Annotated in this window: 58 protein-coding genes (2 of these 58 only partly in view); 29 read left to right on the top strand and 29 right to left on the bottom strand. The window is 65.8% G+C overall.

Translation table 11 applies throughout. The annotated features are described in order from the left end of the window. The 10 genes from dapE to HQ354_RS09770 all read left to right on the top strand — a co-directional run. A protein-coding gene (gene dapE, locus HQ354_RS09815; RefSeq protein ID WP_222634870.1) for a succinyl-diaminopimelate desuccinylase crosses the window boundary here: on the top strand, positions 1 to 50 show its final stretch. Its footprint begins 1,048 nt before the window's first position; the window shows 50 of its 1,098 coding nt (coding positions 1,049-1,098); the start codon falls outside the window, past its left edge; its stop codon occupies positions 48 to 50. 10 nt (positions 51 to 60) lie between these two features. Further along, positions 61 to 816 (top strand): TIGR00730 family Rossman fold protein, encoded by a 756-nt coding sequence (locus HQ354_RS09810; RefSeq protein ID WP_068428015.1) that lies wholly within the window; start codon positions 61 to 63, stop codon positions 814 to 816. Continuing rightward, on the top strand, positions 813 to 1,382 hold the full coding sequence (locus HQ354_RS09805) for a TIGR00730 family Rossman fold protein (RefSeq protein ID WP_114328440.1): 570 nt from the start codon (positions 813 to 815) through the stop codon (positions 1,380 to 1,382). The genes HQ354_RS09810 and HQ354_RS09805 overlap by 4 nt, the downstream gene beginning before the upstream one ends. Positions 1,383 to 1,418: 36 nt before the next feature. Further along, positions 1,419 to 3,185, top strand: a complete 1,767-nt coding sequence (locus HQ354_RS09800; RefSeq protein WP_222634869.1) for a long-chain-acyl-CoA synthetase — start codon at positions 1,419 to 1,421, stop codon at positions 3,183 to 3,185. Between the two features lie 18 nt (positions 3,186 to 3,203). Next, positions 3,204 to 4,064, top strand: coding sequence for a dihydropteroate synthase (folP, locus tag HQ354_RS09795; protein WP_068428020.1), 861 nt, complete (start codon positions 3,204 to 3,206; stop codon positions 4,062 to 4,064). Continuing rightward, a complete protein-coding gene (locus HQ354_RS09790) occupies positions 4,061 to 4,987 on the top strand; it encodes a glucosyl-3-phosphoglycerate synthase (protein ID WP_068428022.1) in 927 nt (308 codons plus the stop codon). Before folP ends, HQ354_RS09790 begins: the two co-directional genes overlap by 4 nt. Before the next feature lie 12 nt (positions 4,988 to 4,999). After that, on the top strand, positions 5,000 to 5,296 hold the full coding sequence (locus HQ354_RS09785; RefSeq protein ID WP_167674783.1) for a DivIVA domain-containing protein: 297 nt from the start codon (positions 5,000 to 5,002) through the stop codon (positions 5,294 to 5,296). Beyond that, positions 5,293 to 5,901: a DNA-3-methyladenine glycosylase I gene (locus tag HQ354_RS09780; RefSeq protein ID WP_167674781.1), complete on the top strand. Its 609-nt coding sequence runs from the start codon at positions 5,293 to 5,295 to the stop codon at positions 5,899 to 5,901. Before HQ354_RS09785 ends, HQ354_RS09780 begins: the two co-directional genes overlap by 4 nt. A 98-nt stretch (positions 5,902 to 5,999) precedes the next feature. Continuing rightward, on the top strand, positions 6,000 to 6,167 hold the full coding sequence (locus tag HQ354_RS09775) for a DUF3117 domain-containing protein (protein WP_068369835.1): 168 nt from the start codon (positions 6,000 to 6,002) through the stop codon (positions 6,165 to 6,167). Between the two features lie 74 nt (positions 6,168 to 6,241). After that, positions 6,242 to 7,081, top strand: a complete 840-nt coding sequence (locus HQ354_RS09770; RefSeq protein ID WP_167674779.1) for a methyltransferase domain-containing protein — start codon at positions 6,242 to 6,244, stop codon at positions 7,079 to 7,081. Between the two features lie 13 nt (positions 7,082 to 7,094). Here HQ354_RS09770 and glgA read toward each other — a convergent pair whose 3' ends face one another. Further along, the gene (gene glgA, locus HQ354_RS09765; RefSeq protein ID WP_114328448.1) at positions 7,095 to 8,270 is read right to left on the bottom strand and encodes a glycogen synthase; all 1,176 of its coding nucleotides are present in this window, start codon (positions 8,268 to 8,270) and stop codon (positions 7,095 to 7,097) included. A gap of 76 nt (positions 8,271 to 8,346) precedes the next feature. Between glgA and glgC the strand changes: the two genes are divergently transcribed. Then, a complete protein-coding gene (glgC, locus tag HQ354_RS09760) occupies positions 8,347 to 9,561 on the top strand; it encodes a glucose-1-phosphate adenylyltransferase (protein ID WP_068428040.1) in 1,215 nt (404 codons plus the stop codon). 66 nt (positions 9,562 to 9,627) lie between these two features. On the opposite strand, the gene HQ354_RS09755 is transcribed toward glgC, so the two are convergent. Then, entirely contained in the window at positions 9,628 to 10,260 is a 633-nt protein-coding gene (locus HQ354_RS09755) for an O-methyltransferase (RefSeq protein ID WP_167674777.1), read from the bottom strand. Between the two features lie 262 nt (positions 10,261 to 10,522). Here HQ354_RS09755 and sigE point away from each other — a divergent pair, with 262 nt between their 5' ends. Genes sigE through tatB form a run of 4 tightly spaced genes read left to right on the top strand, consistent with a single transcriptional unit; the run spans position 10,523 to position 13,380 of the window. Next, positions 10,523 to 11,134 carry an RNA polymerase sigma factor SigE gene (gene sigE, locus HQ354_RS09750; protein ID WP_114328449.1) on the top strand — a complete coding sequence of 204 codons (612 nt, stop codon included), beginning with the start codon at positions 10,523 to 10,525 and terminating at the stop codon, positions 11,132 to 11,134. 16 nt (positions 11,135 to 11,150) lie between these two features. Then, entirely contained in the window at positions 11,151 to 11,486 is a 336-nt protein-coding gene (locus HQ354_RS09745) for a hypothetical protein (protein WP_068429034.1), read from the top strand. A gap of 11 nt (positions 11,487 to 11,497) precedes the next feature. Next, on the top strand, positions 11,498 to 12,964 hold the full coding sequence (locus tag HQ354_RS09740; protein WP_243636602.1) for a S1C family serine protease: 1,467 nt from the start codon (positions 11,498 to 11,500) through the stop codon (positions 12,962 to 12,964). 17 nt (positions 12,965 to 12,981) lie between these two features. After that, complete coding sequence (tatB, locus tag HQ354_RS09735; protein WP_068428049.1) at positions 12,982 to 13,380, top strand: Sec-independent protein translocase protein TatB; 399 nt, start codon at positions 12,982 to 12,984, stop codon at positions 13,378 to 13,380. 75 nt (positions 13,381 to 13,455) lie between these two features. Here tatB and HQ354_RS09730 read toward each other — a convergent pair whose 3' ends face one another. The 7 genes from HQ354_RS09730 to HQ354_RS09700 form a co-directional block, all read right to left on the bottom strand. Then, positions 13,456 to 14,205 carry an amino acid ABC transporter ATP-binding protein gene (locus HQ354_RS09730; RefSeq protein ID WP_222634868.1) on the bottom strand — a complete coding sequence of 250 codons (750 nt, stop codon included), beginning with the start codon at positions 14,203 to 14,205 and terminating at the stop codon, positions 13,456 to 13,458. Beyond that, positions 14,202 to 15,599: an amino acid ABC transporter substrate-binding protein/permease gene (locus tag HQ354_RS09725; protein ID WP_240930828.1), complete on the bottom strand. Its 1,398-nt coding sequence runs from the start codon at positions 15,597 to 15,599 to the stop codon at positions 14,202 to 14,204. Before HQ354_RS09725 ends, HQ354_RS09730 begins: the two co-directional genes overlap by 4 nt. Positions 15,600 to 15,732: 133 nt before the next feature. Continuing rightward, positions 15,733 to 16,869 (bottom strand): Mrp/NBP35 family ATP-binding protein, encoded by a 1,137-nt coding sequence (locus tag HQ354_RS09720; RefSeq protein ID WP_068428057.1) that lies wholly within the window; start codon positions 16,867 to 16,869, stop codon positions 15,733 to 15,735. A gap of 27 nt (positions 16,870 to 16,896) precedes the next feature. After that, positions 16,897 to 17,766 carry a lytic transglycosylase domain-containing protein gene (locus HQ354_RS09715; protein WP_222634867.1) on the bottom strand — a complete coding sequence of 290 codons (870 nt, stop codon included), beginning with the start codon at positions 17,764 to 17,766 and terminating at the stop codon, positions 16,897 to 16,899. Between the two features lie 98 nt (positions 17,767 to 17,864). Next, positions 17,865 to 18,731, bottom strand: coding sequence for a lytic transglycosylase domain-containing protein (locus tag HQ354_RS09710; protein WP_308115206.1), 867 nt, complete (start codon positions 18,729 to 18,731; stop codon positions 17,865 to 17,867). Between the two features lie 54 nt (positions 18,732 to 18,785). Beyond that, positions 18,786 to 19,340 (bottom strand): DUF1003 domain-containing protein, encoded by a 555-nt coding sequence (locus HQ354_RS09705; RefSeq protein WP_068428066.1) that lies wholly within the window; start codon positions 19,338 to 19,340, stop codon positions 18,786 to 18,788. Then, entirely contained in the window at positions 19,337 to 20,611 is a 1,275-nt protein-coding gene (locus HQ354_RS09700; RefSeq protein ID WP_068428069.1) for a magnesium transporter MgtE N-terminal domain-containing protein, read from the bottom strand. Before HQ354_RS09700 ends, HQ354_RS09705 begins: the two co-directional genes overlap by 4 nt. A gap of 57 nt (positions 20,612 to 20,668) precedes the next feature. On the opposite strand from HQ354_RS09700, the gene HQ354_RS09695 reads away from it, so the two are divergent. The 6 genes from HQ354_RS09695 (at position 20,669) to HQ354_RS09670 (ending at position 26,582) form a co-directional block, all read left to right on the top strand. Further along, positions 20,669 to 21,640: a CoA ester lyase gene (locus HQ354_RS09695; RefSeq protein ID WP_068428072.1), complete on the top strand. Its 972-nt coding sequence runs from the start codon at positions 20,669 to 20,671 to the stop codon at positions 21,638 to 21,640. A gap of 5 nt (positions 21,641 to 21,645) precedes the next feature. Continuing rightward, entirely contained in the window at positions 21,646 to 22,137 is a 492-nt protein-coding gene (locus tag HQ354_RS09690; protein WP_068428075.1) for a general stress protein, read from the top strand. Between the two features lie 173 nt (positions 22,138 to 22,310). Next, positions 22,311 to 23,633, top strand: a complete 1,323-nt coding sequence (locus HQ354_RS09685) for an ABC transporter substrate-binding protein (protein WP_222634865.1) — start codon at positions 22,311 to 22,313, stop codon at positions 23,631 to 23,633. Then, positions 23,630 to 24,574 carry a carbohydrate ABC transporter permease gene (locus tag HQ354_RS09680; protein WP_068428081.1) on the top strand — a complete coding sequence of 315 codons (945 nt, stop codon included), beginning with the start codon at positions 23,630 to 23,632 and terminating at the stop codon, positions 24,572 to 24,574. Before HQ354_RS09685 ends, HQ354_RS09680 begins: the two co-directional genes overlap by 4 nt. Then, entirely contained in the window at positions 24,574 to 25,407 is an 834-nt protein-coding gene (locus HQ354_RS09675; RefSeq protein WP_068428084.1) for a carbohydrate ABC transporter permease, read from the top strand. Before HQ354_RS09680 ends, HQ354_RS09675 begins: the two co-directional genes overlap by 1 nt. A gap of 5 nt (positions 25,408 to 25,412) precedes the next feature. Then, positions 25,413 to 26,582, top strand: a complete 1,170-nt coding sequence (locus tag HQ354_RS09670; protein ID WP_068428087.1) for an ABC transporter ATP-binding protein — start codon at positions 25,413 to 25,415, stop codon at positions 26,580 to 26,582. Positions 26,583 to 26,635: 53 nt separating this feature from the next. On the opposite strand, the gene HQ354_RS09665 is transcribed toward HQ354_RS09670, so the two are convergent. The 4 genes from HQ354_RS09665 to HQ354_RS09650 form a co-directional block, all read right to left on the bottom strand. After that, positions 26,636 to 26,926: a hypothetical protein gene (locus HQ354_RS09665; RefSeq protein ID WP_114328460.1), complete on the bottom strand. Its 291-nt coding sequence runs from the start codon at positions 26,924 to 26,926 to the stop codon at positions 26,636 to 26,638. A gap of 62 nt (positions 26,927 to 26,988) precedes the next feature. Next, a complete protein-coding gene (locus tag HQ354_RS09660; RefSeq protein ID WP_222634864.1) occupies positions 26,989 to 28,509 on the bottom strand; it encodes an MFS transporter in 1,521 nt (506 codons plus the stop codon). Positions 28,510 to 28,613: 104 nt separating this feature from the next. Further along, positions 28,614 to 29,471 carry a chromosome partitioning protein ParB gene (locus tag HQ354_RS09655; RefSeq protein ID WP_068428094.1) on the bottom strand — a complete coding sequence of 286 codons (858 nt, stop codon included), beginning with the start codon at positions 29,469 to 29,471 and terminating at the stop codon, positions 28,614 to 28,616. After that, positions 29,461 to 30,174: a metallophosphoesterase gene (locus HQ354_RS09650; RefSeq protein WP_222634863.1), complete on the bottom strand. Its 714-nt coding sequence runs from the start codon at positions 30,172 to 30,174 to the stop codon at positions 29,461 to 29,463. Before HQ354_RS09650 ends, HQ354_RS09655 begins: the two co-directional genes overlap by 11 nt. 42 nt (positions 30,175 to 30,216) lie before the next feature. On the opposite strand from HQ354_RS09650, the gene HQ354_RS09645 reads away from it, so the two are divergent. Beyond that, positions 30,217 to 30,801 (top strand): suppressor of fused domain protein, encoded by a 585-nt coding sequence (locus tag HQ354_RS09645; protein ID WP_374107331.1) that lies wholly within the window; start codon positions 30,217 to 30,219, stop codon positions 30,799 to 30,801. A gap of 8 nt (positions 30,802 to 30,809) precedes the next feature. Here HQ354_RS09645 and HQ354_RS09640 read toward each other — a convergent pair whose 3' ends face one another. Next, positions 30,810 to 31,907 carry a magnesium and cobalt transport protein CorA gene (locus tag HQ354_RS09640; protein WP_222634861.1) on the bottom strand — a complete coding sequence of 366 codons (1,098 nt, stop codon included), beginning with the start codon at positions 31,905 to 31,907 and terminating at the stop codon, positions 30,810 to 30,812. Between the two features lie 103 nt (positions 31,908 to 32,010). Here HQ354_RS09640 and HQ354_RS09635 point away from each other — a divergent pair, with 103 nt between their 5' ends. From HQ354_RS09635 to HQ354_RS09625, 3 genes are all read left to right on the top strand, one after another. Then, complete coding sequence (locus tag HQ354_RS09635) at positions 32,011 to 32,871, top strand: PHP domain-containing protein (protein ID WP_167674765.1); 861 nt, start codon at positions 32,011 to 32,013, stop codon at positions 32,869 to 32,871. 3 nt (positions 32,872 to 32,874) lie between these two features. Beyond that, positions 32,875 to 33,135, top strand: coding sequence for a hypothetical protein (locus tag HQ354_RS09630; protein ID WP_240930820.1), 261 nt, complete (start codon positions 32,875 to 32,877; stop codon positions 33,133 to 33,135). A gap of 190 nt (positions 33,136 to 33,325) precedes the next feature. After that, positions 33,326 to 34,522 (top strand): NADP-dependent malic enzyme, encoded by a 1,197-nt coding sequence (locus HQ354_RS09625; RefSeq protein ID WP_374107330.1) that lies wholly within the window; start codon positions 33,326 to 33,328, stop codon positions 34,520 to 34,522. A 213-nt stretch (positions 34,523 to 34,735) separates the two neighbouring features. Here HQ354_RS09625 and HQ354_RS09620 read toward each other — a convergent pair whose 3' ends face one another. From HQ354_RS09620 to HQ354_RS09605, 4 genes are read right to left on the bottom strand one after another with little or no spacing between them, the layout of a single operon-like run. Beyond that, a complete protein-coding gene (locus HQ354_RS09620) occupies positions 34,736 to 35,446 on the bottom strand; it encodes an ABC transporter permease (protein WP_068428105.1) in 711 nt (236 codons plus the stop codon). Continuing rightward, positions 35,443 to 36,108, bottom strand: a complete 666-nt coding sequence (locus HQ354_RS09615; protein WP_222635156.1) for an ABC transporter permease — start codon at positions 36,106 to 36,108, stop codon at positions 35,443 to 35,445. Before HQ354_RS09615 ends, HQ354_RS09620 begins: the two co-directional genes overlap by 4 nt. Then, a complete protein-coding gene (locus HQ354_RS09610) occupies positions 36,108 to 37,334 on the bottom strand; it encodes an ABC transporter ATP-binding protein (protein WP_068428110.1) in 1,227 nt (408 codons plus the stop codon). Before HQ354_RS09610 ends, HQ354_RS09615 begins: the two co-directional genes overlap by 1 nt. 47 nt (positions 37,335 to 37,381) lie before the next feature. After that, positions 37,382 to 38,329 (bottom strand): ABC transporter substrate-binding protein, encoded by a 948-nt coding sequence (locus tag HQ354_RS09605; RefSeq protein ID WP_068428113.1) that lies wholly within the window; start codon positions 38,327 to 38,329, stop codon positions 37,382 to 37,384. Between the two features lie 179 nt (positions 38,330 to 38,508). Between HQ354_RS09605 and HQ354_RS09600 the strand changes: the two genes are divergently transcribed. Next, positions 38,509 to 39,390 carry an ABC transporter substrate-binding protein gene (locus tag HQ354_RS09600; protein WP_308115210.1) on the top strand — a complete coding sequence of 294 codons (882 nt, stop codon included), beginning with the start codon at positions 38,509 to 38,511 and terminating at the stop codon, positions 39,388 to 39,390. Here HQ354_RS09600 and HQ354_RS09595 read toward each other — a convergent pair. Genes HQ354_RS09595 through HQ354_RS09585 form a run of 3 tightly spaced genes read right to left on the bottom strand, consistent with a single transcriptional unit; the run spans position 39,346 to position 42,681 of the window. Next, positions 39,346 to 40,284: an alpha/beta hydrolase gene (locus tag HQ354_RS09595; RefSeq protein WP_068428116.1), complete on the bottom strand. Its 939-nt coding sequence runs from the start codon at positions 40,282 to 40,284 to the stop codon at positions 39,346 to 39,348. The genes HQ354_RS09600 and HQ354_RS09595 overlap by 45 nt on opposite strands. Positions 40,285 to 40,288: 4 nt before the next feature. Then, complete coding sequence (locus HQ354_RS09590; protein WP_068428119.1) at positions 40,289 to 41,119, bottom strand: SDR family oxidoreductase; 831 nt, start codon at positions 41,117 to 41,119, stop codon at positions 40,289 to 40,291. Beyond that, complete coding sequence (locus HQ354_RS09585) at positions 41,116 to 42,681, bottom strand: NAD(P)/FAD-dependent oxidoreductase (RefSeq protein WP_222635157.1); 1,566 nt, start codon at positions 42,679 to 42,681, stop codon at positions 41,116 to 41,118. The genes HQ354_RS09590 and HQ354_RS09585 overlap by 4 nt, the downstream gene beginning before the upstream one ends. 69 nt (positions 42,682 to 42,750) lie before the next feature. Here HQ354_RS09585 and HQ354_RS09580 point away from each other — a divergent pair, with 69 nt between their 5' ends. Then, complete coding sequence (locus HQ354_RS09580) at positions 42,751 to 43,383, top strand: TetR/AcrR family transcriptional regulator (protein WP_114328486.1); 633 nt, start codon at positions 42,751 to 42,753, stop codon at positions 43,381 to 43,383. 67 nt (positions 43,384 to 43,450) lie between these two features. On the opposite strand, the gene HQ354_RS09575 is transcribed toward HQ354_RS09580, so the two are convergent. The 6 genes from HQ354_RS09575 to HQ354_RS09550 form a co-directional block, all read right to left on the bottom strand. After that, a complete protein-coding gene (locus tag HQ354_RS09575) occupies positions 43,451 to 47,248 on the bottom strand; it encodes a multifunctional oxoglutarate decarboxylase/oxoglutarate dehydrogenase thiamine pyrophosphate-binding subunit/dihydrolipoyllysine-residue succinyltransferase subunit (protein WP_222635158.1) in 3,798 nt (1,265 codons plus the stop codon). Positions 47,249 to 47,359: 111 nt separating this feature from the next. Beyond that, entirely contained in the window at positions 47,360 to 51,184 is a 3,825-nt protein-coding gene (locus HQ354_RS09570; RefSeq protein WP_222635159.1) for an ABC transporter ATP-binding protein, read from the bottom strand. 33 nt (positions 51,185 to 51,217) lie between these two features. Continuing rightward, entirely contained in the window at positions 51,218 to 51,976 is a 759-nt protein-coding gene (locus tag HQ354_RS09565; protein WP_222635160.1) for a hypothetical protein, read from the bottom strand. Beyond that, complete coding sequence (locus HQ354_RS09560; RefSeq protein ID WP_222635161.1) at positions 51,973 to 52,995, bottom strand: ABC transporter ATP-binding protein; 1,023 nt, start codon at positions 52,993 to 52,995, stop codon at positions 51,973 to 51,975. Before HQ354_RS09560 ends, HQ354_RS09565 begins: the two co-directional genes overlap by 4 nt. 38 nt (positions 52,996 to 53,033) lie before the next feature. Continuing rightward, the gene (locus HQ354_RS09555; protein WP_222635162.1) at positions 53,034 to 53,879 is read right to left on the bottom strand and encodes an LLM class F420-dependent oxidoreductase; all 846 of its coding nucleotides are present in this window, start codon (positions 53,877 to 53,879) and stop codon (positions 53,034 to 53,036) included. A 34-nt stretch (positions 53,880 to 53,913) separates the two neighbouring features. Then, positions 53,914 to 54,630: a hypothetical protein gene (locus HQ354_RS09550; protein ID WP_068428138.1), complete on the bottom strand. Its 717-nt coding sequence runs from the start codon at positions 54,628 to 54,630 to the stop codon at positions 53,914 to 53,916. Between the two features lie 84 nt (positions 54,631 to 54,714). Between HQ354_RS09550 and HQ354_RS09545 the strand changes: the two genes are divergently transcribed. Further along, complete coding sequence (locus HQ354_RS09545) at positions 54,715 to 55,533, top strand: AraC family transcriptional regulator (protein ID WP_222635163.1); 819 nt, start codon at positions 54,715 to 54,717, stop codon at positions 55,531 to 55,533. A 20-nt stretch (positions 55,534 to 55,553) separates the two neighbouring features. Beyond that, complete coding sequence (locus tag HQ354_RS09540) at positions 55,554 to 55,946, top strand: VOC family protein (protein ID WP_068429050.1); 393 nt, start codon at positions 55,554 to 55,556, stop codon at positions 55,944 to 55,946. On the opposite strand, the gene HQ354_RS09535 is transcribed toward HQ354_RS09540, so the two are convergent. Together HQ354_RS09535 and HQ354_RS09530 are read right to left on the bottom strand one after the other, a co-directional pair. Beyond that, on the bottom strand, positions 55,928 to 56,935 hold the full coding sequence (locus tag HQ354_RS09535) for a glutathione S-transferase family protein (RefSeq protein ID WP_114328494.1): 1,008 nt from the start codon (positions 56,933 to 56,935) through the stop codon (positions 55,928 to 55,930). The two genes, HQ354_RS09540 and HQ354_RS09535, sit on opposite strands and share 19 nt — an antisense overlap. A gap of 4 nt (positions 56,936 to 56,939) precedes the next feature. Next, a protein-coding gene (locus HQ354_RS09530; protein WP_167678336.1) for a GNAT family N-acetyltransferase crosses the window boundary here: on the bottom strand, positions 56,940 to 57,034 show its 3' portion. The gene runs 607 nt beyond the window's last position; the window shows 95 of its 702 coding nt (coding positions 608-702); its start codon lies off the right edge, out of view — the gene reads right to left on this strand; it ends in the stop codon at positions 56,940 to 56,942.

Raw genomic sequence — 57,034 nt, 5'->3', positions numbered from 1 at the left:
AGATCACGCACGTCGCGACCGTCCTCCGGAGCTATCTGACGTCCCGTTAGCCTGGACGCCATGGAACCGGAACCGACCACGCACAAGGGGCCCGTCGTACTGCGTCGCAGGCGCAACACCGAGACGTCGACGTCGGATCAGCGTCTGCTCGACCAGCGTGGGACGGGAGCCTGGATCCACACCGACACCTGGCGCGTCCTGCGGATTCAGAGCGAGTTCGTCGAGGGATTCGAGGCACTGGCCGAGGTGCCGAAGGCGGTCACGGTGTTCGGGTCCGCCCGGACGCCGCGAGAGCATCCGGAGTACGAGCGTGCGCGGGCTCTCGGATCCGCGCTCGCCGAAGCCGGGTTCGCGATCGTCACCGGTGGCGGTCCAGGCGTCATGGAAGGCGCGAACCGCGGTGCGAGCGCGGCGAAGGGCTACTCGATCGGCCTCGGTATCGAGCTGCCGTTCGAGCAGGGCCTCAACGAGTGGGTCGACCTGGGCATCAACTTCCGCTACTTCTTCGTGCGCAAGACGATGTTCGTCAAGTACTCGCAGGCCTTCGTCTGTCTCCCAGGCGGTTTCGGAACACTCGACGAACTGTTCGAGGCGCTCACGCTCGTCCAGACGGGCAAGGTCACACGCTTCCCGATCATCCTGCTCGGCACGGACTTCTGGTCCGGGCTGCTCGACTGGATCAAGAACACCCTCGTCACCGAGGGCAAGGTGTCACCCGGTGACGTCGACCTGATCCATTGCACCGACAGTGTCGACGAGGCCGTGCGCATCGTCATCGAATCGCAGAAGGACGCAACGACAGGAGAGAGCTGGTGAACGGCGAGGCGCTCCGGGTGTGCGTCTACTGCGCATCGGGGCCGGTCGAGCAGAAATTCATCGACCTCGCGCGCGAGCTCGGCACCGAGATCGGCCGTCGTGGTTGGCAGCTGGTGTCCGGGGGCGGAAACGTGTCCATGATGGGGGCGGTTGCCGAATCCGCCCGTGCAGCAGGCGCTTTCACGCTCGGAGTCATTCCGAAGGCGCTCGTGCATCGCGAGGTGGCCGACGTCGACGCCGACGAACTGGTCGTCACGGACACGATGCGCGAACGCAAGAAGGTCATGGAGGATCGCGCCGACGCGTTCATCACGCTGCCCGGGGGTATCGGGACGCTGGAGGAGTTGTTCGAAACCTGGACCGCCGGGTACCTGGGTATGCACGACAAACCGGTCGTGTTGCTCGATCCGGGCGATCACTACGCCGGGTTGCTGGCGTGGATCGACGGCCTGTCCACCACCGGCTTCGTCCAGCAGAGGGCGTTGGACGCGCTGATCAGGACGACGTCGGTGACGGAAGCGCTCGACGCCTGTGCGTCGGCCCGTCCAGAGGTTACTCTGGAGTAGGGTAAGAAAGATCACAACGTCATAAAAGGGGAGTCAATGGCTGTCGACGCTCGTCAGAAGATCGGTGTCACCGACCTCGCGATCGCATTGCCGAAGATGGTGACGGAGGTCCCGAGTCTGTTGAGGGGGCTCGCCGGTTTCACACGCAAGCCCACCCACAAGGCATCGATCGGCCAGGTCTTCCAGGATGTCGCAGCGAAGCGCGGCAGCCACCCCTTCGTACGTTTCGAGGGCGAGTCGACGTCGTACGCCGACGCCAACGCGCTCGTCAATCGCTACGCGCACGTGTTCGCCGATCGAGGCGTCGGGCGCGGTGACGTCGTCGGCATCCTCAGCAAGAACCGTCCCGAGGCGCTGTTCGCCGCGCTGGCAGCCGTCAAACTGGGCGCGACTGCGGGAATGCTCAACTACAACCAACGCGGCGACGTCCTCGAGCACAGCCTCGGGATTCTCGAATCGAAGGTCCTCGTACTCGACGAGAACGCACAGGAAGCGCTCGACTCGCTCGACTCTCCGCCGGACGTGCTGCCTCTGGAAGAACTCACCGAACTCGCGAAGAACGCCTCGGACCGGAACCCTCCGGTGACGGCCGAGATCCAGGCGAAGGAGAAGGCGTTCTACATCTTCACCTCCGGCACCACGGGCATGCCCAAGGCCAGTCTGATGAGTCACTTCCGCTGGCTCAAGTCGATGTCCGGTCTGGGCAACATGGGTGTCCGGCTACGCGGCGACGACGTCATCTACTGCTGCCTGCCGCTCTATCACAACAATGCGCTGACGGTGACGCTGTCGTCGGTGCTCGCGGGCGGCGCGACGATGGCGATCGGACGGCAGTTCTCCGTCAGCAACTTCTGGGACGACGTCAGAACCAACAAGGCCACGGCGTTCACCTACATCGGCGAGCTGTGCCGGTACCTGCTGACGCAGCCGAAGAAGTCCACGGATCGCGACAACACGGTCAAGCTCGTCGTCGGAAACGGTCTGCGGCCGGAGATCTGGGAAGAGTTCACCGACCGATTCGGCATCGAGCGCGTCGCCGAGTTCTACGGTGCCAGCGAGTGCAACATCGCGTTCGTCAACGCGCTCAACATGAAGAAGACCGCGGGGGTCTGCCCGCTGCCGTATGCCGTCGTCGAGTACGACGACGAGAGCGGTAAGGCCAAGCGCGGCAGCAACGGCAAGCTGAAGCGCGTCGGGACCGGCGAGGTCGGGCTGCTGCTGTCGAAGGTCACCGACCGGGCGCCGTTCGACGGCTACTCCGACGACGAGGCGTCCGAGAAGAAGCTCGTGCGCGACGGCTTCAAGGACGGCGACACGTGGTTCGACACCGGTGACCTCGTGCGTAAGCAGGGGTGGTTGCACGTCGCGTTCGTCGACCGCCTCGGTGACACCTTCCGATGGAAGGGTGAGAACGTCGCGACGACGCAGGTCGAAGGTGCCCTCGGCACGCACAAGGCGGTCGACGGTGCCGTCGTCTACGGCGTCGACATCGACGGAGCCGACGGCAAGGCGGGTATGGCTGCGGTGACGCTGCGCGACGGCGAGACGTTCGACGGCAAGGCCGTCGCCCAGCATCTGTACGACAAGCTCCCGAGCTACGCGGTACCGCTGTTCGTGCGGGTCGTCGACACGTTGGAGCAGACCTCGACGTTCAAGAGCCAGAAGGTCGCGCTGCGCAAGCTCGGTTACGGCGACGACCCGGACAGCGAGCTGTACGTACTGCGAGGCAAGTCCGGCGGTTACGACAAGGCGTACGACGGCTACGTCGACGAGGTCGCAGCAGGCAAGGCGCCGAAAGGTTAGCGTGCCAGACTTGGCATCATGAGCACACTCTGCGGCAAGCCGGTGGCCGACGATCGCGCGTTGGTCATGGCCATCGTCAACCGCACCCCCGACTCGTTCTACGACCAGGGTGCCAACTTCACCGACGACGCCGCGATGGCGTCGGTGCATCGTGCGGTCGCAGAGGGTGCCGACATGATCGACGTCGGCGGCGTCAAGGCGGGACCGGGAACGGTCGTCGACGCGGCCGAGGAGATCAGGCGCGTCGTGCCGTTCGTCGAAGCGATTCGCGACGAGTATCCGGACCTGCTCGTCAGCGTCGACACGTGGCGCAGCGAGGTCGCACGGCTCGCCTGTGCGGCAGGTGCGGACATGATCAACGACACGTGGGCAGGGGCCGATCCCGACCTCGTCGGGGTGGCCGCGTCGGAAGGCGTCGGCATCGTCTGCTCGCACACGGGCGGTGCCGAACCGCGGACCAGGCCGCACCGCGTCCGCTACACCGATGTCGTCGCGGACGTCGTCGCCGAGGTGACCGCGGCGGCCGAGAAAGCCGTCGCAGCCGGCGTCGCGAAGGACGCGATCCTGATCGATCCGACCCACGATTTCGGAAAAAACACGTTCCACGGGCTCGAGTTGTTGCGTCGATTGGACGTTCTTGTAAACACCGGATGGCCAGTGCTCATGGCGCTGAGCAACAAGGATTTCATCGGGGAGACTCTGGGTGTAGAACTCGTCGACCGGTTGGAGGGAACATTGGCAGCGACAGCATGGGCCGCAGCAGGCGGCGCTCGAATGTTCCGGGTGCACGAGGTTGCGTCGACCAGAAGAGTCGTCGACATGGTGGCGGCGATCCAGGGAACGAGAAGTCCCGTACGAACCGTCAGGGGGCTCGCATGACCCTTGCCGAACCGACGTCGGTGACGACGGCGTGGAACGACACGAACAGCTGGGACGAACCCTCCTGGTCGCTCGCCGAACTCGAAGCGGCCAAAGCAGGACGGACCGTCTCGGTCGTACTGCCTGCGCTGAACGAGGAGGAGACGGTCGCGGCCGTCGTCGACACCATCCATCCGCTTCTGGGCGGACTCGTCGACGAGCTGATCGTCCTCGACTCCGGATCCACCGATGCCACCGCCGAACGTGCGACGGCCGCGGGCGCACGCGTCATCAGCCGCGAGGAAGCCATCCCCGGGCTCGACCCGGTGAAGGGAAAAGGCGAGGTTCTGTGGCGTTCCGTCGCAGCGTCGACGGGCGACATCATCGCGTTCGTCGACTCCGACCTCATCAATCCCGATCCGGCGTTCGTGCCGAAACTCCTCGGGCCGTTGCTCACGGGCGACGGGATCCATCTCGTGAAGGGCTACTACCGACGGCCGCTGCGGACGAGCGGCTCCGAGGACGCCAACGGCGGTGGCCGCGTCACCGAACTCGTCGCGCGACCGCTGCTGGCCGCGCTGCGACCGGAACTGACGGGCGTGATCCAGCCGCTCGGCGGCGAATACGCGGGCACCCGCGAACTGTTGTCCGCGGTGCCGTTCGCACCGGGTTACGGCGTCGAGATCGGTTTGCTGCTCGACACGTACGACCGGCTCGGTTTGAATGCGATCGGCCAGGTCAATCTCGGCGTGCGCAAACACCGTAATCGGCCACTCGTCGAACTGGGGGCGATGAGCCGTCAGATCGTCGGCACGATGCTCGGCCGGTGCGGAATGGTCGATTCCGGTGCCGGGTTGATGCAGTTCCGCGCCGAGGGCGACTCGTTCGTTCCCTTCTCGACCGAGGTGTCGTTGACGGACAGGCCTCCCATCAACACGCTGTGAGAACATCGAGCAATGCTGACGCTCCTGCTCTACGTCGTCATCATTGCCGTGATCGCAGCCGTGCTCTTCTTCGTGGCCAGTGCTGTGTTCGGACGTGGTGAGGAACTCGCACCGCTCCCCGAGGGCACGACGGCGACGGTGCTTCCCGCCGAGGACGTCACCGGCGACGACGTCCGGGCGCTGAAGTTCCAGCAGACGCTGCGCGGCTACAAGCCGAGCGAAGTCGACTGGGCGCTCGACCGATTGAGCGCCGAGATCGACCGGCTGCGGTCCGAGCTCGCTGCCGTCGTGGAATCGAGTGACGAATGACGGCCGTCGCCGGGCCCGACGGGAAGCTTCGTTGCCCGTGGGGCGCCGGGTCCGACGCGTTGTACCGCGACTACCACGACGACGAGTGGGGCAAGCCGGTCCACGGCACGAGCGCGCTGTACGAGCGTCTGTGTCTGGAAGCGTTCCAGTCCGGACTGTCGTGGATCACAATTCTGCGGAAGCGCGAGGCTTTTCGATCCGCGTTCGCCGGATTCGATCCCGAGAAGGTCGCGACGTTCGGTGCCGACGACGTCGAACGGCTCATGGGCGACGCCGGAATCGTGCGCAATCGGGCGAAGATCGAGGCGGCCGTCGTCAACGCGCGCGTCGTGCTCGACCTGGAGGGAACGGACCTGGACACGCTGCTGTGGTCGTTCGCGCCGCAGCCCCGGGCGCAGCGACTCGACCACGTGACCGATGTGCCAGCGGTGACCGAGGAGTCGACCGCGATGGCGAAGGAACTCAAACGCCGGGGGCTGAGATTCTTCGGTCCGACCACGGCGTATGCGTTGATGCAGGCCACCGGAATGGTGGACGATCACCTGTCCGGCTGTTGGGTGAAGCCCACTAATACCGACTCCAGTTCCCGGTACGGGCCGCGATAGGGAAGAATAGGCGGCAAGAACCTTTCCCGCCACGAGGCGGGAACATCTTTACAGGCCGACGCGCATGCAGTGTGGCGCAGATGTGGAGGGAGCAGAGGATGGCGGCGATGAAGCCCCGGACCGGGGACGGTCCCCTCGAAGCAACCAAAGAAGGACGGGGGATCGTGATGAGGGTGCCGCTCGAGGGCGGTGGACGTCTCGTCGTCGAACTCACCCCGGACGAGGCTGCGGCATTGGGAGAAGAACTGAAGGGCGTCACCGGTTAACTTCTCGTCTGTTTCTGCGCCAAGCCCCGCTCGCCGATCAGGCGGGCGGGGCTTCGTGATGTGCTGGAGGCTTCGTGCTCGCTGATGTGATCGACCTGTTGATCTGCCCGCTGTGCGGATCCGACCTCGACTTCGGTGACGACGACAAGTTCCTGCTGTGCGACCGCGGGCACACGTTCGACGTCGCACGTCAGGGGTACGTCAGCCTGCAGTCCGGCGGCGCAGGGAAGATCACCGGTGACTCCGCCGACATGATCGCCGCACGCGCGGATTTCCTCGACGCGGGTCATTTCGCGCCGATCGCGGACGCGGTTTCCCAGGCCGTCGGATCCGTCGGATCCGTCGGCACGGTCCTCGAGGTCGGTGCAGGGACGGGGCACTACCTCGCCGCCGTTCTCGACGCAGCCGACGGCGCGCGGGGCATCGGTGTCGACGTGTCCAAGGCAGCGGCGAGACGCGTCGCACGCGCGCACCCGAGACTCGGATCGATCGTCGCCGACGTGTGGCAGGGCCTGCCCGTGCGTGACGGGTCCATCGACGCTGTCACGTGTGTCTTCTCGCCGCGCAACGCGTCCGAGCTACGACGTGTCCTCGCACCCGAGGGGATCCTCGTCGTCGTCACGCCCACGGAACGACATCAACGCGAACTCACGGCCACCGTCGGTCTCATCGGCGTCGACGAGGACAAGGCCCGCAGACTCGGTGATTCGCTCGCGGGCAGATTCGAGGCAGTCGAACGCGACGTCGTCGAATACGCGGTGCAGTTGGATCACGACGCCGTCGAGGCCTTCGTCGCGATGGGCCCGTCCGCCCGCCACACCACCCCGGCGGCGCGACGGGCGTCCATCGAGTCGATGCCCGAGCCCGTCCACGTCACCGTGTCGGTGACGGTCGGAACCTACCGGGCCGTCTGACCCCGAGGGCTCGCTAACCGCGTCGGGCCAGAGCTGCCTGATAGACCTCGACGGTCTGCTGCGCGATGGCAGCCCAGGAGAATTCGGCGACGGCCCGCTCACGGCCCGCCTTGCCCATCGCGGTCGCGGTCGCCGGGTCGAGAGCGACCTCGTTGACCGTCGTCGCCAGGGCCCGCTCGAACGCCTGCGGTTCGTACGAGTTGTAGTGCACCAGTCTGCCGGTGACACCGTCGTTCACGACCTCGGGAATGCCGCCGACATCGGACGCGACGACGGCCGTCTCCGCCGCCATCGCTTCGAGATTCACGATGCCGAGCGGCTCGTACACCGACGGGCACACGAAAACGTCTGCTGCCGAGAGGATTTCACGGATCTTCTCGGTGGGGAGCATGTCGCGGACCCAGAACACGCCGGATCGTTTCGCGGCCAGTTCCGCTACCGCGCGCTCGGTCTCGGCCGCGATCTCGGGAGTGTCGGGCGCGCCCGCGCACAGTACGAGCTGGATCGAGGGGTCGAAGTCGTGGGCTGCGGCGACGAGATGTCCGACGCCCTTCTGGCGGGTGATGCGCCCGACGAACGCGACCATCGGCCGGGTCGGATCCACGCCGATGGCCTCCAGCGCGGAGTCCTGTGGATCGGCGGCAGGGCCTGCGTGCCAGCGCTCGGTGTCGATTCCGTTGCGCACCACGTGAACTCGGCTGGGATCGAGGCGCGGGTACGCGTCGAGCACGTCCTTGGCCATGCCCTCGCTGACGGCGATGACGGCGTCGGCGTACTCGACCGCGTTCTTCTCCGACCACGACGAGATTCTGTAGCCGCCGCCGAGTTGTTCGGCCTTCCACGGGCGTCGCGGCTCGAGCGAGTGGGCCGTCAGAATGTGTGGGACGCCGTAGAGTTCGGCGGCGAGGTGCCCGGCGAGACCGGAATACCAGGTGTGTGAATGCACGACGTCGGCGCCCGCGGCCGCATTCGCCATCCGCAGCTCGGCCGACAGCGTCGTGAGCGCCGGATTGGCGCCGGCGAGTGCCGGGTCGGGGTCGTGCACCTGCGCGGTGTCACGCGGCGCGCCCATGCAGTGGATGTCCACCTCGCACAGGGCTTTCAGCTGTGCCGACAGCTCGGTCACATGAACACCTGCCCCGCCGTAGACCTCAGGCGGATATTCCCTCGTCATCATTGCCACGCGCACACCGCTAAACCTACATTCCCGCCGCGACACGCGTGTACTGCTAGCAAGGTTCACCCGGTGCGGATAGGTTGGCAATGTGAGGACACAACCGCACGTACTAGGGATCGTGCTTGCAGGCGGTGAGGGTAAGCGGCTTTACCCGATGACCGCGGATCGAGCCAAGCCGGCCGTCCCGTTCGGCGGCGCATATCGACTGATCGACTTCGTTCTGAGCAATCTCGTCAACGCCGGTTACCTCCGGCTCTGCGTGCTGACCCAGTACAAGTCTCACTCGCTGGACCGGCACATCTCGCAGACCTGGCGCCTGTCCGGGTTCGCGGGGGAGTACATCACTCCCGTGCCTGCCCAGCAGCGACTCGGTCCGCGCTGGTACACGGGAAGCGCAGACGCGATCTTCCAGTCTCTGAATCTCGTCTACGACGAAGACCCCGAATACATCGTGGTGTTCGGCGCCGACCACGTCTACCGCATGGACCCGGAACAGATGGTGCAGCAGCACATCGAGTCGGGAGCGGGCGTCACCGTCGCCGGAATTCGCGTTCCGCGCAGTGAGGCGTTCGCGTTCGGCTGCATCGACAGCGACAGCAGCGGCAAGATCACCCAGTTCCTGGAGAAGCCGGCGCACCCACCCGGCACGCCCGACGACCCCAACATGACGTTCGCGTCGATGGGCAACTACGTGTTCACGACGAAAGTGCTCGTCGACGCCATCAAAGCCGACTCGGAGAACTCCGATTCCGACCACGACATGGGCGGCGACATCATCCCCGCGCTCGTCGAGGCAGGTGTCGCGTCGGTGTACGACTTCAACGACAACGTCGTCCCCGGCGCCACCGAACGCGACCGCGGCTACTGGCGCGACGTCGGAACCATCGACGCCTTCTACGACGCGCACATGGATCTGGTGTCCGTGCACCCGATCTTCAACCTGTACAACCGCCGCTGGCCCATCCGCGGTGCCGCCGAGAACCTCCCGCCCGCCAAGTTCGTGCAGGGCGGGCTCGCGCAGGAATCCGTCGTCGGCGCGGGATGCATCCTGTCGGCCGCGACCGTGCGCAATTCGGTCCTGTCGTCGAACGTCATGATCGACAGCGGCGCCACCGTCGAAGGCAGCGTGCTGATGCCCGGTGTGAAGATCGGCAAGGGCGCCGTCGTCCGACGCGCGATCCTCGACAAGAACGTCGTCGTCGGCGACGGGGAGATCATCGGCGTCGACATCGAGCGCGACAAGGAGCGCTTCAACGTCTCCGCAGGTGGCGTCGTGTCCGTCGGCAAGGGCGTGTGGATCTAGGCGCCTGCGGCGCAGCCGCCTAGCTGCGCGAAGCCCTGGGAGTGGAGCCTGCGGAACGACCCGATGTCAGCTGCGCGAAGCGCAAATGAGCCCGTCGCCGAGGGGGAGCAGCACAGTCGTGAGTCGCTCGTCCTCGGCGATCGCTCGTGCGGCGGCCCGCACGGCCACGGTCGTCGCGTCGCGCTGAGCGCCGTCGGCGACGCGTCCGTTCAGAAGTGCGTTGTGCAGCACCAGGACTCCTCCCGGGCGCAGTAGCCGGACGCTCTCCTGCACGAAATGGAGTTGGTCGACGGGACTCGCGTCGATGAAGACGAGGTCGTACGCGTTGTCGGCGAGCCGCGGCAGGACGTCGAGTGCCCAGCCGTTGATCAAGCGTGTACGTGACGGTGCGATCCCACCTGCGCGGAACGCTTCGCGCGCGGCGCGCTGGTGTTCGGGTTCGGTGTCGATGGTGGTCAGAACGCCGTCCTCGCGCATGCCGTCGAGCAGCCAGAGGCCGGAGATGCCGGCGCCCGTGCCGATCTCGACGACGGTCTTGGCGCTCAACATCTGGGTGAAGATGCTCAGGATCGCTCCGACGGACGGTGCGACGGGTGCGGCTCCCAATTCCTCGGCCCGTTCTCGGGCTGCGACGAGTACCTCGTCCTCCTGAACGGAATCCTCGGCATAGGCAAGAAGCTTCTCGGCGTTTGTCGGCACATTTCGAGGTTAGCGTGACCAGGGACGGAACCGGTGGAGTGACCCGGCGTACCAGGCCCCAGGTTTCTCAGCGGCGCCTCAGGTTATTCATACGACTCCCACACCCCGGTGGGAGAAGCTACTCGTGATCGCTTGATCGAGAAGACCGACAACGGGAACAAATGCGACGGCGCCGAGAGTTGAACGCGGCAGGAGCAGGACCCCCGACTTAGGTCCTGAGCAGGAGGATCCAACCATCTACACAGTCAACGGAGACCGAGACATGACTCGGTTGCCCGACGCCGTCGCAGACGACGCCGCGGACGCCACCGGCACCGCAGTGTTCGATGCCACGGGCGAGGAATCTTCCATGCCGTCGTGGGACGAGCTCGTGCGCGAGCACGGCGACCGGGTGTACCGCTTGGCGTACCGGCTGTCCGGCAACGCCCAGGACGCCGAGGATCTGACGCAGGACACCTTCATCCGCGTCTTCCGATCGCTGTCCAACTACCAGCCGGGCACGTTCGAGGGCTGGTTGCACCGCATCACCACCAACCTGTTTCTCGACATGGTCCGTCGTCGCAACCGCATCCGTATGGAAGCGCTGCCCGAGGATTACGACAGGGTGCCGTCGGACGTTCCCAATCCCGAGCAGATCTATCACGACGCTCGCCTCGACCCCGATCTGCAGTCTGCGCTCGACTCGTTGGCGCCCGAATTCCGTGCCGCCATCGTCCTGTGTGACATCGAAGGACTGTCCTACGAGGAGATCGGTGCAACACTGGGAGTGAAGCTCGGTACGGTTCGAAGCAGGATCCACCGAGGACGTGCGGCACTACGCGAGTACCTTCGAGTGAACGGAAAGGCCGACTCGGCTCACGCCAGTGCCCAGTAGCTATCAGGAGGGTTGGATGACGCAGGCCCGCAAGCCACGGCAGTTCAGCTCCACCGAGCATCTGGCCAGCGAGGCGATCGCCGCGTTCGTCGACGGCGAATTGCGGATGAGCGCGTACCTGCGCGCCGCGCACCACATCACCGAGTGCGAGGAATGTGCCGCCGAGGTCGATGCTCAGCAGCAGGCCCGAACCGCGCTTCGTGGTTCCGGTGACCTGTCGATGCCGCACTCGTTGCTCGGTCTGCTCAGCCAGATCCCGATGTGCGAGCCGACCGACAAGAAAGACGCCCTGGAACGCAGAAAGCGGGCGATCGTCACGTCGGTGGTCGGAATTCGTCGGCGCCGTCGGTAGCCTGGACGATCGTGACCGACGCGAGCACGCACACCGATCCCGAAGCGCCCCGACTTCCACCGCGGCCCGTGCACCGGCCGGAGGTCGACAGTGCATCCGCTGCCGCTTTCTCTCGTCCTCGTGACGTCACGGGTTCGTTCACGCCGGTCGCCCGTAGGTCCGAGCCGTCACCGTCGATGTCGGTGCGTACACCCGACCCGGTCCTGGCCGAGGCGTTCGGCCGTCCCGCCGATGCGACGTCCTCCCTTCAGCGCGATCCCGACGCCTCGTCGACCGTCGTCGACACCGAGCCCGAACCCGAGGATCCGTGGCGCGATCCGCATTCGGCCGTCCGTCTCGGCGCAGCCGGTGCGCAGACGCCGACACCAGCCGAGGTGCCGGTCGGTCCGAAGCTCGGTGTGCGCGAAGTCTTGTTCGGAGAACGCGTCGCACCGAAGGCGCTGGTCGTACTCGGGGTGATTGCGCTGGGAATCGGCCTGGTCGGCGGCCTGATCGGCCGCGAGACCGCCGAGGTCACCGGCGCTCTGACCAGTCAGAAGGTCAACTTGACGCAGTCGTCCGGTGAGGATCTGCCGCCGGGACAGGTCGCCAGGGTCGCCGACGCGGTCCTGCCGTCCGTCGTGTCCATTCAGGTCACGCTCGGCGAGAACGCGGGCACCGGATCGGGCGTCGTCATCGACGGTGCCGGCTACATCGTCACCAACAACCACGTCATCTCGATGGCCGCGACCAACCCGGACAATGCCACGCTGCAGGTCACGTTCTCCGACGGCACCAAGGTTCCGGCGCAGATCGTCGGACGCGACACCAAGACCGATCTCGCGGTGTTGAAGACCGACGTCGGCAACCTGACCGTCGCCGAACTCGGAAGTTCGGCGGACGTCCGAGTCGGTGAGGACGTCGTCGCCGTCGGTTCCCCGCTCGGTCTGAACAAGACCGTCACGCGTGGCATCGTTTCCGCGCTCGATCGGCCGGTGCGGTTGTCCGGTGAGGGCACCGACACCGATGCGGTCATCGACGCCGTTCAGACCGACGCCGCGATCAACCCGGGTAACTCGGGTGGGCCGCTGATCGACGCCGAGGGACGCGTCATCGGCATCAACTCGGCGATTCGCAGCGAGAGCGGCGGCTCGGTGGGTCTGGGCTTCGCGATCCCGATCGACGACGTCACCGAGGTCGCACAGTCTCTTATCCGCACCGGCGAGATGAAGCATCCGGACATCGGCATCAACGCGCGTTCGGTCGTCAACGACGCCACCTCCGGCGCCGAGGTGGCCAACGTGCGCTCGGGCGGACCGGCGCAGCAGGCGGGAATCGTCGAGGGCGACGTCATCACGAAGGTCGGCGATCGTGCCGTCACCAGCGCCGACGAATTGGTCGTCGCAGTGCAGGCCAGCGAGATCGGTCAGGCGACGCCCGTGCAGTTAGTGCGGTCGGGACGTCTCGTCGACGTCACCGTCACGCCGATTTCGGACTGAACACGTAAGCTGGGCCCGTGTTCGGCAACATCGGCTGGGGAGAGCTCGTCATTCTCCTGGTAGCAGCTCTCGTCATCCTCGGTCCCGACCGGCTTCCCGGTGCCATCACCTGGGTCACCAAGACCATGCGTCAGGTGAAGGAGTACGCCAACGGCGCGAGCCAACAGCTCAAGGACGAGCTCGGCACCGATTTCGAGGATCTGCGCAAGCCGTTGGCCGACCTCAATCAGCTTCGCGGGATGACGCCACGCGCTGTCATCACCAAGCACCTGCTCGACGGTGACGACTCGATCTTCACCGGCAACTTCGACGCGAAGAAGCCGGGAACCAACGGCTCGGGTTCGTCGCCGAAGCCGTCGCTCGAGAAGAAGCTCCCACCCGGCCAGACGCCGCCGATCGACGCCGACGCCACCTGATTTCGCCGGCATCGATGGTCCGTGGCGCCCGTCTATCGGATGCCACGGACCATCGATGCGGGGTGGGCGCCCCCGCTACAGCACCTTGTTCAGGAAGTCCTGAGTACGAGAGTGCTGCGGGTTCCCGAAGATCTGCTCGGGCGTTCCCTCCTCGACGATGACGCCGTCGGCCATGAAGATGACACGGTCGGACACCTCGCGGGCGAAGCCCATCTCGTGGGTCACGACAACCATCGTCATGCCGCCCTTCGCCAAGTCACGCAGCACCTGCAGTACCTCGCCGACCATCTCGGGGTCGAGCGCGGATGTCGCCTCGTCGAACAGCATGATCGACGGGCTCATCGCGAGCGCACGTGCGATCGCGACGCGCTGCTTCTGCCCACCGGACAGGTTCGCCGGCCGGTAGTGCGCGCGGTCGGACAGGCCGACCTGATCGAGCAGCTTCAGCGCCGTTTCCTTGGCCTCGGCCTTCGACTGCCGCTTCGTCTCGACGGGAGCGAGCATCACGTTCTCGAGTGCCGTCATGTGCGGGAACAGATTGAAGTGCTGGAACACCATGCCGATGTGCTGGCGAACCTTGTCGAGGTCGACTTTCTTGTCGGTGAGGTCGTAGCCGTCGACCACGACCGTGCCCGACGTGATGTCCTCGAGTTTGTTGAGGCACCGTAGAAACGTGCTCTTGCCGGAGCCCGAAGGCCCGATGACACAGACGACTTCACCGGACGCGACGTCGGTGTCGATACCCTTCAGAACCTGGTTGTCGCCGAACGCCTTGTGCAGATCCTTGACGGCGATCTTGACGCCGGCCTTCTCGTCGACCGTCATTTGTTGATCCTCTTCTCGATGCGATTGCTCAACTTGGTGAGCGCCATGATGATGATGAAGTACAGGACGCCGATGATCAGCCACATGTTGAACGACTGGAAGTTTCGGGCGATGATGATGCGCCCGGTCTGGGTCAACTCGGCGAGGCCGATGACCGACAGGATCGACGTGTCCTTCAGCGTGATGACGAACTGATTGATGTACGACGGAATCATCGTCCGAATTGCTTGCGGCATCACGACTTTCCGCATCGACTTCAAGTAGCTGATGCCGAGGCTGCGCGACGCTTCCATCTGGCCCTTGTCGACGGACAGGATGCCGCCGCGCACGATCTCGGCCATGTAGGCGCCTGCGTTGAGCGACAACGTGATGATGCCTGCGGTGAACGCCGACATCTGGAAGTCGAGCGCTGCCGGGATACCGAAGTAGATGAAGAACGCCTGCACCAGAAGCGGAGTGCCGCGGAAGATGTCGACGTAGGTGGTGCCGATACCGCGCAGCACGATGTTGGTCGAGACACGGAACAGGCCGAAGATCGCACCGAGTACGAGGGCGATCGCGATCGAGATGACGGTGAGCAGAATCGTCAGCCACAGACCTTCGAGCAGTAACTTCCATGTGCTCTTGATCAGCCCGATGATCGAGTTGTCGTCGGTGCTGGCGTCGGAATTGAGGTACGTGTCGAGAATGTCGTCGTACTGTCCGCTCGCCTTCAGGTTTGCGAGGCCGGTGTTGAACTGCTGAAGAAGCTCCGGGTTCTGACCCTTCGCGACGGCGAATCCGTAGCTGGCGCCCGGCTCCTTCTCGGTGACGGTCTTGAATCCGTTGCCCTGCTTGATGCCGTAGGCGAGAACGGGGTAGTCCTCGAACACCGCAGCCGAATTACCGGTGCGCACCTCGTCGAACATCGACGACGAATCCGCGAAGTAGCGTGTGGTGAAACCGTACTGGTCCTTGATGGACTCGGCGAACGTCGCACCTTCGGTGCCGTTCTTGACCGCGACGGTCTTACCGCGCAGATCCTCGTAGGACGTCACCGAATCGTCGCTGTCGAGAACGCCCATCTGGACGCCGGATTCGAAGTACGGATCGGAGAAGTCGAACGTTGCCTTGCGCGCGTCCGTGATGGACATACCGGCGATCATGCCGTCGAACTGTCCACCGGTGACGCCCTGTAGTGCCGCGTCGAAGCCGACGGCGTCGACGCTGTAGGTGAAGCCCTGGTCCTCGGAGATGGCTTTCAGTAGATCCATGTCGATGCCGACGAGATTGCCGCTCTCGTCCTGGAACTCGAACGGCGCGAACGTCACGTCGGTGGCGATGGTGTAGTTCTGGCCCGGCGGGGGAGCCGGTTGCGCCGACGCGATCGAGGGAGCGAGAACCGATCCCAGCATGAGGGTAAACAGGACGAAGGCCGCGGCGATGACGCCGCGGCCCTTCGTGTGCGGGATTTTCATGCCTGCCACTCTTCATCCAACAGCGGCTCTCAGGCAAGTCTCAGGTTGCGACGCGAGTCACACGCCCGATCTACAGATGCCGAGTCGTGTCGATTCCCAGAGACATTCCGACGAGTCCGCGTTCACGCACCGCAAGCTTCTGTGCGACCGATTCGAGCGCCTGCGCGGCAGGTGTTTCCGGAGCGGCGAGCACGATCGGCGTGCCCGCGTCGCCCCCTTCTCGAACCGCGGTGTCCAGCGGGATCTGGCCCAGCAGAGGGACTTTCGCGCCCACGGCCTTCGTCAGACGATCCGAGACGTCCTGTCCGCCACCGGATCCGAAGATGTCCATGCGCGTACCGTCGGGAAGTTCGAGCCACGACATGTTCTCGACGACGCCCGCGATGCGCTGACGGGTCTGCAACGCAATCGCGCCCGCGCGCTCGGCCACCTCGGCGGCAGCCTGCTGCGGCGTCGTGACGACCAGAATTTCCGCGCCGGGGATCAACTGCGCGACCGAGATCGCGATGTCACCGGTGCCGGGCGGCAGATCGAGGAGCAGGACGTCGAGGTCGCCCCAGAAGACGTCGGCGAGAAACTGCTGAAGCGCACGGTGCAGCATCGGTCCGCGCCAGACGACGGGAGTGTTGCCCTGGGTGAACTGCGCGATCGAGATGAACTTCACGTCGTGCGCCTGCGGAGGCATGATCATCTTCTCGACCTGCGTCGGCTTCGCGTCGTTGCCGAGCATGCGCGGCACCGAGTGGCCGTAGATGTCCGCGTCGAGCACGCCGACCGACAGGCCGCGCTTCGCGAGCGCCGCGGCGAGATTGACCGTCACCGACGACTTTCCGACGCCACCCTTGCCCGACGCGACCGCGTACACCCGCGTCAGCGAGCCCGGTTGCGCGAACGGGATGACAGGTTCGGCGGAGTCGCCTCGCAGAGACTTGCGCAGTTCGGTGCGCTGCTCGTCGCTCATGACGTCGAGTTCGACGGTGATCGTGCCGACCCCTGCGACGTCGGCGACGGCCTTGGTGACGCGGTCGCTGATCTCGGTGCGCATCGGGCACCCGGCGGTGGTCAGGTAGATCCCCACCTCGACGGCGCCGCCGTCACCGATCGTGACGCTCTTGACCATTCCGAGGTCGGTGATCGGTTTGCGAATTTCCGGATCGACGACCTTCGTGAGTGCGCCGCGAACGTCGGATTCCGTCAGAACTGCCATTTCTCCATGCTATGCGGACCGAAAGTGTCAGTGGATGCGGGGGAGTTGGTCCGACGTCGGGACGATGCCCGTCTGGTATCCGGCGGACCACGCGAGCACGTTGGCGACGTAGGCCATGGAGTTGTTGTACCGCAGAATCGCCTTGGTGGTCTGGCCCAGATCGCGCAGGTTCAGGTCGCCGTCGCACAGGTACTTGCCGGTGGCGAGGGCCGCGTCGAACAGGTTCTGCGGATCGGAGATGCCGTCGCCGTTGCCGTCGGCGTGGTAGTGGTTCCACGTCTCGGGCAAGAACTGCATGGGTCCGACCGCGCGGTCGTAGTGGGGATCGCCGTCGAGGGCTCCGCCGTCGGTGTCCGGGATGACGTTGTTGCCGGCGAGGGTGCCGTCGAGACGGGGCCCGAGGATCGGCTCGAGAAGTTCGCCGAGATCGTCGGCCTTGCCGTTGTTGGCGTGCGTGGACTCGACGCGGCCGATGCCCGCGATGATGGTCCAGCTGATTCCGCAGCCCGGCTGCTCGGTCGCGAGGATCCTCTCGGCGTTCTTGTACGCCGAGACGTTGACCGTCGGGATCGCGATCGGGCTGGCTGCGAGGTTCGTGGGCAGCTCGGGTGTCGGTGCGACCTCGGGCTCGGGTGCAGGCGCGGGAGCGACTACTTCCTGCGCGACGGGAGCCTCGGCCGCGGCGACCGGCTGTGCGTCGGTCTGTTCCGCAAGGGGCTCGGGGGTCTCGACGACCGGTTCGGCGCTCTGCTGCGACGCCGACGTCATGAACGGGATGTGCTCGGCCGCACCTGCCGACGTGGCGGCGGTGACGAGCCCGGCGGGGACCAGTCCTGTCAGAGCAATCACCGAGTTCCGGCGGGCTTTGGAATTCGATGCTTTTCTGTGACGTCCCACGCCTCGTAACCTCCAAATTGCCCGGCTTCTTCGGGCCTCCGTGACTGAACCGGAGTCGAGGCTACCTGATTCGAGACGTTTCCGTTACCTCGCTGTTATCAAGGCGCGGGGGCCGTGCACGAAACGAGACATGGCAAGGGTGGCAGAGGGGGAAGTGCAAACGGAAACAGGGCTGGCGGCGGCGGCGTGTCGGGCACCGGCGCGGGGATGGTCGACGGCCGAGTGCCGTACTCCTCCACCGGCGCGCCGGACGCGGGCGCGCTCGGAATGTGGGTCACCGATTCGCCGTCCAGCAAGTACGCCTGTGACCACGCGAGCACGTCCGCGACGTAGACCGGTGAGTTGCCGTAGCGCAGAAGTGCCGCGGTCAGGTCTGCCGGGTCGGACAGGTCGAGCCCGCCCGCACACAGATACCGGCCTGCCGCGAGGGTGGCGTCGTAGATGTTGTTCGGGTCCTTGTCTCCGTCGTCGTTGCCGTCGGAGCTGTACCGCGCCCACGTCGACGGAATGAACTGCATCGGCCCGACGGCCCGCTCGTGTCGTGGGTCGCCGCCCCGAACGGGGCCGACGATGCGCGTGACCGTGGTGCCGTCGGCGTCGATCTGGCCGCCGTACGCGTGACCGGACTCGACCTGCCCGATCCCGGCGAGCAGGTACCACGGCAGGTGGCAGGACGGGTTCTCCGATGCCAGCGCGGCTTCGGCGTTGGAATAGGCCACCGCTACCGATTCCGGAACGCTCGGCGGGTCGACGGGGCCCGGTTCCGGGTCGGGCTCGTCGGGTTCCTCCGGAACGAACACGGTGAGCGTGCGATCGGGTTTCGGACTCGGCGCGGTCAGGCCGGGAACCGTGTCCGCGAGGGGGAGTGGGGCCGGCGAGACCACGGGGACGGGCTGTTCGACGACGCCGACCGACGCCGATACCGCCGCGGCGCCCACTGCGCCCACGACGATCGCGCACAGCACGGGAGAGCTCGCTCGTCTGCGAATTCTCCCCCGGGTCCGCATAAGTGATACACGTTACAGTTCGGGGTGTTCTCCCAAGATGGATTCCGCCGATTGGCTCTGCCGCGCCTTCTTTCGTGACTTCTTCGACGTCGTCGCCTGGCCGTCGAGGCCTTCGAGCATTTCGCGGATCTCGTCGAGTTCGCGACGCAGGTAGTCGCGCGTCGCGACCTCGCCGACGGCGATGCGCAGTGACGCGAGTTCGCGCGCAAGGAATTCGGTGTCCGCCTTGGTCTGTTGAGCGCGAGCCCGGTCCTCCTCGAGCGACACGCGGTCCCTGTCGTCCTGACGGTTCTGCGCCAGCAGAATCAGCGGTGCCGCGTAGGCGGCCTGCGTCGAGAACGCGAGGTTCAACAGGATGAACGGATAGGGGTCCCACTGCAGACTGACCGCGGCGACGTTCAGGAAGATCCAGACCACGACGACGATCGTCTGGATGGCCAGGTAACGACCGGTACCGAGGAATCGGGCGGCGCGTTCACCCGAGCTGCCGAGATCGACGTCGAGATGCCAGTTGAAGAACCGCGACCCCTGCGGGGTGTCCATCCGGGCGCGTGCGGATTCCTTCATTGACCTGCCACCTCCTGATCTCGCCAGTCCTCCGGGAGGAGGTGATCGAGTACGTCGTCGACCGTGACGGCCCCGACCAGATGATCCTCGTCGTCGACGACGGGGCCGCAGACGAGGTTGTACGTCGCGAAATATCGCGTGACGGCCGTCAGGCTGTCCTCCGGCGACAGCCGCGGCAAAGCCTTGTCGATGACGCCGCCGACCAGACTGGCAGGGGGCTCACGGAGCAACTGCTGCAGGTGCACACATCCGAGGTACGCGCCGGTGGGCGTCGCCGTCGGGGGTCGCACCACGAACACGAGCGACGACAGCGCAGGCGTCAGGTCCGGGTTGCGAACCCGGGCGAGGGCCTCGGCAACCGTCGTCGACGCCGACAGCACGACCGGCTCCGGAGTCATCAGACCGCCTGCGGTGTCGGGGGAGTGCTCGAGCAGACGGCGGACCGGAGCGGAATCCTCGGGGTCCATCAAGCGCAGCAACGATTCGGCCTCGGGTTCGGGAAGCTCGCCGAGGAGGTCGGCGGCGTCGTCCGGGTCCATCGCCTCGAGCACATCCGCGCCGCGCTCGCTGCCGAGGTAGTGCATCATCTCGACCTGGTCGTCGTCGGGCAGCTCCTGGACGACGTCGGCGAGACGCTCGTCGTCCAGCGCCAACGCCACCTCCATCCGTCGCTTCACCGGGAGTTCGCGCATCGCGTTGGCGACGTCGGCGGCACGGAGATCCTCGAACTGCATCAGCAACTGTGCGACGCCCTGGCCCGGCAGCGACAGTGCGTTCTGCGTCAGGCCCTGTACGTGCTGCCAGTCGACGACGTGCATCGACCCGCGTCGCGCGAGCCTGCCGCGCAGGCGTCGGACCGCGACACGTGCGACGAGCCAGTCACGGGTACGGGTCAGTTCGATGCCGAGATCGACGACGACGGAATCGGTGTCGTGCAGTTCCTCGAGTTCGGGATCGTCGACGCGCACCTTCGAGTCGAGAATCTGCGCGAACACCAGAATCTCGTTCGCGCGCTGCGAGAATCGCCGCAGACTGACGTTTCCCGTGGTGAGCTGCACCGAGTTCGGCTCGATGCTCGTCACGCGCAGCATGGGCACGAAAATTCTTCGGCGCGTGGCAAGTTCGACGACGAGGCCGAGCACGCGTGGTTGCGCGCGTCCCAGTCTCATCGTGACCACGAGATCGCGGACGCGGCCGATCGATTCACCGTCCGGTCCGAGTACCACCAGACCTGCGAGCCTGGCCGCGAATACCTTGCTCAGTGCTGCCATGATGGCAAGGTTAGAGCGTTGAAGGACCAACCAGAGAATCGAAGGAGTCCAGCGGAGATGAGTTCGCCTGAAAGCGGTCGTTCTCGGCGCTCGGTCCTCGCCGTGCCCGGCAGTTCCGCGAAGATGATCGAGAAGGCGAAAGGCTTGCCCGCCGACGAGATCTTCCTCGATCTGGAGGACGCCGTCGCGCCGATCGCCAAGGCGGAGGCACGCGGACGCATCGTCGACGCGCTCAACTCCGACGGGTGGGGCAACCAGATCAAGGTCGTGCGCGTCAACGACTGGACGACGCCGTGGACGCACCTGGACGTCGTCGACGTCGTGTCCGGTGCAGGCGCCAACCTCGACGCCGTTCTGCTGCCGAAGGTCGAGACGGCGTCGCACGTGCAGGCGCTCGATCTGTTGTTGACTCAGGTGGAGAAGAACGCCGGACTCGAGGTCGGCGCGATCGGCATCGAGCCGCAGATCGAGAGCGCGACGAGTCTGCGCAACATCGACGAGATCGCCACGGCCAGCCCGCGGGTACAGACGTTGGTGTTCGGTCCTGCCGACATGATGGCGAGCGTCAACATGCGCACGCTCGTCGTCGGGGAGCAGCCGGAGGGGTACGACACCGGCGACGCCTACCACCACATCCTGATGACCATTCTTCTCGCGGCCCGCACGCACGGTCTGCAGGCCATCGACGGGCCCTACCTGCAGATCCGCGACGTCGACGCGTTCCGACGCGCGGCCGGCCGCACCGCGGGCCTCGGCTTCGACGGCAAGTGGGTGCTGCATCCGACGCAGATCGACGCCGCCAACGAGATCTTCAGTCCGCGCCAGGCCGACTTCGACAAAGCCGAGGAGATTCTCGAGGCCTACGAGTACTCGACGTCCGACGCCGGCGGCGCCCGCGGCGCCGTCATGCTCGGCGACGAGATGATCGACGAAGCCAGCCGCAAGATGGCTCTCGTCGTCTCGGCCAAGGGGCGCGCCGCCGGAATGACACGCAGTGAGGGTGCGAACCGGACATCGGGGGCACAATAGGGGGCATGACGAACCCACTTTCGCAGCCGGGCCGCGGTGGCCAAGGGCTTCCGACGCCGCCGTCGGGCTGGCCGATCGGTTCCTATCCGACGTACGCAGAAGCACAGAAGGCCGTCGACTACCTGTCCGATCAAGAGTTCTCCGTGCAGGACGTGACCATCGTCGGCGTCGACCTGATGCAGGTCGAGCGGGTTCTCGGACGCCTCACATGGCCCAAAGTCATTGGCGGAGGCATCGTTTCGGGCGCGTGGCTCGGAGTCTTCCTCGGTCTGGTGTTGGGGATCTTCACGAACGGCAACATTCTCGGCGCGCTCGTCATCGGCATCGTCGGCGGCATCATCTTCGGTCTGATTTCCACTGCGATCCCGTACGCGGCGACCAAGGGACAACGGGATTTCGCGTCGAGCATGCAGTTGGTGGCCGGTCGTTACGACGTTCTCTGCGAACCGAAGAGCGCCGAGAAGGCCCGCGACATGCTCGCGAAGCTGTCGCTGTAACCGGGTCTTGTTACGGAATAGTCCCAATTTCGCCTCGAGCACCCTCGGTTCGGTTACGTTTCTTTACGTGCAGGGCAATAGGTAACGGAGTTACTGCACGAGTAGTCGAACAGTGGGAGGCGAGAGTGCCGAGACAGCGTCGTTCGAGGCCCGGAAACGCAACCAGGATAGGCGTGTTGGCAGCGGCCACGTTGATAGTCGGCCCGCTGCTGACCGCGTGTTCCTCGTCAGGCGGCGGCACACCGGTGCTCAGTTTCTACACCGCAGCCGACGGTGCCGAGCAGTACGCGCAAGCCGCGGAAGCCTGCTCGGCCGCGTCGAACGGCCGCTACAAGGTCGAGCAGCGGACGCTCCCGAAGAGCGCAAACGATCAGAGGCTCCAGTTGGCCCGCAGGCTCGCGGGCAACGACAACACGCTCGATCTGATGACGCTCGACGTCGTCTGGACGGCCGAGTTCGCCGAGGCGGGATGGGCGCTGCCCGTTCCCGACGATCTCGCCGCGAAGCTGACGGACGGGTCGACGCTGGCAGGGCCGCTCGCGACGGCCGAGTGGCAGGACCAGCTCTACGCGGTGCCACTCAACTCGAACACGCAGCTGCTCTGGTACCGACCGGACCAGGTGCCCGGCGGCGAGCCGCCGCAGACGTGGGATCAGATGATCGACGAGGCGGAGGCCAATGCGGCCCAGGGCAAACCGGCCTACATCGGCGTTCAGGCCAAGCAGTACGAGGGCCTGATGGTCTGGTTCAACAGCCTTCTCGTCAGCGCGGGCGGACAGGTCGTCGCCGAGGACGGAACGACCGTCACGCTGAACGACACTCCCGAGCATCGGGCGGCGACGGAGAAGACGCTCGAGATCATGAAGCGCGTCGCCACCGCCGACGGGCACGATCCGTCGATCTCGCAGACCGACGAAGCCACAGCACGATTGGGTATGGAGGCGGGCAACTCGGCCTTCCAGGTCAACTACCCGTTCGTGCTTCCCGGTCTCAAGGAGAACGCGGCTGCCGGCGCGGTGCCGTTCCTCGATCTCACCGGCGTGCCCGCGGATCAGCAGGATGCCAAGGTCGCCGAAGTGTTCCGTAGCGCACCGTATCCCGCGGTCGTTCCGGACACGCCCGCCAAGGTCACGATCGGTGGATTCAACATCGGTGTCGCCAAGACCACGCAGCACGAGGACCTCGCGTGGGAGGCCGTCGCCTGCCTGACCGACGAGGACAACCAGCGCAACAACGCCGTCGACGGTGGTGTGCCGCCGGTGCTCGCGCAGCTGTACCAGGATCCCGAGTTCCAGGCCGTGTACCCCGCGTGGGAGGGCGTGCTCGACTCCATCGAGAACGCCGCGGTGCGCCCGGTTTCGCCTGCGTACCAAAGCATTTCGATCCTTCTCGCCGACGCGCTCAATCCGCCTCAGAACATCGACCCGGTGGCGGACGTGGACAAGCTCGCCGACCTCGTCTCCAAGGCAGTCAATTCCGAAGGGCTGATTCCATGAGCGCACCCACCACCGAACGGGAGACGACCTACGACAAGCAGGCCGTCCTGAAGCAGATGTCCGACGGCAAGAAGGCCGAGCGTCGACTCGGGCTGCTGTTGATCGCGCCCGCCGCGATCATGATGATCGCGGTGACGGGTTATCCGATCGTCTACGCGTTCTGGCTCAGCCTGCAGAAGTACAACCTGGCCTTTCCCGACGACCGCGAATTCGTCGGACTCTCCAATTACGTGACGGTTCTGACCGACGGCTACTGGTGGACGGCGTTCGCCGTCACCGCGGGTATCACCATCGTCTCGGTGGTCATCGAGTTCGTTCTCGGTCTCGCCGTCGCGCTCATCATGCACCGCACCATCTTCGGACGCGGACTGGTCCGCACCGTCGTGCTGATCCCGTACGGCATCGTCACGGTCGCCGCCGCGTACAGCTGGTACTACGCGTGGACGCCCGGCACGGGCTACCTGGCCAACCTGCTTCCCGACGGCAGTGCGCCGCTGACCGAGCAGTTGCCGTCCCTCGCCATCGTCGTTCTCGCCGAAGTGTGGAAGACGACGCCGTTCATGGCTCTGCTTCTTCTCGCAGGCCTCGCGCTCGTACCGGACGATCTGCTCAAGGCGGCGCAGGTCGACGGCGCAGGCGCATGGACGAGGTTGATACGCATCACGATTCCGCTGATGAAGCCGGCGATCCTCGTCGCGCTGCTGTTCCGCACGCTCGACGCATTCCGCATCTTCGACAACATCTACGTTCTGACCAAGGGCAGCAACGGAACCGGATCGGTGTCGATTCTCGGTTACGACAACCTGTTCGGAGCATTCAACCTCGGACTCGGTTCGGCGATCAGCGTTCTCATCTTCTTCTGCGTCGCCATCATCGCGTTCGTGTTCATCAAGCTGTTCGGTGCCTCGGCGCCGGGCTCGGACGACGGAGGCCGCAAGTAATGACGACCGTAACGCCTCGCAAGAAAGTCGGCTGGACCGTCGTCAACGTGCTGGTGCTGCTGTACGCGCTGGTTCCGCTGGCGTGGATCATCAGTCTGTCGTTCAAGTCGACGGCCACCATCGCCGACGGCAAGTTCATCCCGAGCTCGATCACGTTCGACAACTACAAGGGCATCTTCTCGACCAACCAGTTCACGTCGGCGTTGATCAACTCGATCGGTATCGGCCTGATCACCACGTTCATCGCCGTCGTGATCGGAACGATGGCGGCCTACGCCGTCGCACGACTCGAATTCCCCGGCAAGAAACTTCTCGTCGGCGCGGCGCTGCTCATCGCGATGTTCCCGCAGATCTCGCTCGTGACACCGCTGTTCGACATCGAACGCGCACTCGGACTGTTCGACACGTGGCCGGGCCTGATCATCCCGTACATCACGTTCGCACTGCCGCTGGCGATCTACACGCTCTCCGCCTTCTTCCGCGAGATCCCGTGGGAGCTGGAGAAAGCCGCGAAGATGGACGGTGCAACCCCCGCCCAGGCGTTCCGCAAGGTCATCGCGCCTCTCGCTGCCCCGGGCATCGTCACCGCCGCGATTCTGGTGTTCATCTTCGCGTGGAACGACCTGCTGCTCGCCATCTCGCTGACGGCGACGGAACGGTCGATCACGGTGCCCGCCGCGATCTCTCAGTTCACCGGTAGCTCCCAGTTCGAGGAGCCGACCGGATCGATCGCGGCGGCGGCCGTCGTCATCACCATTCCGATCATCATCTTCGTGCTCTTCTTCCAACGACGTATCGTGGCGGGCTTGACGTCCGGCGCAGTGAAGGGATAACCGTCATGGCTGAAATCGTTCTCGACAAAGTCACCAAGCTGTACCCGGACGGTGCCGCCGCCGTCAGCGACGTCGACATCACCATCGCCGACGGCGAGTTCATCATTCTCGTCGGGCCGTCGGGCTGCGGAAAGTCCACGACGCTCAACATGATCGCCGGTCTGGAGGACATCTCGTCCGGTGAGCTGCGGATCGCGGGCGAACGCGTCAACGAGCGTGCACCGAAGGATCGCGACATCGCGATGGTGTTCCAGTCGTACGCGCTCTACCCGCACATGACGGTGCGTCAGAACATAGCGTTTCCGTTGACGCTCGCGAAGATGAGCAAGAACGAGATCAATACGAAAGTCGAAGAGGCCGCGAAGATTCTCGACCTGAGTCAGCACCTCGACCGCAAGCCGTCGAACCTCTCGGGCGGCCAGCGTCAGCGAGTTGCCATGGGACGCGCCATCGTTCGCACGCCCAAGGCGTTCCTGATGGACGAGCCGCTGTCGAACCTCGACGCGAAACTGCGTGTGCAGACGCGGGCCGAGATCTCGCGGCTGCAGAAGCGACTCGGCACGACGACCGTCTACGTCACCCACGATCAGACCGAGGCCATGACGCTCGGTGACCGCGTCGTCGTGCTGCGCGGCGGTATCGTGCAGCAGATCGGTTCGCCGCAGGAGCTGTACGACAAGCCGCGAAACCTGTTCGTGGGCGGCTTCATCGGATCGCCGTCGATGAACTTCGTTCCGGGACAGCTGACGGCGCACGGCGTGAAGACCGACCTCGGGGAATTCGAACTACCGTCCGAGCGCATGCAGACGATCAAGTCGAAGAACCCCGGTCAGGAAGTGGTGGTCGGCATCAGGCCCGAACACTTCGAGGACGCCTCGCTGATCGATTCGTATCAGAAGATGAGCGGCACGGTGATCACCGTCGACGTCGACGTCCTCGAATCGATGGGTAGCGACAAGTACGCCTACTTCACGTTGAAGGGCAACAAGGTCGAGTCCGCGGAACTGGCCGAGCTCGCAGCCGACGCCGGTATCTCGGATCTCGGTGGTGCACAGGTCGTCGCGCGTCTGGCTGCCGAATCGAAAGCCGAAGTGGGGCGTCAGGCCGAGCTGTGGTTCGACCCGGCGAAGGTGTCGGTGTTCGATCACGCGTCGGGTGCGAATCTGACGCTGTAGGCGCACGTGCGTGGGAATGTACAGCGGGCTGTACATTCCCACGCACGGGTCGGTCAGCCGGCCGAACCGGTACCGATTCCCTGCCAGAAATTCGGCCCGAACTGCGGGACCGCGGTCGGTGCGGGCAGCGGGGCTGGATCGGGTTGCGGTGCCAGGTCGGGGAGCTGCAGCTGCGGCAACTGGAACTGCGGAAGCTGGAACTGCGGGACGGGCTGGTTCTGGCCACGGTCGTCGTGGTTGTCGCCGATCGGATCCGCGGACGCGGTGCCGGCAACGGCCACGAGTGGGACGGCGACGAGTGCGCTCGTGACTGCGGTGCGGGTCAGTATCTTTCGTGTGTTCATGCGAACCAACGTAGGTCGCGCACTGCGTCCTCCGACAGGGGAAATCCTGTTCTCCCAGAGGGTCAGCAGTCCTTTGCCAGAGTGCTCGGACCAGCGGTTTCGTGCTGTTTCCCCTGGGACGATACCCGCTGATCCACACAGTTTCCTGTGAGTCTGGTGGGCTCGGTGCGGCGCGGCGAGACCACCGTGCTGCGCTCGGCGATCGTCTTCGCGGGTACCCGAATTGCCAAGGCGGACAACGTGACAATCGCGCACGCCACTGCGCCGACGGCGAAGGCCGCGGTGTAGACGGCCTCCCGCGGCACCGATGTGCCCGCAAGGGTGTACGTCGCGAGCATCGTCGTCAGCACCGCACTCGCGATGGACGTTCCGACGGTGCGGACGATCGAGTTGACGCTGTTGGCAATTCCGGTGTCCGCGGGTGCCACCTCGGCCATCAGGAGATTCGGGATCGCGGCGAACGCCAGCGAGACGAACACGTTGATGACCGACGACGCGAGGATCACCTGCCACGTCGCGGCGTGGAAGAACACGAAGAACAGGAAGCCGACGAAACCGACGACGCCGCCGGAGATCAGAACCGGGCGAGGACCGAAGCGTCGAATCAGGGCCCCGCTCGCGGTGGCTGCCGCGACGCCGACCACCGCCCCCGGCAACAGATAGACGACGCTGGCGGCGAGCACATCGGCGGTGAACCCGTAGCCCGCGACTGCGCGCGGCGTCTGCACGAAGTAGCTGCATGCCAGGAAGTTCACGAACATGCCGATCCCGACGAACAGCGTCGCGACGTTGGTGGCGAGCAACGGCCCGTGCGTCAACATCCGAGGTGCGACGAGAGGAGCGGTGATCCGGTTCTCGAACACCCACCACCCGGCGAGGACGACGGCACCGACGATCGCGCATCCCAGCGTCGGCAACGAACCCCAACCCCACGTGCGTCCCTGCGTCAGCGCGAGGAACAGCAGTACGAGAGCGACGGCGAGCAGCGCGGCACCCCACCAGTCGACGGAACCCGAGCCGGTGCGTCGGCGAGCGGGGATGCCGAACCACGCGAGCGTGATCGCGACGGCGACGAAGCCGACCGTCAGCCAGAACACGCGGTGGTAGTCGGCGCCGTCGGCGGTGAGCAGGCCGGTCAGAACGAGGCCGAATCCGCCGCCCACGCCCAACGTGCCCGACAGGATCGCCATCGCGCCGACGAGCTTGCGGGGTGGCATCTCGTCGCGCAGCACCGCCAGCGCGATGGGGAACAGCGCATACGAGACGCCCTGCAGAACACGCCCGAGAATGAGCAGCGGTAGCGAGTGCGTGAGCGCGGCGATCAGCGAGCCGAGCAGGACGAGTCCCATGACGGCGATCAGAACGGGCCGCTTGCCGTACAGGTCGGCGAGCCGACCGATGACGGGCGTTGCGACGACGGCAGCAAGCAGATTGGCCGTCAGAACCCAGCCGGCGGCCGTGGTGCTCACCTGGAGTTGGCTACCGATGGTTCCGACGATGGGGATGACCATGGTCTGTAGGACAGCGAGAGTCATCACGACGAAACAGAGCGAAGGCACGAGCAAACGGCCGGGGCGGGACATGAAAGCTACCTCGTTACGTGAACCGAAAGAAAGAAATGCAATTGCTTGATATATGCATCTAATTACCTATCAGGTTCGACGCCGCGACGAAAGCCGAGAAGTACCTACCGTCCTCGCGTGTGCTGCGCACGCTCGCGCAGTTCGGAGACGATCTCGTCGTTCCAGACGTGCTCGCGCACGAGGCGATACCGCTCGCGGATCATCCACAGGTAGGCCTCGGCGTCCGTCCGGCCCTCGAGGATGTCGGCCGCGCGGACCATGCGCACGACGGGGAGGAATTCCTCGCCGAACCAGCGTCTGGCCACGGTGGCGCGGTCGACGAACTCCGACACCTCCTGCATCAGCCGAAATCCCCACGCTTCGACGGATTCGCTGAGCTCGGCATAGTCGTACGGATCGGTGACGGTGACCGCCTCCCGCGCCTTGCCCGTCAACGGCACGCGCGACAGGAAGATCCGTCGGTGATCCTTGATGAGGAGGTCGCCCCGACGGGTGATTCCCTCGGGTGAGATTCGTGTCACGATCTCGGTGACGGACGCGTCGATCGTCGTCCGGTGCATCGCGAACGCGATCGACACGCGGTGATGGCCGTCGAGCACGAAGTGCATCGAACCGATGCGATACACCTGGATCGGCGGCATCGTTTCGCCCCGACGCTGGGCCGCCGCGAGCCGCTGCCAGCGTTCCCTGGTGCGCGCGGACGTCGGACGGAAGAACCGGTCGAAGTCACGCGTCCGATCGACGCTGCCGACGATCGAGTCGACGCGAATCACCTGTAGGCCGAGGTGCCGCTCGCCGACCTTGCCGAGGGCGGCGACGACCTCGTCGAACGGCAGGATCGTGTTGACGTCGTCGGGCTGACGGCGCAGCCATCCCACCAGCCGTGCGATGTCGGCGCGCCGGCGTTGCCGGGTGAAATCGTTCTCGGCGTCGGCTGCAGGAAATCCGGTGTCACGTGCCATGGCGTCGCCTCACGATCGTGGGTGCGTGTTCTCTGCGTTCCCCGTCGGGCTCGATGTCGAGCAACGTGTATCCGACGGTGTTGACGACGTCGGAGCTGTGCAGGCGAAGGTCCTCGGGCGTCTGTCCGTGCGGATGGATGTGGCCGTGCAGCAGTATCTGCGGCCGAAGGATGCGAGTGACGTCGTCCAGGCAGTCGAAGCCCACGTGCGCCGGGTCGGTGCCGTCGCCCACACCGAACGGGGGACTGTGGGTCAGCAGAACGTCGATGCCGCGCTGATCACCGCGGACCTTCTCGGCCCACGTCTTCGTACGCGTCAGCGATTTTCCTCGACGCCGTTGCTGGCGTTGCGTCCACTGATTCGGCCCGCCGTTGTAGCGGATGGATCCGCCGAGACCGGCGATGCGCAGACCGGCCGCGGAGACGATCTTGCGATCGGCGTTGACAGCCCCAACCGGGCCGGGCCACGTCGTCGGCAATCCGGCGCGCAGCCAGCCTGCACGTCCTGCCGAGTATCCCGTCAGATCCGGGTCGTGGTTGCCCGGGACGAACACGCACGGGGCGTTCAGCGCGTCGGTCAGGTATTCGAGGTAGTCGAACGGAAGATCCCCGGCTCCGAGGATGAGGTCGACGTCCATCGAACGAACCTGGGCACTCCACAGACTCTCGATCGTTTCGTCGGCGACGGCGAGGACAGAGACCACGCGCACGACGCTACCGGTCGCCTGTGGTGTTGGATGTACTTCGTGAGCGATGTGATCCCGTCCGTACGCGCACACCTCATCGCCGAGATCGGGGACGAGAGTCCCTCGTCGGCGTCGGTGACGTTCCTCGGGCTCGAACCCCTCGACGTGTTGCGTTTCGTCGGCACCAGCGACGACCTGGTTCGTTACGCGACGCTCGGCTGCTCCCGGCACCCGATGGCCGATCCGAACGAGCTTGTCGCGGACCCCAACCGCGGCCCACGGGCCGAGCTGATCCTGACGCTCGTCGGGGGCGCGGGAGTCGCGTCGGGAGTGCACAAGACGCTCGCGGTGTTGGCCGCGTCGCCTGCGGTCGAGGGGCTCGTGCTCGTCGAGGATGCACTTCTCGACCTCGGTGAACCCCTGTGGGTGAACGCGCCGTTCACCGCGGTCCTGCTCGGCGCGAGCGACGTCGCCGACCTCCCCCTGCCCGAACCGGCGGATCCGGTGCGCTTCCTGTCGGTCGTACCGCTCACCGGAACCGAAGCGGCGTGGGTGCGTCTACGCGGAGCCGACGCCTTGCGCGAGGCGTGGGCCGAGGCAGGCGTCGACGTCCGGGACCCGAACCGATCGGCCGTGACGCTGTAGTTCGTGCGTCAAAGCCAGTGATTGCGGCGGAAGGTCCTGAACAGACCTCCGCAGAACAGCGCGACCACCCCCAGGACGAGGTAGTAGCCGTACGTCCAGTGCAGTTCGGGAATGTTGTCGAAGTTCATGCCGTAGATGCCCGCGACCATCGTCGGTACCGCAGCGATCGCGACCCACGCGGAGATCTTGCGCATGTCCATGTTCTGCTGCATCGTCACGCGAGCCAGCGCCGCGTCGACGAGGGAACTGAGCACCTCGTCGAATTCCGCGACCCGATCGGCGACGGTCGTGTGGTGGTCCAGCACGTCGCGCAGGTACCGTCGCACGGCTTTCGGGACCGGCGTGTCGGCGCCTTGGACGAGCTGGCTCAGCGGCGTCGACAACGGGCTGACCGAGCGTCGTAGTTCGACGACTTCTCGTTTGAGCATGTAGATGTTCTCGATCGGCACGTGGTGAGTGGGGGAGAAGACCTCCTCCTCCATGACGTCGACGTCGCGTTCGATCGAGGACGTCACCGCGAGATACTGGTCGACGACATGATCGGCGACGGCGTGCAGCACCGCCGACGGCCCGAGAGCCAGACGCTCCGGGTTCTCTTCGAGGTCGCGTCGGACCCCGGACAATCCCGAGTGTTCGCCGTGCCGAACCGTCAGCACGAAATCGCGCCCGAGGAAGACCATGATCTCTCCGGTCTCGACGATCTCGTTGGCCGTCGTCACCGACTCGTGCTCGACGTAGCTGACCGTGCGCAGGACCAGGACGGCGATGTCGTCGTACCGCTCCAACTTGGGGCGCTGATGGGCCTGCACGGCATCTTCGACCATGAGTTCGTGCAAGCCGTAATGCTCGGCGACGCCGGTCATCTGGCCCTCGTCGGGAGCGTGCAGGCCGATCCAGACGAAGCCCTCGCCGCGCCCCCGGACCTCGGCAATCGCGGCCGAATGCGTGAACCTGCCCGGCAGCCGATGACCGTCGACGTAGACGGCGCAGTCGACGATCGCGCGAGCCGTCGGAACAGGCACCTTCGGCCCGCTCGCCTGCCCGCGGGAGGCCGGCCGAAGAGAATGCAGCGACGGTAGCGACGGCCGTGGTGGTAGCGATGGCATGGGCTGCTCTCTTTCGTGTCGAGCGGGCGCGGGTCCGGGGCGCGCGACGCGCAACTGTACGCCTGACAGATGTACGGCTCGGGCGCCTGAGACACTGGCACTCGTGCGTATCGACCTCCATACCCATTCTCGCGTGTCCGATGGCACCGACAGTCCCGCCGCATTGGTGCGGGCCGCCGCCGAGGCGGGTCTCGACGTCGTCGCACTGACCGATCACGACACCACCGCGGGGTGGGACGAGGCCGTCGCCGCTGCTCCAAACGGCCTGACCGTCGTGCGCGGGATGGAGATGTCGTGCGAGGGACGCGGCGAGGACGGCGATCCCGTCGCGGTGCACCTGCTCGCGTATCTTTTCGACGCCGAGGACCCGGTGTTCGCCGCCGAACGACGCAGGCTGCGCGCCGAACGCGTCGCCCGCATCCGCGTCATGGCCGAGCGTCTCGCCGTCGACTATCCGATGATCGAGCCCGACGCGATTCTCGCGGCGACGGGGGAGTCGGCGGGAAGGCCGCACCTCGCACGCGCACTCGTCGACGCGGGTGCCGTCGCGTCCGTGCAGGAGGCGTTCGACGGCCCGCTGAAGACCGACAGCCCGTACTACGTCGCGAAGATCGACACGCCGCTCGACACGGCCGTCGAGATGATTCGCGCGGCAGGAGGCGTCAGCGTCGTCGCGCATGCACGAGCGCGTACTCGCGGACGGCTGCTCGACCTCGCGCACATTCGTGACCTCGTCCCTCTCGGACTCGGCGGACTCGAAGTCGAACACGCCGATCACGACGAGAACGACACGCGTGTCCTGCGTGAGCTGGCCGAGGAACTCGATCTCGTCGTCACCGGGTCCTCGGACTACCACGGCGACAACAAGCCGCTGCGGCTCGGTGAGCACACCACGGCCGTGGATCAGTACGAACGGCTCGTCGCGCAGTCCGACGCGCGAGTCACGACCACCACAGGAGGATGACGGTTGCTTCGGGGTCTGAGTGGAGCAGTCACGGCGGGACTCGTCGTGTTGGCCGTCGTGGTCGTCGGCACGCAGTATCTGGGAAGTCAACGCGGATTTCCTGGACCCGGCACGGTGTCGGTGGCATCGCACATCGGGGCTGCGATCGTTGCGATCGTGCTCCAGCGCATCGCCGACCATCGGGCACGAGCTGTCTCGGTGATCGCATCGCTGCTGGTGTTCGCCCTCGCGGGGGTGCTGTTGTGGACTCAGTGGTGGGGCTGACGTAGGCTGTCCGGGATCATGCGCGCTACAGCGCCACGTTCGTTCGTGACGGCTCACCCGCCTCACGTCATCCTGGTTTTTCGGTAGACGCAGCCACCCAGGGCGCGCACCGAGACATCTTCTTTCGAATCATCTCTCCGACGCGTCGCGCGTAGCCGAGAGAGATGAATTTTCCTGAGGAGCTATTAACGTGACGACTGTGACGCAACCGACCAACAACGCCGCTGATCTGTCTGCCATCACCGAGGAGGAAATCTTCCTCGGACACGTCGGTGGGAAGCTCTCCGTCGAGCTGACTGCACCCCTCGAGACGCAGCGCGACCTGTCCATCGCCTACACGCCCGGTGTCGCTCAGGTGTCCCGCGCCATCGCGCAGGACGATGCGCTGGCCAAGCAGTACACCTGGACCGACCGTCTCGTCGCCGTCGTCACCGACGGGTCCGCCGTCCTCGGCCTCGGCGACATCGGCCCGCGCGCATCCCTTCCCGTCATGGAAGGCAAGGCAGCGCTGTTCAAGAACTTCGCCGGACTCAATTCCATCCCGATCGTCCTCGACACCAACGACGTCGACGAGATCGTCGAGACCATCGTGCGTCTGCGCCACAGCTTCGGCGCGGTCAACCTCGAGGACATCTCCGCCCCGCGCTGCTTCGAGATCGAGCGACGCGTCGTCGAAGCCTTGGACTGCCCGGTCATGCACGACGATCAGCACGGCACCGCCATCGTCGTCCTCGCTGCCCTCAACGGTGCAGCGAAGGTGCAGGGTCGTGACACTGCAGGACTGAAGGTCGTCATCTCGGGCGCAGGTGCAGCAGGAGTCGCCTGCGCGAACATTCTTCTCGCCGCGGGCGTGTCCGACGTCGTCGTGCTCGACTCGAAGGGCGTCGTCTCCTCCGATCGCACCGACCTGAACATCGTCAAGACCGAGCTCGCGGCCCGCACCAACCCCCGCGGCGTCACCGGAACTGCGGCTGATGCGCTCGCCGGAGCGGACGTGTTCCTCGGTGTCTCGGCCGGCCAGATCGACGAAAGCTACATCGCGTCCATGGCACCGGAGTCGATCGTCTTCGCTCTGTCCAACCCGGACCCGGAAATCCACCCGGACCGCGCGGCGCAGTACGCGTCGATCGTCGCGACCGGACGCAGTGACTTCCCGAACCAGATCAACAATGTGCTCGCCTTCCCCGGCGTGTTCAAGGGCGCACTCGACGCCGGAGCACGCCGCATCACCGAAGGCATGAAGCTCGCCGCTGCCGAGGCAATCCTCTCGGTTCTCGGCGACGAGTTGGCGACGGACAAAATTGTCCCGAGCCCACTCGACCCGCGTGTCGCCCCGGCCGTTGCGGACGCAGTTGCGGCAGCAGCGCGAGCAGAAGGCGTCGCGTAGGACAGTAGGGGGAAGCACCCCGAGCCGCCCCCAACAGGGCTACGGCTCGGGGTGCTTTCGTATCCGGGGCCGCTCCTGCTCGGGCCCGCCCCCCGCTCGCTTGGGGCCGCCCCCCGCTCGGGACCGAATGTCACATTCGGTCACTCGGAGTGAGCACGGGGCCCCTTCGGTCCGGGCTGGGTCGGGCGGGCTGGGAGCGAGGGTGACATTCGGTCACTCAGAGTGAGCACGGGGCGCCCTCGGTCCGGGCTGGGTGGGCCGGCGCAAACGGCCCGTCCCCGGGACCGAGGCGTACACGGCGAGGGCGAGCAGGCCGTCGATCACCAGAGCGAGCACCGCGACGAGGATGGCGCCGACGAGGACGCGGTCGTACTGGTAGAGCGCGAGACCGTCGAAGATGTAGCGGCCGAGCCCGCCGAGGTTCACGTATGCGGCGACGGTTGCGGTTGCGATCACCTGCAGCGTCGAGTTGCGCAGGCCTCCGAGGATCAGCGGCAGCGCATTGGGCACCTCGACCCGGAACAGCACCTGCAGCTCGGTCATACCCATTGCTCGGGCGGCGTCGACCACGTTGTCGTCGACATTCGCGATACCGGCGTACGTTCCGGCGAGCAACGGAGGAATGCCGAGCAGGACGAGTGCGAGGATCGGCGGCACGAGCCCCAGACCGATCAGCAACACGAGGAAGACGAGTACACCCAGCGTCGGCAGCGAACGCAGCGCATTGACGAGTCCGACGACGGCAACCTCACCACGACGGACGTGGCCGATGATCAGTCCGATCGGAACGGCGATCGCAGCCGAGACGACGACGGCCAGCAGGCTGTACCAGACGTGTTCGAGAATGCGCGCGCCGATTCCGGTGCTGCCCTGCCAGTTCGCGGCGTCGAGTATGTACGAGAACGCTCCGGAGAAGATGTTCACTTGGCGGCCTTCCGCTTCGCAGGTGCCGTCCCGAGGCGCGTCCACGGCGTGAGTCGACGGCCCACGAAGTACAGCGCCGCGTCGAAGACCAACGCGAGGAACACTATCGAGATGATGCCGGCGAGAATCTGGTCCGGATAGTCACGTTGATAGCCCTGCGTGAACAACTGGCCGAGACCGCCGATACCGATGACCGATCCGACGGACACCATCGAGATGTTGGTGACCGCGACGACGCGCACGTTTGCGACGAGGACGGGAAGAGCCAGGGGCAGTTCGACGCCGAGCGCTCGACGCAGCGGGGTGTAGCCCATTGCCTCGGCGGAGTCGACGACGGCAGCCGGTACGGAATCCAGCGCCTCCGGTACTGCGCGGACGAGCAGGGCCGTCGAGTACACCGCGAGCGCGATGACGACGTTGACGGAATCGAGTACCCGCGTCCCGATGATCGCCGGAATGGTGACGAACAATGCCAACGACGGGATGGTGAACGCAATGCTGGCCGCGGTCAACGTGATTCGACGAACCCACGACACGTTGCGTATCAACGTTCCGACCGGTACCGCGACGACCAGTCCGATCAGCAGTGGAACGAGCGAGAGATACAGGTGGGTCTTGGTCAGATCGAGGACGACGTCGAAGTTGTCGACGAGCCACCGCATCAGCGAAGCCCGTCCCCGACGAGCGGGGCGTCTCCGAAGTAGTGCTTGTTGCGGTCCTGGTCCTCGGCTCTACGTTGCGCTGCAAGGTGTTCCAGCACCTCGGATCCGTCGATGCCACCTGCGACACGACCCTGGTCGTCGACGGCGACACCGATGCCCGACGGTGACGAGATGGCTGCGTCGAGCGCCAGTCGGAGATCTCCGCCGACGGTGAACAGCGACCCGCCGGCAGCGGTGCTCCGCTCGACGGTGTCGCCCGCGCGGATGCCCTCGACGCCGGTGACGTCGATCCACCCGAGGGGCGTGTTCGCGTCGGTGACCACGAGGACCCACTGACCCTGTTCGAGCCGAAGGTTCTTCAGGTTGTCCGCGGTGGATGTCTCGATGTCGTGCAGCGGAACGGTGTCTGCGGTCCGGAACGACAGGCCGCGGTACCCTCGATCGCGTCCGACGAACGACGCCACGAAATCCGTTGCAGGAGAAGCGAGTACGACCTCGGGGCGGTCGTACTGCTGCAAACGGCCGCCGGTGCCGAACACGGCGATCCGATCGCCGAGCCGCACTGCCTCGTCGATGTCGTGTGTCACGAAGACGATGGTCTTCTTCAATTCGGCCTGCAGGCGCAGCATCTCGGTCTGCAGATCTTCGCGCACGACGGGGTCGACGGCGCTGAACGGCTCGTCCATCAGCAGAATCGGCGGATCGGCTGCGAGTGCTCGTGCGACGCCTACGCGTTGCTGCTGTCCGCCCGACAACTGGGCCGGGTATCGCGAGGCCATCGCCGGATCGAGACCGACCCGCTCCAACACCGTCAACGCGGCTTTGCGTGCGGATCGACGGGATTCGCCGCGCAGCACCGGAACCGTCGCCACATTGTCGACGACGGTTCGGTGGGGGAGCAGTCCGGCGCTCTGGATGACGTAGCCGATGCCGCGGCGCAGTGCCACGGCATCGGTGTCGGCGATGTTCTTTCCGTCCACCGTGATCACGCCCGACGTCGGTGTGATCATTCGGTTGATCATGCGCATCGACGTGGTCTTGCCGCAGCCGGACGGCCCGACGAAGACCGTGAACGACTCCGGTTCGATCTGCAGATTCAACGTGTCCACCGCAGTGGTGCCGCCGGGAGTGGAGCCTGCGGAACGACCCCTGACGCCGGGAGTGGAGCCTGCGGAACGACCCCTTACGTCGGGATACTGCTTGGTGACGTTCTCGAACGTGATCACGGGTGGAGCGCTCCGATCGGTCGGAAAGTGTGTCGGCAGAGGTGGTCTCAGCTGACGGGCGTGCTCAGTCCCTGTTCCTCTACCCACTGCTTCGCTGCCGCGGCGGGTTCTGTCTTCGTGTCACCGGACACGGACTGGTTGAGCGCCAGCAATCCCTCGGTGGTCAGCTTGGCCGAGATCGCGTTCAGAACCTCGGTGAGCTTGTCGGAATTCTTGCCGGCGTTGACCACCGGCACCACGTTCTGCGCTGCGAAGTTGAACTTGGGATCCTCGAGCACGACGAAGTCGTTCTCCGCGATGGACGCCGACGTCGAGAAGATGTCCGCAGCCGTGACCTGACCTTCGGCGAGAGCGGCCACGGTTGCCGGGCCACCGCCGTCGGCGATCGGGACGAACTTGCTCGGGTCGATGTCGACGCCGTAGTTGGTCTTCAAGCCGGGCAGCCCGTACGCGCGTTCCTGGAATTCGGGCGGTGCGCCGATGCTGATCTCGGCCGAGTGAGGTGCCAGGTCGGCGATGGTCTTCAGATTCCACCGCTCGGCCGTCTCGCGGGTGACGACGATGGCGTCCTTGTCCTCCGCGGGTGCAGGCTCGGTGATGGCCAGCTCGGAGCCGAGTGCGTCGGGAAGCGCGGCTTCGACGTCCTCGGCGGAGGTTGCAGTCGCTTCGGGGTCGAGGTACTGCAGCAGGTTGCCGGTGTAGTCGGGGATCAGATCGATCGACCCGTCCTTGACCGCCGGGATGTACGCCTCGCGGCTTCCGATGTTGAGGGTGGTGCTCACGTCGAATCCGTTGACGCGCAGCACCTCGGCGTAGATGTTGGCGATGGTCTCCGACTCGGTGAAGTTGGCCGAACCGACGATGATGGAATTCGGGTCGTCATTGCTTGCACCGCCGCCGCTGGACAGTGGATCGGAATTGCCGCCGCACGCGGTCAACGCCAGGGCCGACAATGTGAGCGCAGCCAAGGCGCGCGTGGTACGGGTGATGTTCATGGGTTCCTTCCATCTGTTCCAGCGTGTGAACCGGCCCGGGTGGGTGCCTCGACGCTCACCGATGGTGATCGGGGCTAGCTTAGCCTTGAGGTTGCCCCGGTGATCATCTCGTTCGCCCCTTTTTTCCCTGCGTGCGAGAACCGTAAACCCGACCACCGACACAGTGCAGTAGGAGTGGAGTGTTGTTCGTGAAAGTGCGTGGCCTGCGAGCGCCCGTCGCCGTGTCGCTGTCCGTTCTGTTGTCCTGTCTCGCGGTGGCGTGCGGAGGGACGGAACAACAGTCGCCGATCGTCGTCGGGTCGGGTGACGACGTCCGCGACGAACTCGTGGCCGAGATCTACGCCGGAGCGTTGCGCTCGGTGGGAGCAGACGTCCGTACGGAGACCCGAATCGGCGATCGCTCGGACTATCTCGCCGCGCTCGACAAGGGCGATGTCGACGTCGTACCCGAGCTCACCGGCGAGTTGTTGGTCTCGTTCGACTCCACGTCGACCGCGACCGGCGCCGACGACGTGTTCGTCGACCTGAACAAGGCCTTGCCCGCGGGACTTTCGGTAACGGACTACGCGACGGCCGAGGACAGGCAGGCCGTCGCGGTCACGACGTCCGGCCCCTTCGCCGACGCGACCGCGGCGGTCGACATCGCATCCCGCTGCGGCGCTTCGACGCTCGTCGTCACCGAGGCCGACGCGTCCGCGGTGGACGTTCTGGCCCAGCGCTACGGCTGCACGTTCGGGTCCGTCGACACGGTGACCGACGACGAGAGCGTCGTCGACGCGCTGGTCGACGGTTCGGCCCAGGTCGGGATCATTCGGACGGCGTCGGCAGGCCCCGGCGCAAAAGACCTTACGGCGCTGACGGATACGGACGAGGTGTTCGCGGCTCGAAATGTCGTACCGCTTTTTCGTGACGGAGTGTTGAGCGACAGCGAGATTCGGTCGTTTTCAGTCGTGGCAGGGGAGCTGACGACAGCAGACCTCGCCGACATGATCGGCGAGGTCCGCGGTGGTGCGTCGTCAGGCGATGTCGCTGCTCGTTGGCTCGGGGAGCACAACCTCTGACGACCGCAGGCGCGCCCCGAGGAACGCGCCGAGGTGGCGGGTTGCTTCGGCGGCTTCGCGCAGAATCGAGGTCTGCAGATGCGCGACGTGCCACAGCTTCTCGTATTCGACGTACTCGACCTCGTTGCCCGACGTCAGGAGCCGGTCGTGGAAATCCACGATCTGCGAGTAGAGCACCTCGGCTTTGCCGACGTGCATGACGATGGGCGGGAGGCCGGACAGGTCTCCGTGCAGCGGCGCGAATCCCTGATCGAGGGGATCCCCGTCGCCCAGGTAGGCCTCCGCGGCCGCGAAGGACCACGCGGTGTTGACGACGATGTCCCGGGGAAACGGCGCGTCGCGTGCACCGGGGTCGACCCACGGTGAGATGAGGCCGAGCGCAGCGGGTTTCACGCCGTCGTCGACGAGATGCCGCGCCGTTGCGACGGTCAGCCCGCCACCCGCGGAATCACCGGCGATGGCGATCCTGTCCGGTGTGTACCCGTGTGCCTTGACGAGTTCGCGGAACGCTGCGACCGCGTCGTTCAGGCCGGCGGGGTACGGGTTCTCGGGCGCCAGACGGTAGTCGAGAACGTAGACGGCACTGGCTGATTCACGCGCGAGGTGTGCCGCGAGCGAGCGGTGCGTCGCGATCGATCCGATCGTGTACGCACCACCGTGCAAGTACAGCACGGCCGTGTTTCGCTCGGTTGCTCCGACGGTGATCCGCTCGGCGGGACGGCCCGCGAGCGTCGTCTTCAGGCTGACGGCGCCGTCGGGCATGGTCTGCAGCGGCGCGGCCAGATCGAGGATCCGGCGCTGCACCGAGACCGGCAACCGGGCGTCGAGCGCCAACCGGTAGAACGGTTTCAGCGCCGCGGCGACCACCGGGAGGGGCAGGTAGAAGGACTTCATCGTCCTACTTCTTTCTGGGCATGACGCGGTTGGAGATGACGGCGACCACCCGCTGATACTTCGACCCGGTGATCCGTTGGAACAGGTCCAACGCGATGGCGTCCGAACCGATGAGAACGCGGCCCTTGCCCTTCTCGACGCCCTTCAGAATGGTCTTGGCCGCTTGGTCGGGTGTGGTCTTCGCCAGCTTGGCGTCGAAGAACTTCGCGACGGACGCCTGGTCGTAGTTCTCCGCGACGGTGGCGTTGCGCGCGATGGCAGTCTTGATGCCGCCGGGATGGACGACGGTCATCTTCACCGGTGCCTTGGAGATCAGCAGTTCCATTCGCAACGCCTCGCTGAAGCCACGTACCGCGAACTTCGCGGCGTTGTAGGCGGCCTGCGACGGCATCGCGAGGAGCCCGAACAGGCTGGAGATGTTGACGACGTGCCCGTCGCCCGACTCCTGCAGGAGCGGCAGAAATGCCTTCGTGCCGTTGACGACTCCCCAGAAGTCGACGTCGACGATGCGCTCGATGTCCTTGAACGACGAATTCTCGACATCACCGTGGTAGGCGATTCCGGCGTTGTTGTAGATCTGGTTGACCTTGCCGAAACGCGCTTTCACGGTCTCGGCGTAGTCGAGTACGGTCTCGCGCTGCGTCACGTCGAGGAACTGCGATTCGACCTCGCCGCCGAGTGCCTCGACCTGGCGGACCGTTTCGGCGAGCCCGGCGACGTCGACGTCGGACAATGCGAGCTTGGCCCCACGCTGGGCCAGATTCAGTGCGAGTGCACGTCCGATGCCGGACCCGGCTCCCGTGACGACGGCGACCTTGCCTGCGAAAGCGCTCACTGTACGGCTACCTTGCTCTCGGAGTCGGCGACGACATCACCGACCGGGGTGGGAAGATCCGATACTGCGACGCTACGGTACGCCGCCAGGTCGAACCTCTTGGTCAGCTGACGGAAGCGGAACGTGAAGTCCGGCCACAGCGTCGTGTTGTTGCCGTGCTTGTCGAGGTACCAGCTGGCGCAGCCGCCGTTCATCCAGACGCTCTTCGCCATCCTGTCCTGTAGGTCGGCGTTGTACTCGTCCTGCACGTCCTTGCGCACCTCGATGGTGCCGATGTCGTGCTTGTCGATCGTGTCGATGGCATCGATGACGTAGTTGAGCTGCGACTCGATCATGTAGACCATCGACGTGTGGCCGAGGCCCGTGTTGGGTCCGACGAGGAAGAACATGTTGGGGAAGCCCGCGACCGCGGAGCCTTTGTAGCCTTGCTGTCCCTCTTCCTCGAACGTCTGGGCCAGCGTCTTGCCGCCCTTGCCGAAGATGCCCTGGTACGCAGGCGAATCGGTGACGTGGAAACCGGTGGCGACGACGAGCGAGTCGATCTCGCGCTCGGTGCCGTCCTTCGTGACGATCGAGCCCACCTTGACCTCCGCGATGCCGTCGGTGACGACGTCGACGTTCGGGCGATCGAGGGCGGGGTAGTACGCGTTGGAGATCAGCATGCGCTTGCAGCCGATGCGGAAGTTCGGTGTGACCTTCTTGCGCAGGGCCTTGTCCTTGATGCCCTTGTTGATCTGCTGCTTCGCGATGACCTCGAAGATCTTCATCAGTGCCGGCTGCTTCGCGAGGCCGACGACCTGCGTCTCGCGTGCGGCGTAGATGCCGGTGCGCGACAGGCGCTGGAATCCGGGGATGCGCTTGAACGCGAACTTCTCGAGCGCGGTGTACTCGCGGTCGAATCGCGGCAGGATCCACGGTGCGGTGCGCTGGTAGATGTCGAGGTGCGACACCTTGTCGGCGATGGACGGCACGATCTGGATGGCCGACGCTCCGGTTCCGATGACGGCGACGCGCTTGCCTTCGAGCGACACGTCGTGGTTCCACTGTGCCGAGTGGAAGATGTCGCCCTGGAAGTTCTCGATGCCCTTGATGTCGGGCAGGTTCGGCTCGCACAGTGCGCCGACAGCGGTGACGACGACCTTGGCCGAGTATTCGCCCGTGGTGGCCGTGATGTCCCACCGGTTCGTGTCGTCGTTCCAGACGACGGTCTTGACGTCGGAACCGAACACGTGCCGATCGAGAACGTCGTACTTACGCGCGACGGCCGAGATGTACTTCTGAATCTCCCGCTGGGTCGAGAACGACCGAGACCAGTCCGGGTTGAGCGCGAACGAGTACGAGTACAGGTGCGACGGCACGTCGCACGCCGCACCTGGGTACGTGTTGTCGCGCCAGGTGCCACCGACGTCGGTGCCGCGCTCGAGGACGAGGAAGTTCCTCTTGCCCTTCTGTGCCAGCTTGATCGCGGCACCCAGCCCGGCGAATCCACTGCCGATGATCACGGTGTCGACTTGGCGCGGCGCCGTCACGCGCTCGGAAGTATCTGTTACCGAAAGACTCATGCAAGTGAGCGTAAGAGCTTGTTGAGTGTGAGTCAATAGTTATTGACTACCATTCAGTAGGCTGGTCTCATGGCGAGTGTGAACAACGCAGTGGTGAAGCGGACGCGCATGAGTCCCGAGGAGCGTCGTGCGCAGTTGATCTCTCTGGGCACCGAGATGCTGTCCGAGCGTCCTCTCGAACAGGTGTCGGTGGAAGACATCGCCGACCAGGCGGGCGTATCCCGAGGGCTGCTATTTCACTACTTCTCGTCGAAACAGGACTTCCACCTGGCCATCGTGCGTGAAGCGAGCCGGGAAATGCTCGAACGCACCGCGCCGGACACGAGCCTCGAACCGTACGAGATCCTGCGTGACTCCATCGCGAACTACGTCGACTACGTCACCGAGAACCGGGAGACGTTCATTTCCCTGCTGCGGGGATCGGCGACGGGCGACCCCGACATGCGTGCGGTGTTCGAGGAGACCCGCAGTGCCATGGCCGAGCGGACCGTCGCGAATCTTTACAAACTCGACGTCGACGCCAATCCGACCACCGAACTCGCCGTCCGCGGCTGGATCGCGTTCGTAGAGGAAGCCACCATCTCGTGGCTGCAGGACCCGAAGATCACGCGCGACGAGCTGATCGACCTCGAAGTCGGTGCGCTCCCCGCCGTCGCCCTGGCGCCGACGATGATCGCGACGCTGCTGGGCGCAGGTTCCTAGAAACGCCGAATGGCGCCTTCGGTCACTGTGAGTGACCGAAGGCGCCATTCGCTCCGACAGTAGGCTGTCAGTCCTCGCCGACGCCCGAGAAGGCCTCGTCGATGATCTCCAGCTGCTCCACGGCGTGGACCTTGCTCGAACCCGAGGACGGGGCCGACATGGCGCGACGCGAGATGCGCTTGATGTTGCTGAGCACGTCGGGCATGAGTTCCGGCATCGCGAGGCCGAAGAACGGCCACGCACCCTGGTTGGCCGGCTCCTCCTGGACCCAGCGGAACTCGGTGGCGTTCGGGTAGCTCTTGATCGCCTCGGTGATCCGACGCGTCGGAACCGGGTAGAGCTGCTCGATACGCACGATGGCGACGTCGTCGCGACCGTTCTTCTGCTTACGCGCCAGCAGCTCGTAGTAGAGCTTGCCGCTGACCATGAGGACGCGCTTGACCTTGCTGCGATCGCCGGTGCCGGTGTCGTAGGTCGGCTCGTCGAACACCGAGTGGAACTTGCCGTCGGTGAAGTCCTCGATGTTGGACACCGCGGCCTTGTTGCGCAGCATCGACTTCGGAGTGAAGACGACGAGCGGACGACGGATTCCATCGCGTGCGTGACGACGCAGCAGGTGGAAGTAGTTCGCAGGCGTCGACGGAACGGCGACGGTCATCGAACCCTCGGCGCACAGCGTCAGGAAGCGCTCGATACGGCCGGACGTGTGGTCCGGTCCCTGGCCTTCGTGGCCGTGCGGCAGCAGCAGCACGACGTCGGACAGCTGTCCCCACTTGGCCTCACCGGACGAGATGAACTCGTCGATGATCGACTGGGCTCCGTTGACGAAATCGCCGAACTGCGCCTCCCACATGACGAGTGCGTCCGGGTTGCCCACGGAGTAGCCGTACTCGAAGCCGACGGCCGCGAACTCGCTGAGTGCGGAGTCGTAGACCATGAACTTGCCGGGGTTCTCGCTGCCGATGTTGTGCAGCGGGGTGTACTCGGCGCCGGTCTTGCGGTCGATGATGACCGAGTGACGCTGCGTGAACGTGCCGCGACGCGTGTCCTGGCCGGAGAAGCGGATGTTCGTGCCCTCGTCGACGAGCGATCCGAGAGCGAGCAGCTCGCCGAAGGCCCAGTCGATCTTGCCTTCGTACGCCATCTCGCGACGCTTCTCGAGGACGGGCTTGACGCGCGGGTGCACGTTGAAGCCTTCGGGGACCTCGAGGTGGGCGTCGCCGATGCGATGCAGGATCGACTTGTCGATGGCCGTGGTCAGCTTGGTCGGCAGCTGCTGATCGAGCTCGACCGACTCGCTGGGCTCGGGGGTGAACTTCTCGAGTTCGCGCACCTCGTTGAAGACGCGTTCGAGCTGGCCCTGGTAGTCGCGGAGTGCGTCTTCCGCTTCCTTCAGGGAGATGTCACCGCGGCCGATGAGAGCTTCGGTGTAGCTCTTGCGAACGCTGCGCTTGGTGTCGATCAGGTCGTACATCGCCGGCTGCGTCATCGACGGGTCGTCGCCCTCGTTGTGGCCACGCCTGCGGTAGCAGATCATGTCGATGACGACGTCCTTGTTGAACTTCTCACGGAAGTCGACGGCCAGCTGGGCGACGCGGACGCACGCCTCGGGGTCGTCGCCGTTCACGTGGAAGATCGGCGCGCCGATCATCTTCGCGACGTCGGTGCAGTACTCGGACGAGCGCGAGTGCTCGGGAGCGGTGGTGAAGCCGACCTGGTTGTTGACGACGATGTGCACGGTGCCACCGGTGCGGTAGCCGCGCAGCAGCGCGAGGTTCAGCGTTTCCGCCACGACGCCCTGGCCCGCGAACGCCGCGTCGCCGTGGAGCATCAGGGGCAGAACCGAGAAGCCACCCTCGCCCGGTCCCTTGTCCAGCAGATCCTGCTTCGCGCGCACGAGGCCTTCGAGGACCGGGTCGACGGCCTCGAGGTGCGACGGGTTCGCGGTCAGCGAGACGGCGATGTCGTTCTCGCCGAACATCTGGATGTAGGTGCCTTCGGCGCCGAGGTGGTACTTCACGTCGCCGGAGCCGTGAGCGGCCGCCGGGTTCATGTTGCCCTCGAACTCGGTGAAGATCTTCGAGTACGGCTTGCCGACGATGTTCGCCAGAACGTTCAGGCGGCCGCGGTGCGGCATGCCGATGACGACCTCGTCGAGGGCGTGCTCGGCGGCCTGGTCGATGACGGCGTCCATCATCGGGATGACCGACTCGGCACCTTCGAGCGAGAAGCGCTTCTGGCCGACGTACTTGGTCTGCAGGAAGGTCTCGAACGCCTCGGCGGCGTTGAGCTTGCTGAGGATGTACTTCTGTTGCGCCACAGTCGGTTTGACGTGTGTGGCCTCGACGCGTTCCTGCAGCCAACCGACCTGGTCGGTCTCGAGGATGTGGGTGTACTCGACGCCCACGTGGCGGCAGTAGGAGTCGCGCAGCACGCTGAGCACGTCCCGCAGCTTCATCTTGTCCTTGCCGTGGAATCCGCCGACCTTGAATTCACGGTCGAGGTCCCACAGCGTCAGGTCGTGGCTGATCACGTCGAGATCCGGGTGCATCCGGAACTTGTCCTTGGTGAACTGCAACGGGTCCGTGTCGGCCATCAGATGGCCGCGGTTGCGGTACGCCGCGATCAGTTCGAGGACGCGCGTGTTCTTGTCGACCGTGCCCTCGGGTAGATCCTTGCGCCAGCGGATGGGCTCGTACGGGATCTTCAGCGAGTGGAAGATCTCGTCGTAGAACTCGTCGCTGATCAGGAGCTTGTGGATCGTGCGCAGGAAGTCGCCCGACTCGGCACCCTGGATGATCCGGTGGTCGTACGTCGACGTCAGCGTCATCAGCTTGCCTACGCCCAGTTCGGCGAGGCGCTCGTCGGACGAGCCCTGGAACTCGGCCGGGTACTCCATGGCACCTGCACCGATGATGGCGCCCTGGCCGTTCATCAGACGCGGGACGGAGTGGACGGTGCCGATGCCGCCGGGGTTCGTCAGCGAGATGGTGACGCCCTGGAAGTCCTCACCCGTCAGCTTGCCGTCGCGTGCACGACGGACGATGTCCTCGTACGCGTTATAGAACTGCGTGAACGTGTGGTCCTGCGTGTTCTTGATCGCGGCGACGACGAGCGAGCGGTTGCCGTCCTTGCCAGGAAGGTCGATGGCGAGACCGAGGTTGGTCGACGCGGGGGTGACGGCGTTGGGCTTGCCGTCGACCTCGGCGAAGTGGCGGTTCATGTTGGGGAACGCCTTCACGGCCTGCACGATGGCGTAGCCGAGCAGGTGCGTGAACGAGATTTTGCCGCCGCGCGTGCGAGCGAGATGGTTGTTGATGACGAGGCGGTTGTCGACCATCAGCTTCGCCGGGATCGCACGAACGCTGGTCGCGGTCGGGATCTGCAGCGACGCGGACATGTTCTTGGCGACGGCAGCAGCGGCGCCGCGGAGAACCTTGCTCGACTCTTCGTTCGTGGTGGCGGCGGGCTTCGCCGGGGCCGCGGTCTGATTGGCGCCTGCAGCCTTGGACGTCGCGGGCTTCGCCGTGGGAGCGGGCTTCGCAGCGGGCTTGGACGGCTCCGCCTTGGGTGCCTCTGCCTTGGGAGCCACTGTCTTCGGCGCTTCGGCCTTGGGAGCGTCTGCCTTCGGTGCAGCCTTCGCCGGGGGAGCGGGAGGGGCCGGAGGAGTCTTGCCGTTGCCCTGCGCTGTACTGCCGTTCGGAGCCGACGCGGTGTCGTCACCCGCGGGCGCGTCCGGGTCGTAGTCGGTCAGGAATTCGTGCCAACTCGCGTCGACAGACGACGGGTCTTCCTTGAATCGCTGGTACATCTCGTCGACCAGCCATTGGTTTTGTCCGAATTGGGTAGTAGAGCTGCTGCTCACGGCAGTAGTTCGCCTCTTCTCTTCTCTTCGTTCCCGATCAGCGCGCGTACTTGTCCAGGCTAGACCTCGTCGGTGAGTTACCGCCGTCCGGGACATAGCTGTGGTATGTACTCACGAGTAACTGTCGGCTTCTCTGCTGACGACTCCTTGGTGTATCGGATTATTCCCGCCGCGTGTTTCGGCCGCATCCCACAGCCGCGCGTAGTGGCCCTCTCGGGCCCGCAGATCCGCGTGTGTGCCGACCTCCACGATCCGGCCTGCGTCGACGACGACGATCAGATCCGCCCGTGCCGCGGTGGCCAGTCGGTGTGCGACGACGACCGCCGTGCGCTTGCGTGCGACGGCAGTGCTCGCGGCGAGGACCTTGCGTTCGGTGGCCGGGTCGAGGGTGGCCGTCGCTTCGTCGAGGAGCAGCAGATCCGGGTCGACGAGTTCCGCTCGGGCCAGGGCGATCAGTTGCCTCTGCCCGGCCGACAGACCTTGCCCTCGCTCGCCGACGGGCTGGTGCATACCGCTCGGAAGTGCAGCGATGGTGTCGAGCGCGCCTACGGCTCGTGCCGCGGACTCGATTTGCTCGCGGCTCGCGTCGGGCTTTCCGTAGGCGATGTTGCTCGCGACGTCTCCGGTGAACAGGTGCGCTTCCTGCGGCACGACGCCCAGCCTGCTTCGGTATTCGGCGAGCCGATAGCGCCGAAGATCCGTGCCTCCGACGCGGACCGATCCGGACGTCGGATCGTAGAACCGGGCGAGCAGTTTGACGACCGTCGACTTGCCCGCGCCGGTCTGTCCGACGAGCGCGACGGTCGTACCGTGCTCGATTGTGAGATTGACCTCACGCAGCGCCTCGGTGTCCGCACCGCCATAGCGGAAGCCCACGTCGTCGAGACGAATGTCACTGCGGAGATGCCCGTTCTCGATTTCGACGACGTCACCCGACGACGCGGTCTCGATCGAACTCGGAGTGCGCAGAAGATCACCGATGCGGCGGACGCCGACACTGGCCTGCTGGTAGCCGTCGAACACCTGGGAAAGCTGCTGGATGGGCCCGAACAGCAACCCGAGGTACAGCACGAACGCGACGAGCGTGCCTGCCGAGGTTGCCCCGGTCGCGACCTGATGCGCGCCGACGAGGACGACGAGCGCCAGCGCGAGATCGGAGAGGAACGTGATGAACGGGAAGAAAACCGAAATCGCGCGTTGGGAGCGCATACGGCTGCGGCGGTAGCGGTCGGCACGTTCGGAGAATCGTTCGGCGGCGAACTCCTCGCGCCGGTACGCCTGCGCCGAGCGCAGACCCGCGATGTTCTCCTGGAAATCCGCGTTGACCGCCGAGATGCGCTCACGGGATGCCGAATACGCCGCCGAGGAGACCTTGCGGAAGACGAGGATGGCCACGATCAGCGGCGGGACCACGGCGAGCGCGACGAGCCCGAGAGTCGGATCGGTGATCAGCAACGCGGCCGAGATGCCGAGGACGGTGATCAGGCTGACCACGGCGGTCGACGCGCCTGTCTGGATGAACGAGGACAGCGCGTCGACGTCGGTGGTCATGCGCGTCATGATGCGACCGGACAGTTCGCGTTCGTAGTAGTCGAGGCCGAGACGCTGGATGTGCGCGTAGCTACGCACGCGAAGACCGAACAGCACGCGTTCGCCCGCGCGGGCCGTGACGACGGTCGTCGCGCAGATGACGAACCACCCCACGACGGCCAGCACGACGCCTACTCCGGTGGCCACCCACAGTGCGCCGGAGTCGCCCCGGGCGACGCCGGAGTCGACGGCGTACCGCACGATCGACGGGAACGCGATCGACGACAGCGAATCCAGCGCGAGCAGGACGACGACGAACGTCAGAAGCCACCGCACGGGCTTCAGCAGGCGTGAGAGTCGGAAGTGCGGATCGGCGGTGCGCAGTGCGGGCCCGCCGGTCGCCGGGCCCTCGGTCGCCGGAGGAAGAGCGTCGACGGCCTTCTGCAGCTCGGGCGTCGACGCGACGTTGCCGAGAGCTCCTGTTGCACCCCCGCCACCCCGGCCGGGTGCACCCCCACCGCCCCGGCCCGGTGCGGTGGCGCCCGGTGTACGGGCAGATCCGGACGGTGTGACTGCGGGCCACAGCGTCTCCTCGCTCGGCTCGCATCCGCGGCACGCGGCGTCCTCGTCGTACACGGGGTCGTCGGACTCGCCGCCGGCGAGGAGTGCTCGGAACAGAGGACACCGCTCGTCGAGCTCGTCGACGGTTCCCGTGTCGATGATGCGGCCGTCGTCGAGCACCGCGACGCGATCGGCGAGCGACAGCGTCGAGCGACGATGCGCGAGGATGACGGTCGTCCTGTCGCGCTGAGCGCGCAGTGCGTCGAAGATCTTCGCCTCGGTCGCGGCGTCGACGGCGGAGGTGGCGTCGTCCAGAACCAGGACGCGTGGATCGGTCAGCAGAGCCCTCGCGAGCGCGATGCGTTGGCGCTGACCACCGGACAGCGTCAGGCCACGCTCGCCGACGGTGGAGTCGTAGCCCTCGGGCAGTTCGACGACGAAGTCGTGTGCCTCGGCGAGAACGGCTGCTCGCTCGATCTCTTCTGCCGACGCGTCGGGCCTGCCCAGCGCGATGTTCGCGGCGATCGTGTCGGAGAACAGGAAGGGCTCGTCGAACACGAGCCCGACGGCTCCGCGTAGCTGCTCGGCGCTGATCTCGCCGACGTCGAACCTCTCGCCGTCGGACGTGAGCGCGACCGACCCGAATTCCGGGCTGTAGAAGCGAGGGAGAAGCAGAGACAGTGCCGTCTTGCCCGAACCCGCATGTCCGACGACGGCGACGCTCTCTCCCGGCGCGACCGTGAGATCCAGCTTCTGCAGGACGTCGCGCTGCGGATCGAATCCGAACGTCACACCGGCGAGGTCGATACCGAGGGGACCGTCGGGGAGGCGTCGGGGATGCGACGGCTCGGGTACGGACGGCTCGGTGTCGACGACCTCGTACACGCGCTCGACCGCCGCGCGCGACAGCTGGGCCATGACGACGACGGACGACAGCGTCCGAGTGATGGCCGACAGCGTCGCCACGTAGGTCGCGAACGCAAGGAACGTGCCGATCGTGATGTGGCCGTGCAGCGCGAGGTAGCCGCCGAGCGCGATGACGCCGACGAGTCCGAGCTGCGGGATCGCCGCCATCGACGGTGCGAATCGTGAGTTGATCTTCGCCGACCGCATTCGCTCGGCGAACAGCGTTCGGCCGAGACTCTCGAGACGGTCGACGGACCGAGATTCCTGGCCGAACCCCTTCACGACGCGCACACCGGTGACCGTCTCCTCGACGTGCTGCGCGAGATCGGCTGCTCGCTGTTGCGCGGACCAGGTGGCCGCGAACAGAGTGGGCCGGATTCGGTACACGACGAAGGCCACTCCGGGCACGATCAGCAGCGCGACGACCGTCAGCAGCGGCGACAGATACGTCATGACGCCCAGCGCGAGGAAGAACTGCAGCAGCGCACCCGCGGACAGCGGCACCATCGCGAGCAGGCCCTGCACGAGTTGCAGGTCGGTGATGGACCGGGACACGACCTGACCGGTGCGAATGTCGTCCTGGCCACGGCCGTCCAGTCGTTGCAGCGATGCGAGAAGGCCCAGCCTCAGGTCGTGTTGCACGTCGATCGACAGTCGGCCGGCGAGGAACCGACGTCCGAACTGACAACCGAATCGAACGACACCGAGTGCAGCGATGGCCGCGGCGACCACGACGATCGTGCTGTTGTCGCCTGCGGCCGCGTCGTCGACCGCGACCCGTGTCAGCAGGGGGAACGAGATGTCGATGGCAGCGGCGATCATCGTGACCGCCAGGGCGCCGATCGCGGTTTTCCGGTGTAGCCAGCACTGCGCACCGAGCCGGCGAATCCAGCCGATCGGTCTGTCTGCAGCGCGTAGGTCGTTACCGTTCCTTGGCATCGCTCTCAAAGGTAGACCGAGCCACCGACAGCGTTACTGGACGATGTCGCGCTGTCGGGTGCGCCACCACCCCGCGGCAGCGAGTCCGATCGCCCACAGAGCCAGCACGACGGGCGCCCACGGCCACGACATCAGGAACGGAGCGTCGTCGGTGTCGCCCACGGTGACCGTCGCGAGCGACGATGCCGCGGGGGTCAGCAGCGAGCCGTTCGGGATCCCGAGTCCGGCAAGTATCGAGACCAGCATCGTCTCGCCCATCGGAAACCATGCGACGACGACGATCGCGGACCACGTCGGTGAACCGAACAGCAATCCGAGGCCGATGCCGATGACCGCCCACGCGACGACGGCGAACAACCCGGCGACGACGACACCGATCACGTGCGCGTTCAAGGTGAAGGTGGTGGGGGAGAAGAGCAGCAGGCAGACGATGCTTCCGATCTCGACCGCGAGCCCGTATCCGAGAGCGAACAACGCGGTGACGAGGATTTTCGTGAGGATCACCCGGTCGCGTCCACGGGAGGTGAGGAACGACGTCGTGATCGTGTCGTGCCGGAACTCGGTGCCGCCGTTGACCGCGGCGAAGACGGCCGCGAACACCATTGCGACGCCGAGCGCCGCGTACAGGCCGAAGATCGCGAAACCGCCCTCGATGTCGAGGTCGCTCACGCTTTCGGAGATCGCCGACGAGATGGCGCTGGCGAAGATGCCCACGACGATCGGCGGCAGAGCCAACAGCCACCAGAACTTCAGCGTGGTGACCTTGCGGAGTTCCGCGGTCAGCAGTGTCATGAACGGCCTCCGTTCCAGGGCGACGACGCGTGGTTCGGTGGAGGTCCGTAGCCGGGTCCGTGATGCGGTGCCGGGTAGCCCCGCTGCATCGGTCCGACCGGGGCGCTCGCGTACTGACCTGCGGTCATCGACAGGAACACGTGCTCGAGATCGACGTGCTCGTATACGGTGCCGAACACCGTCAGGCCGGCGTCGGCGGCGATTCGGACGATCGTGTCGGTGTCGCTGCCTGCGACGCCGAGCCTGCCGTCGGGGAGCAGTTGTGCGTTGGTGACTCCGTTCGACGCGAGTGCCAACGCCAGCGCGGCAGGGTCGGAGACGGCGACGAGTGTTCGGCTCGGCCGCGACGCGCGCAGTTGCTCGACGGTGCCCTGATACATGAGCGATCCGGCGCTGACGATGACCAGATGGTCGACCGTCGCTTCGACCTCACGCAGCAGATGCGACGAGATCAGAACGGTACGGCCACCGGCCGCGTAGGACTTCAGAAAGTCGCGAAGCCACGCGATACCTTCTGGATCGAGGCCGTTGGCGGGCTCGTCGAGAACGAGAATCTCCGGGTCACCGAGCAGCGCGGTGGCCAATGTCAGCCGTTGTCGCATGCCGAGCGAGAAGCCGCCGACCTGACGGTCACCGACGTCGGACAGCCCGACGAGGCCCAGCATCTCGTCGGCTCGCGCATCCGGAACACCGACGGCCGAACAGTAGATGCGCAGATGTCCGCGTGCCGTTCGCTTGGGATGCAGGCTGCGCGAATCGAGAACGGCGCCCACTGCGCGCGCCGGGTGCGTCAGCTCGGAGAACGGAACGCCCGCCACGTACGACGCACCTGCGGTGGGCCGTACGAGACCGAGCAGCATGCGCAGGGTCGTCGTCTTGCCCGAACCGTTGGGCCCGAGGAACCCGGTGATCGATCCGCGCGGCACGGAGAAGCTGAGGTCCGACACCGCGCGGACCGCCCCGAAGAACTTGGTCAGACCCTGCGCTTCGAGCGCACTGACAGCGAAGCCGTACGTCATGCGTCAAGACAGTACGGCTTCGTTCCGACGGATGGGTGTCAGCCCAGGAACGCCGCCGCTACCTCGCGGTAGGTGACCGCCGGGTCCGCGTGGTCCGGCAGCGCGTGCACGGTGACGTGTGATGCGCCTGCGTCGATGTGCTCGTGCAGACGTCGGGCAATGGACGCGGCGTCACCGTGCGCGACGAGGGCGTCGATCAGTCGATCGCTTCCACCGTCACCGATTTCCTCGTCCGTGTACCCGAGGCGCTTCAGATTGTTGACGTAGTTCCGCAGCTGCAGGTACGGGTTGTTCACCGGCGGCCGACCGATCTCGCGGCCCTTCACCGGGTCCGTCTCCAGGACGACTTTGTGTTCCGGTGCCAGCACCTTGTCCGGTCCGAGGATCGCGCGTGCCTCGGCGGTGTGTTCGGGTGGCGTCAGATAGGGGTGTGCGCCCGCGGCCCGGTCAGCGGACAGCTTCAGCACCTTCGGTCCGAGCGCTGCGAGAACGCGTCGGCTCTCCGGGACGCCGCCCTCGTCGAGCGTGTCGAGGTACGTCACGAGAGCGTCGTACGGCTTCGTGTACTCCTGCGTTGCCTCGGGATGTCCCGCGCCGATGCCGAGCAGGAACCGTCCGGGGTGCTTCTTCTCGATGCGCTGATACGACTCGGCCACCTCGGCTGCGTCGGCCGACCAGATGTTGACGATGCCGGTCGCGACGACGATGGACTCGGTCGCGTCGAGCACTTCTTCGGCCGACTCGAGATCGGCGGGAGGCGACCCCCCGAGCCAGATCGTGCCGTAACCGTTGCTTTCGATCTGCTTGGCGAGCTCAGGCGGTATCCCCGAGAAGTGTCTCCAGATGCCGAGCCTGCCGAGTTCGGGTGTGTCGGTGATCGTCATGTTCCCTCCAACGTTCGCTTCGGGTCGAAACATTTCAGTCGGGCTCGATGATGCGGCTTTCCGGCCAGGCGGCAGGCGGGGGACCGAACGCGTCCCGGGCATTACGGATGACGCCCTTGCCGATCGCACGATTGCCTGCGCCGCCGATGACCGCCCCGATTCCGGCGGGAAGCAGCTTGCCGAACAGCAGGGCACTCCGTTTCGCGAGGTACTTCGAGACGAACTTCTTCACGAGCGACCGGTTCATGTTCGCCATCGCGCCACCCGGAATGCGAGACGTGACGAGCGTTCCCCAGTTCTTCGCCGACGTGCCGACGGTCTTCTGCACGATCTGCATTCCGGATTCGCCCAGCGCGACCGCGAGCACGAGGGCGCGTCGTTGCTGGTGGTCGTGGACGGGAATGCCGTGCACCGACGCGACCGACAGGGTGAGCAGCGCCGACGACTCGATGAAGAACGCCGTCTCCGCACCGACCGCTGTCAGCGATGCGATCGTGCCGATCGCCGGAACTGCCGCCGCGCCGCCGACGGCACTGCCGCTGCCGGTCACCGCGAGCAGGAAACGGTTCTCGAGGCGTTCGATCAGCTGCGCGGGGGTGTCGTTCGGGTGTTGACGACGCATGTGCGCCACGTACTTCTCGACGGCCGGTCCCTGGAGGCGGCTGGCGTTGTCGAGGATGCCGACGAGGGCCTTCTCGACGCGTCCGCCCTCCTTGATGACGTCGACCTGGTCGTTCTTCTTGCTCGCCACGCCCCGCTCCGTTCGATCCCTTCGGTGCCGGTTGTCGGCACCGAACCGCTGGTACCCGTTCGGTGTCGGTTCTACCCTGAACGCATGAATGCCGTGTCCGACGGCGCGCGTCGAGCAGCGAGCACGAGGTTGCGTCCGTACGTGCGCGCCTACGACGGCTATCGCTTGTCCGGATACGAGCCCGGGCAGCACATCGGTATGCCGAGCCCGTATCTGACGGTGATCGTGTCGATCGGGGACAAGCTGCAGATCGCGGACTCCCCACGACAGGGTGCCTGCTCGTTCGAAACGCTGGCCAGTGGCATCTCCGCGGAGCCCGTGACGATCGCGCACGACGGCAATCAGCACGGTATCCAGCTGTCCTTGACCCCGTCGGGTGCGCGATCGCTGTTCGGCGTTCCGACTGCTGCGCTGGGCGACTGGATGGTCGACCTGTCCGACGTTCTCGGCCGAGACGCCGACGAGTTGCTCGATCGGGTCAGCGACGCCTCCGATTGGATGGACAGGTTCGACGTCGTCGACGAGATCCTGGGTCGGTCGCCGACCGAGCAGCAGATCGATCCGACGCTGCGCGAGGCCTGGCGACAACTGGTCGACGCGGGCGGCGCGGCGCGCGTCGGCGAGGTCGCGTCGAACATCGGGTGGAGCCGCAGACACCTGGTCGGTAGGTTCGCCGCGGAGTTCGGGATCTCGCCCAAGGATGCGGCGAGAATCGCCCGCTTCCACCGCTCGCACCGCCTGATGAAACGACCCGCCGTGCCTCGTCTGTCCGACATCGCGGCTTCATGCGGCTACTACGACCAGGCACACATGGCCCGCGAATGGCGCGATCTCGCGGGCGTCTCGCCGTCGCAGTGGCGTCGGGACGAGAAGTTCTCATTCGTCCAAGACGAGGACGGGTGACCGGGGGAAGGATCGCAGTCATGACACAGGAAACAGGTACCGCAACCGCAATCTGGCCGTGCTTCGCCTACGCGGACGCGCGTGCCGCCATCCGCTTCCTCGTCGATGTGTTCGGCTTCACCGAGGCGGCCGTGTACGGCGACGGTGACGTCGTCGAGCATGCCGAGCTCAGGTGGCCGGAAGGCGGCGGCGTCATGCTCGGAAGCGCACGCGACGACTCTCCGCTCGATCCGGGCGTCGGGAACGTCTACGTCGTCACGGCCGACCCCGACGCCGTACTCGAACGGGTCACCCGAGCCGGTGCCCGGGTGACCCGTCCGATGAAAGAAGAGGATTACGGCAGCCGCGGATTCACGTGCCGCGATCCCGAGGGCATCACGTGGAGCTTCGGCACCTACGCCGGCACCCAGTGATCCGCCGGGACCTGCTCGTCCTTACTGGGTGGATGCGGCGCGGTGCCGTCGCCGAACGGGCGTCCGCCGAGTGATTCGCGGCCGTGGGGCTCGAGCCACCCGTGCAGCTCGGGCCCCTTCGGTACGACGCCGGTCGGGTTGATGTCGCTGTGCACGACGTAGTAGTGCCGCTTGATGTGGTCGAAGTCGACGGTGTCACCGAAGCCCGGGGTCTGGAACAGGTCGCGGGCGTAGTTCCACAGCGTCGGGATCTCGCTGAGCTTGCTGCGATTGCACTTGAAGTGACCGTGGTAGACGGCGTCGAAACGCACGAGTGTCGTGAACAGACGTACGTCTGCTTCGGTGATCGTGTCGCCGACGAGGTATCGCTGGTCGCTGAGGCGGCCTGCGAGCCAGTCCAAGGCGTCGAACAGGCGGTCGTATGCCTTGTCGTACGCCTCCTGCGATCCGGCGAAGCCGCACCGGTAGACACCGTTGTTGACCTCGGTGAACACGCGCTGGGCCACGTCGTCGATCTCGCTGCGCAGCGCCTCGGGGTACAGATCGGGTGCACCGTCGCGGTGGTACTGCGTCCATTCGGTGGAGAAATCCAACGTGATCTGCGGGTAGTTGTTCGTGACGACCTGGCCGGTCGAGATCTCGACGATCGCGGGCACCGTGATGCCACGCGGGTAATCGGGGAAACGGGCGAAGTAGGCGTCCTGCAGTCGCGGAATCTTCAGGACCGAGTCGACGCCACCCGGTTCCTCATCGAAGTTCCAGCTGCGTTGGTCGTGCGTCGGGCCAGGGATGGCCAGGGAGATGGCGTCCTCGAGCCCGAGCAGGCGACGCACGATGATGGATCGATGCGCCCACGGGCATGCCCGTGCCGCGACGAGGCGGTAGCGGCCCGCTTCGACGGGATACCCGTCGCGGCCGTCCGCGGTGATGCGGGTTTCGATGTAGTTGGTGTCGCGTACGAATTCCTTGCCGTTCTCGACGTAGCTCATGAATTCAACGTACGTCGACCGACACGAGCACGCCCCACTCTTCGTACCCGAGCCTCGCGCCGAGGCGACGGGCCGTCGTGTTCTCCACGTCGCATCGCC

Origin of the sequence: Rhodococcus sp. BP-261, from assembly GCF_019835205.1 — a bacterium.
GTDB classification, from domain to species: domain Bacteria; phylum Actinomycetota; class Actinomycetes; order Mycobacteriales; family Mycobacteriaceae; genus Rhodococcoides; species Rhodococcoides kyotonensis_B.
This window is presented reverse-complemented; position numbering and strand designations above follow the sequence as displayed.

Coding starts and splice junctions, on each gene's coding strand:
- HQ354_RS09580 (WP_114328486.1), top strand. CDS start 42,751: ATGGCGAGTGTGAACAACGCAGTGGTGAAGCGGACGCGCATGAGTCCC.
- HQ354_RS09660 (WP_222634864.1), bottom strand. CDS start 28,509: ATGTCCCGCCCCGGCCGTTTGCTCGTGCCTTCGCTCTGTTTCGTCGTG.
- HQ354_RS09700 (WP_068428069.1), bottom strand. CDS start 20,611: ATGGCAGCACTGAGCAAGGTATTCGCGGCCAGGCTCGCAGGTCTGGTG.
- HQ354_RS09605 (WP_068428113.1), bottom strand. CDS start 38,329: ATGAACATCACCCGTACCACGCGCGCCTTGGCTGCGCTCACATTGTCG.
- folP (WP_068428020.1), top strand. CDS start 3,204: ATGAGCACACTCTGCGGCAAGCCGGTGGCCGACGATCGCGCGTTGGTC.
- HQ354_RS09585 (WP_222635157.1), bottom strand. CDS start 42,681: ATGAGTCTTTCGGTAACAGATACTTCCGAGCGCGTGACGGCGCCGCGC.
- HQ354_RS09560 (WP_222635161.1), bottom strand. CDS start 52,995: ATGACGTACGGCTTCGCTGTCAGTGCGCTCGAAGCGCAGGGTCTGACC.
- HQ354_RS09615 (WP_222635156.1), bottom strand. CDS start 36,108: ATGCGGTGGCTCGTCGACAACTTCGACGTCGTCCTCGATCTGACCAAG.
- HQ354_RS09745 (WP_068429034.1), top strand. CDS start 11,151: ATGACGCAGGCCCGCAAGCCACGGCAGTTCAGCTCCACCGAGCATCTG.
- HQ354_RS09570 (WP_222635159.1), bottom strand. CDS start 51,184: ATGCCAAGGAACGGTAACGACCTACGCGCTGCAGACAGACCGATCGGC.
- HQ354_RS09540 (WP_068429050.1), top strand. CDS start 55,554: ATGACACAGGAAACAGGTACCGCAACCGCAATCTGGCCGTGCTTCGCC.
- HQ354_RS09720 (WP_068428057.1), bottom strand. CDS start 16,869: ATGGCAGTTCTGACGGAATCCGACGTTCGCGGCGCACTCACGAAGGTC.
- HQ354_RS09555 (WP_222635162.1), bottom strand. CDS start 53,879: ATGACGATCACCGACACACCCGAACTCGGCAGGCTCGGCATCTGGAGA.
- HQ354_RS09705 (WP_068428066.1), bottom strand. CDS start 19,340: ATGAAGGAATCCGCACGCGCCCGGATGGACACCCCGCAGGGGTCGCGG.
- HQ354_RS09690 (WP_068428075.1), top strand. CDS start 21,646: ATGACGAACCCACTTTCGCAGCCGGGCCGCGGTGGCCAAGGGCTTCCG.
- sigE (WP_114328449.1), top strand. CDS start 10,523: ATGACTCGGTTGCCCGACGCCGTCGCAGACGACGCCGCGGACGCCACC.
- HQ354_RS09775 (WP_068369835.1), top strand. CDS start 6,000: ATGGCGGCGATGAAGCCCCGGACCGGGGACGGTCCCCTCGAAGCAACC.
- HQ354_RS09670 (WP_068428087.1), top strand. CDS start 25,413: ATGGCTGAAATCGTTCTCGACAAAGTCACCAAGCTGTACCCGGACGGT.
- HQ354_RS09565 (WP_222635160.1), bottom strand. CDS start 51,976: ATGACACTGCTGACCGCGGAACTCCGCAAGGTCACCACGCTGAAGTTC.
- HQ354_RS09680 (WP_068428081.1), top strand. CDS start 23,630: ATGAGCGCACCCACCACCGAACGGGAGACGACCTACGACAAGCAGGCC.
- HQ354_RS09800 (WP_222634869.1), top strand. CDS start 1,419: ATGGCTGTCGACGCTCGTCAGAAGATCGGTGTCACCGACCTCGCGATC.
- HQ354_RS09545 (WP_222635163.1), top strand. CDS start 54,715: ATGAATGCCGTGTCCGACGGCGCGCGTCGAGCAGCGAGCACGAGGTTG.
- HQ354_RS09810 (WP_068428015.1), top strand. CDS start 61: ATGGAACCGGAACCGACCACGCACAAGGGGCCCGTCGTACTGCGTCGC.
- HQ354_RS09595 (WP_068428116.1), bottom strand. CDS start 40,284: ATGAAGTCCTTCTACCTGCCCCTCCCGGTGGTCGCCGCGGCGCTGAAA.
- HQ354_RS09675 (WP_068428084.1), top strand. CDS start 24,574: ATGACGACCGTAACGCCTCGCAAGAAAGTCGGCTGGACCGTCGTCAAC.
- HQ354_RS09655 (WP_068428094.1), bottom strand. CDS start 29,471: ATGGCACGTGACACCGGATTTCCTGCAGCCGACGCCGAGAACGATTTC.
- HQ354_RS09785 (WP_167674783.1), top strand. CDS start 5,000: ATGCTGACGCTCCTGCTCTACGTCGTCATCATTGCCGTGATCGCAGCC.
- HQ354_RS09725 (WP_240930828.1), bottom strand. CDS start 15,599: ATGCTGGGATCGGTTCTCGCTCCCTCGATCGCGTCGGCGCAACCGGCT.
- HQ354_RS09535 (WP_114328494.1), bottom strand. CDS start 56,935: ATGAGCTACGTCGAGAACGGCAAGGAATTCGTACGCGACACCAACTAC.
- HQ354_RS09640 (WP_222634861.1), bottom strand. CDS start 31,907: ATGCCATCGCTACCACCACGGCCGTCGCTACCGTCGCTGCATTCTCTT.
- HQ354_RS09790 (WP_068428022.1), top strand. CDS start 4,061: ATGACCCTTGCCGAACCGACGTCGGTGACGACGGCGTGGAACGACACG.
- HQ354_RS09695 (WP_068428072.1), top strand. CDS start 20,669: ATGAGTTCGCCTGAAAGCGGTCGTTCTCGGCGCTCGGTCCTCGCCGTG.
- HQ354_RS09780 (WP_167674781.1), top strand. CDS start 5,293: ATGACGGCCGTCGCCGGGCCCGACGGGAAGCTTCGTTGCCCGTGGGGC.
- HQ354_RS09730 (WP_222634868.1), bottom strand. CDS start 14,205: ATGACGGTCGACGAGAAGGCCGGCGTCAAGATCGCCGTCAAGGATCTG.
- HQ354_RS09665 (WP_114328460.1), bottom strand. CDS start 26,926: ATGAACACACGAAAGATACTGACCCGCACCGCAGTCACGAGCGCACTC.